Source organism: Pasteurella testudinis DSM 23072 (genome assembly GCF_900176075.1).
Taxonomy (GTDB): domain Bacteria; phylum Pseudomonadota; class Gammaproteobacteria; order Enterobacterales; family Pasteurellaceae; genus Chelonobacter; species Chelonobacter testudinis.
Window position 1 is genome coordinate 1 of the sequence record NZ_FWWV01000057.1, and the last position, 54,924, is coordinate 54,924.

Genomic DNA, 54,924 nt, shown 5'->3' on the forward strand with positions numbered 1-54,924 from the left:
CGCGCTCAAAAGGTAAATATTGACGCAACCACGCCAAATGATATTCCCCGAACCGTTTAATGTCCGTCCAACCTTCCGCACCGGAAATGACGGCGCTCATGGTCAGAAAAATGATTTCAAGAAAAGGATATTTTTGGTTGATATCTTTACGCGGGTCTTCCAATTGACCGAAAAAGCGGAATAAGTCCATGACGTTACCTTGTATTTTAACGTATTAAAGGCTTATTAGATCATATTTTGAGGAAAAGTGCGATCTTGCCCTGAGGTCAAGGTCAGCTGGCAATAAAATTCATCAAATTTCAAGCGTTTTTTTATATTTAGGCAAAAAAATAGCAAAGTGCGGTCGGGCAAACCGCACTTGGCCTTTAACTGAGCGTGTTATTGTTTTAACACATACGCCGAGGCGCGTCTGCGTCCGGATTCGTCGGCTTCGAGATACACGCCTTGGATTTCCGGTTCGAAGCCCGGCAGTTCGTTGATGCCTTGTTCCAACGCCAAGAAATAATCCAACACCGCACCGTCCCAGATTTCGCCCGGCACGATACACAACACGCCCGGCGGATACGGTAACGCGCCTTCGGCGGCGGTGCGGCCGCGAATTTCAGACAGCGGCACCAGTTCCACTTGGTTGCGGATAAAGGCATTGTGGCATTCGTCCGGCGTGATGTGCATTTTCGGCCAGGCATCACGCAGGAACATCTGCTGTTGCAGTTCGTTCAGGCGGTGTTTGGCGTAGAAATCATGCAGTTTTTGGCACAGATCCTTAATCCGCATTTTGCTGTATTGCGGATAGGCTTTTGCCAAGGTCGGCAGCATTTCAACCACCGGCGTATTATCCTGAATATGCTCCTCGAAGCGGGCAATATTGGCGACTAAATGCTGGAATTTCGCCATGGTTTCCGCCGGTGTGAGCAAAAACAGAATCGAGTTTAAATCGGCTTTTTCCGGAATCACCGAGCGCTCGCGCAGATAATGCGCCAAAATGGTTGCCGGAATGCCGAACTCTTCATATTCGCCGGTTTCCATATTGATGCCCGGGGTGGTCAGCAACAGTTTGCACGGATCGATAAAATACTGTTCTTCGGCGTAGCCGTCGAAATCATGCCAGCGCGCGTCTTTGGCGAATTGGAAGAAACGGATATTGTTGGCGATGTCTTCCGATTTATGGTTTTCCCATGACTTGCCGTCCACCATCGGCGGCACGAACGGGCGGATCAGTTTGCAGGTTTTCAGCAACATTTTGCGCACTTCCACGCTGCTGAGCACGCATTCCTGCCACATCCGTTTGCCGGCTTTGCCGGCGTGCATTTTGGCATTGACATCGAGCGAAGCGAACAGCGGATAGAACGGGCTGGTCGAGGCATGCATCATAAAGGCGTTATTGAAGCGCTTATGGTTGCAATACCGCTCTTGCAGGTGGATATGGTTGTCTTTTTTATGGATTTGCGAAGCCTGAGAAAAACCGGCTTGTTGCTTATGCACCGATTGGGTCACCAGAATGCCCGGATCGTTTTCATTCAATTCTAACAATAACGGCGAGCAGTCGCGCATCATCGGGATAAACTGTTCGTAACCGACCCATGCCGAATCAAACAGAATGTAGTCGCACAGATGTCCGATGCGATCCACCACTTGGCGCGCGTTATAAATCGTGCCGTCGTAAGTGCCTAACTGGATCACCGCCAAGCGGAACGGGCGTTTATCGTTGGCGCGTTCCGGCGCGACTTTGGCGATTTGCGCGCGGATATCGTCTTCTTCAAAACAGTGTGACGGAATGCCGCCGATAAAGCCGTAGGCATTGCGGGTGGTTTCCATATACACCGGCGTTGCGCCGCTGATGGTCAAAGCCCCTTGATGCACTGATTTATGGTTGTTGCGGTCGAACAGCACCAAATCGCCTTTGGTCACCAGCGCGCCGATTGCCACTTTATTGGCGGACGAAGTGCCGTTGAGCACGAAATAGGTTTTATCGGCATTAAACACGCGCGCGGCGTGGGCTTGCGCTTGGAAAGCAGGACCTTCGTGGATCAGCAAATCGCCCAGACGCACGTCGGCGTTACAGGAATCGGCACGGAACAGGGTTTCGCCGAAATAGAGATAGAAACGGCGGCCGGACGGGTGTTTACGGAAAAATTGCCCGCCTTGGTGTCCAGGACAGTCAAAGGCGGCGTTGCCGTAGTCGGTGTATTCTTTCAGTGCTTGGAAAAACGGCGGGTCGAGGGTGTCGATATAATCCGCGGCGGCGGCATTAATCAATTGTCCGTTGTAATATTTTTGGTCTTCCGCCAGCTCGATCACGCCGTACAGCTCGGTCAGCCACTCGTCCGGCACGGTCTCGCCGTATTCAATCGCAGCGAAAATCGGAATGGCAAACCCTAAACGTTCCAGCTCTTCCCACACTTCGGGCAGATCTTTAATCGTGGTTACCACGGCACAGACATTGGTGAAATCGGTCATATCAATGTCCATCGTTTTGTAGTCAGACAAAAAGGCAAATTCTGTGCCTTGGCTGGCGGCAATTTTCATCGGCGTTTTCCTATCGGCAGACGAGTAATAACAGTGAAAAGCGCACGGCTTTTCCGTTCAGTTTGAATGCGGGGTTTGTGCGTGGCAAAAGTGCGGTTCAAACTCGCGCAAACGATAACAAATTTAGTCGGTGAGGGAAAGCCTGCGGCGTGAAAAAAGCGGCAAAGTGCGGTACTAAAAATAGTCGGATTATTTTGCAGAAAGTGCTTGCAATCTGTGCAGCGATTCTATAGAATCTGCGGACTTTCGTAAGGAAGTCGTTTGATGTAATCATTTATCAAGCGAGTGACAGCATTAGGTTGTTGCTGACAATGTTCCCGATTGGGGAGCTAAAATAGGCTTAATCGCACTTCATTTTCATATCGGTAGTAGAAAATTTGAGGTGTCGGTTTTTTTGTTATCTAAATTTTATAATGGAGCTCTGGTCTCATGCAGAACCAAAGAATCCGTATCCGTTTGAAAGCGTTTGATCATCGTTTGATCGATCAATCCACTGCGGAAATCGTAGAAACAGCTAAGCGCACAGGTGCTCAAGTTCGTGGTCCAATTCCATTACCGACCCGTAAAGAGCGTTTCACCGTATTGATTTCTCCGCACGTTAATAAAGACGCGCGTGACCAATACGAGATTCGCACTCACAAACGTTTGGTTGATATTGTTGAACCAACAGAGAAAACTGTTGACGCGCTTATGCGTTTAGATCTGGCTGCCGGCGTTGACGTGCAGATCAGCCTAGGTTAATCCAGGGAATTATTTAAGAGGTTAATACAATGATTGGTTTAATCGGTCGTAAAGTTGGTATGACTCGCGTCTTCACTGAAGCCGGCGTGTCTATCCCCGTTACCGTAATCGAAATCGAAGCCAACCGTGTGACTCAAGTGAAAACCCTTGAAACAGATGGCTACTCTGCAATTCAGGTTACTACTGGCTCTAAAAAAGCAAGTCGTGTAACTAAGCCAGAAGCAGGTCATTTCGTTAAAGCAGGTGTTGAAGCTGGTCGCGGTTTATGGGAATTCCGTACCGAAGGTGAAGAGTTCACTTTGGGTCAGGAAATTAATGTTGATGTCTTCGCAGACGTTAAAAAAGTAGACGTAACAGGTACATCTAAAGGTAAAGGTTTCGCCGGTACAGTAAAACGTTGGAACTTCCGTACTCAAGATGCTACGCATGGTAACTCTTTGTCTCACCGTGTTCCTGGATCTATTGGTCAAAACCAAACTCCGGGTCGTGTATTCAAAGGTAAAAAAATGGCAGGACATTTGGGTGCTGAGCGTGTAACCGTTCAATCCCTTGAAGTTGTTCGTGTTGATGCTGAACGTAAATTGTTATTGGTCAAAGGTGCTGTTCCAGGCGCAACCGGTAGTGATTTAATTGTTAAACCAGCTGTTAAAGCTAAAGCATAAGTCTAGGAGATAGGAATGGAATTAGTAACTAAAGATGCACAAAGTGCATTGACTGTTTCTGAAACTACCTTCGGACGTGAGTTTAACGAAGCGTTGGTACACCAAGTTGTTGTTGCTTATGCAGCAGGTGCTCGCCAAGGTACTCGTGCACAAAAAACTCGTGCTGAAGTAGCAGGTTCAGGCAAAAAACCATGGCGTCAAAAAGGTACAGGCCGTGCGCGTTCCGGTAACGTGAAAAGCCCTATCTGGCGTTCGGGTGGTGTGACATTTGCGGCTAAGCCACAAGATCACAGCCAAAAAGTGAACAAAAAAATGTATCGCGGTGCAATTAAGAGCATTCTGTCCGAATTAGTTCGTCAAGACCGTCTGGTCGTGGTGGAAAAATTCGAAGTTGCCGCCCCGAAAACAAAAGTTTTGGTTCAAAAATTAAAAGAAATGGCACTTGATGATGTGCTGATCATTACAGCGGCTTTAGATGAAAATCTGTTCTTGGCTGCACGCAACCTTTACAAAGTAGATGTGCGTGACGTTCAAGCGATTGATCCGGTCAGTCTGATTGCTTTTGAAAAAGTGGTTATTACTGCTGAAGCTGTTAAGCAAATTGAGGAGATGTTGGCATGATTCTGGAAGAACGTTTGCTAAAAGTGCTGAAAGCACCTCATGTCTCTGAAAAAGCGACTAATAATGCCGAACAGTCTAACACGATTGTTTTCAAAGTAGCTAAAGAAGCCAACAAAGTTGAAATCGCCGCTGCTGTTGAAAAACTTTTCGAAGTGAAAGTCGATTCTGTCCGTACTGTTGTTGTTAAGGGTAAAACCAAACGTCACGGTGCGAGAACGGGTCGTCGTAGCGACTGGAAAAAAGCGTATGTAACACTGCAAGAAGGCCAGAATCTGGACTTCCTTGACAGTGCCGAATAATCAGAGGAGTAGAAAATAATGGCTATCGTTAAATGTAAGCCGACCTCCGCTGGTCGTCGTCATGTAGTTAAAATCGTTAACCCTGATTTGCACAAGGGTAAACCTTACGCCCCGCTTTTAGATACCAAATCTAAAACCGGTGGTCGTAACAACTTCGGACGTATCACTACCCGTCATATCGGTGGTGGTCATAAACAACATTACCGTATCGTTGACTTCAAACGTAATAAGTTAGACGTGCCGGCGGTTGTTGAGCGTCTGGAATATGATCCGAATCGTTCTGCAAACATTGCTTTAGTGTTGTATAAAGACGGTGAACGTCGTTATATCTTGGCACCGAAAGGTTTGTCAGCAGGCGATCAAATCCAAGCGGGAGCTTTAGCGCCGATTAAAGTCGGTAATGCATTACCGATGCGTAACATTCCGGTTGGTACGACTGTACATAACGTTGAATTAAAACCAGGCAAAGGCGGTCAAATCGCGCGTTCTGCCGGTGCGTATGTACAAATTATTGCTCGTGAAGGTAACTATGTAACTCTGCGTCTTCGTTCCGGCGAAATGCGTAAAGTGTTATCTGAATGTCAGGCAACTATCGGTGAAGTTGGTAATTCTGAGCACATGCTGCGCGTACTGGGTAAAGCCGGTGCAAATCGTTGGCGTGGTGTTCGTCCTACCGTTCGCGGTACGGCGATGAACCCGGTAGATCACCCTCATGGTGGTGGTGAAGGTCGTAACTTTGGTAAACATCCTGTGACTCCATGGGGCGTTCAAACCAAAGGTAAGAAAACTCGCCACAATAAACGTACTGATAAATATATCGTACGTCGCCGTGGTAAATAATTTTAATATAAAAAGAGGATAAGCCATGCCACGTTCTCTCAAGAAGGGTCCTTTTATTGACCTACACTTGCTGAAGAAGGTAGAGAAAGCGGTGGAAAGCGGGGATAAAAAACCAATTAAAACTTGGTCCCGTCGTTCAATGATCATTCCATCAATGATCGGATTGACCATCGCCGTCCATAATGGTCGTCAGCACGTTCCTGTTTTTGTTTCCGATGAGATGATCGGTCACAAACTGGGTGAATTTGCCCCGACTCGTACTTACCGCGGTCATGCCGCTGATAAGAAAGCTAAGTAAGGAAGGAAGTAAAAGATGGAAACTATTGCAAAACATCGTTTCGCTCGCACTTCAGCTCAAAAAGCTCGCTTAGTTGCTGATTTAATTCGCGGTAAAAATGTTGCTCAAGCTCTGGAAATCTTGACTTACACCAATAAAAAAGCTGCGGCTTTGGTGAAAAAGGTTTTAGAGTCTGCAATTGCGAACGCAGAGCACAATGACGGTGCAGATATCGATGATCTTAAGGTTGCCAAAATCTTCGTTGACGAAGGTCCAAGCATGAAGCGTGTTATGCCGCGTGCTAAAGGTCGTGCAGATCGTATTTTAAAACGTACAAGCCACATTACTGTGGTTGTGTCTGATAAATAGGAGAATAACAATGGGTCAAAAAGTACATCCTAATGGTATTCGCCTAGGTATTGTTAAACCTTGGAGTTCAACTTGGTTTGCGAATACACAAGATTTCGCTGACAACTTGGAAGGCGATTTCAAAGTACGTAAATTCTTAAACAAAGAATTAGCCAATGCTTCTGTAGCCCGTATTGATATCGAGCGTCCTGCCAAGAGTATTCGTGTGACGATTCACACTGCTCGTCCGGGTATCGTTATCGGTAAAAAAGGCGAAGATGTTGAAAAATTGCGTAACAAACTGGCAGAAATTACCGGTGTACCTGCGCAAATCAATATCACTGAAGTGAAAAAACCTGAACTGGATGCGAGATTAGTCGCTGAAAGCATTGCTTCACAATTAGAGCGTCGCGTTATGTTCCGTCGCGCTATGAAACGTGCCGTACAAAACGCAATGCGTTTAGGTGCGCAAGGTATCAAAGTTGAAGTAAGCGGCCGTTTGGGTGGTGCAGAGATTGCACGTTCCGAATGGTATCGTGAAGGTCGCGTACCTTTGCATACATTACGTGCAGACATCGATTATAATACTGCGGAAGCCCATACAACATACGGCGTTATCGGCGTTAAAGTATGGATTTTCAAAGGTGAGATTCTTGGTGGAATGGCTGCAGTTATGCAATCAGAACAACAACCTGAAGCGCAGCCGAAAAAAGCGCGCAAAGGTCGTAAGTAAGGAGATTGAATAAATGTTGCAACCAAAACGTACAAAATTCCGTAAAGTCCACAAAGGTCGTAACCGTGGCTTAGCGGCAGGTACCGACGTTAGTTTCGGTACATTCGGTCTGAAAGCAGTTGGTCGTGGTCGTTTGACCGCACGTCAAATCGAAGCGGCTCGCCGTGCGATGACCCGTGCAGTTAAACGTCAAGGTAAAATCTGGATCCGTGTATTCCCGGATAAACCAATTACTGAAAAACCATTGGAAGTCCGTATGGGTAAAGGTAAAGGTAACGTTGAGTACTGGGTAGCCTTGATCCAACCGGGTAAAGTGCTATATGAAATGGACGGTGTGTCTGAAGAAATCGCAAGAGAAGCGTTTGCATTAGCAGCGGCGAAATTGCCAATCAAGACAACCTTCGTAACTAAGACGGTGATGTAATGAAAGCTCAAGAACTACGTACAAAAAGTGTTGAAGAGCTGAATGCTGAATTGGTTAACTTGTTAGGTGAGCAATTCAAATTGCGTATGCAAGCAGCCACCGGTCAGCTTCAACAAACCCATCAGTTGAAACAAGTGCGTCGTAATATTGCACAGATTAAAACTGTTCTAACCGAGAAGGCGGGTGTGTAATGACTGATAAGATTCGTACAGTACAAGGTCGTGTTATCAGTGACAAGATGGATAAATCTTTCACAGTAGCAATTGAACGTATGGTTAAACATCCGCTTTACGGTAAGTTTATCCGTCGTACAACCAAATTACATGTACATGACGAAAGCAACGCGGCTAACGTCGGTGATTTAGTGGAAATTCGCGAATGTCGCCCAATTTCTAAAACTAAATCATGGACTTTGGTTCGTGTCGTTGAAAAAGCAGTAATCTAATTATTGTTTTGAAACTAATAAAAACCGCACTTTGAAAGTGCGGTTTTTTATTGCCGGATTGTTTTCCCGTATCTACCGATAAATCTTGCTATAAAGCGAAAATCCAGTTGCTTTCCTTTTAGCCGTTTGATACAATCCGCACCCTGTTTACATTGGGTAAACAGGTTCGTCCCGAAAGGGTTTTTTTGATTTTAGCGGAGCACTAATATGATCCAAGAACAGACTATGCTGGACGTTGCTGATAACTCAGGCGCTCGTAGCGTAATGTGTATCAAGGTTCTAGGTGGCTCACACCGTCGTTACGCTGGTATTGGCGATATCATCAAAATTACCGTGAAAGAAGCAATTCCTCGCGGTAAAGTGAAAAAAGGTGATGTATTAAAGGCGGTTGTTGTGCGCACCAAGAAGGGTGTACGTCGCCCAGATGGTGCAGTTATTCGCTTCGATGGTAATGCCTGTGTTATTTTAAACAATAATACCGAGCAACCAATCGGTACACGTATTTTCGGACCAGTGACTCGTGAACTTCGCTCAGAGAAGTTTATGAAAATCATTTCATTGGCCCCGGAAGTAGTGTAAGGAGAGTGTCATGGCTGCAAAAATCCGTCAAAACGATGAAGTAATCATGCTAACCGGAAGCGCTGAAAAGGGCAAAGGTAAACGTGGTAAAGTAACAAAAGTACTGCCTAACGGTAAAGTCATTGTTGAAGGTTTAAACATGGTTTCTAAACATGAGAAACCAGTTCCGGCTTTAGGTAAAGCTGGTGGCATTGTGAAACAAGAAGCGGCAATCGACGTTTCTAACGTAGCAATCTACAATCCGTCAACCAACAAAGCTGACCGCGTAGGATTCCGGTTTGAAGACGGCAAAAAAGTCCGTTTCTTCAAATCTACTGGTGAAACAATTAAATAATACTGGAGTATAGCGATGGCGAAACTGCATGATTATTACAGAGATCAAGTAGTAAGCGAATTGAAAGATAAATTCGGCTACAAATCTGTCATGCAAGTCCCACGAGTCGAAAAGATAACCCTGAATATGGGTGTGGGTGAAGCGCTGACCGATAAAAAACTGTTAGATAACGCGGTAGCGGATCTGGCGGCAATTAGCGGTCAAAAACCTTTAATCACTAAAGCACGCAAATCTGTTGCAGGCTTTAAGATTCGTCAGGGATATCCAATCGGCTGCAAAGTGACCCTACGTGGTGAACGTATGTGGGAATTCTTTGAACGATTGATTCATATTGCGGTTCCTCGTGTCCGTGACTTCCGCGGTTTAAGCGCGAAATCATTCGACGGCCGTGGAAACTACAGCATGGGTGTGCGTGAGCAAATCATCTTCCCTGAAATCGATTACGATAAAGTGGATCGTGTTCGTGGCTTGGATATTACTATCACAACGACTGCGAAAACAGATGAAGAAGGTCAAGCACTACTGGCTGCCTTTAACTTCCCATTCCGTAAATAAGGCAGGTTACAAATGGCTAAAGTATCAATGAAAATGCGTGATTTAAAACGCGCTAAATTGGCTGAAAAATTCTATGCTCAACGTGTTGAGCTGAAAAAAATTATTTCAGACGTCAATGCCTCTGACGAAGATCGTTGGAATGCGGTGTTAAAGTTACAAGCTTTACCACGCGACTCCAGCCCTTCTCGTCAACGTAACCGTTGCCGTCAAACCGGTCGTCCGCATGGTGTATTGCGTAAGTTCGGTTTGAGCCGTATTAAAGTCCGTGAAGCCGCAATGCGTGGTGAGATCCCGGGCCTTAAGAAAGCAAGCTGGTAATCAACCACTTTAATTTGGAATCATGGGAGTAAAGACACATGAGCATGCAAGATCCAATCGCAGATATGTTGACCCGTATTCGTAACGGTCAATCTGCGAACAAAATCGCGGTCAACATGCCTTCATCCAAGCTAAAAGTGGCTATTGCCAACGTGCTTGCGGAAGAAGGTTATATTGAAAGCGTGAAAATTTCCGAAGGTGTTAAACCTGAACTGGAAATCACTTTAAAATATTTCCAAGGTAAACCTGTTGTAGAAAGTATCCAACGTATCAGCCGTCCTGGTCTGCGTATTTATAAACGTAAAGACGAGTTACCAAGTGTAATGGGCGGTTTAGGTATTGCGGTTGTTTCTACTTCTAAAGGTGTGATGACTGACCGTGCCGCGCGTAAAGCCGGTTTGGGCGGTGAGATCATCTGTTACGTAGCTTAATAGAGGGGTAGGAAGATGTCTCGAGTTGCTAAAGCACCCGTTAATATTCCTGCCGGCGTTGAGGTAAAACTTAACGGCCAGCTATTAACGGTAAAAGGTAAGAATGGCGAGTTATCTCGTACCATTCATGATGAAGTTGAAGTTAAACAAGAAGATGGTGCGCTGACTTTTTCCCCTCGTAACGAAGGTAAAAGTGCAAATGCACAATCCGGTACAGCTCGTGCGCTTGTTAACGCAATGGTTATCGGTGTTACTGAAGGCTTCACTAAGAAGTTAAAATTGGTGGGTGTAGGTTACAGAGCACAGCTTAAAGGCAACAGTATTGCGTTAAGTTTGGGCTTCTCTCACCCGGTTGAGCACGCATTGCCGGCTGGTATCAAGGCTGAATGCCCGTCACAAACTGAAATCGTTTTGACTGGTGCAGACAAACAGCTTATTGGCCAAGTCGCTGCAGATATTCGTGCTTATCGCCGTCCTGAGCCTTACAAAGGTAAAGGGGTACGTTATGATGATGAAGTCGTGCGTACCAAAGAGGCTAAGAAAAAATAATAAGGTAACACTATGGATAAGAAATTGGCTCGTATCCGTCGTGCAACTCGCGCACGTCATGCGATGAGAGAACAAGGAGTAACCCGTCTGGTTATTCACCGTACTCCTCGTCACATCTATGCGCAAGTTATTGCACCTAACGGTTCAGAAGTACTTGCCGCTGCTTCAACTGTTGAAAAAGTAATTAGTGAGCAAGTGAAATACACCGGTAATAAAGATGCTGCTGCAGTAGTAGGTAAAGTTGTTGCTGAAAGAGCATTGGCTAAAGGCGTACAATCCGTTGCCTTTGACCGTTCCGGTTTTAAATATCATGGTCGTGTGCAAGCATTGGCCGATGCGGCTCGTGAAGCTGGTCTACAGTTCTAATAGAGGTAATTTGAGATGGCAAACATCGAAAAACAAGCTGGTGAACTGCAAGAGAAGCTAATCGCGGTAAACCGTGTATCTAAAACAGTAAAAGGTGGTCGTATTTTCAGCTTCGCTGCATTGACAGTGGTAGGTGATGGTAATGGTCGCGTAGGTTTTGGTTACGGTAAAGCCCGTGAAGTTCCGGCAGCGATCCAAAAAGCGATGGAAAAAGCCCGTCGTAATATGGTTAATGTAGCGATTACAGAAGGTACTTTACAGCACCCTGTTAAAGGCACTCACACTGGTTCACGCGTATTTATGCAACCAGCCAGTGAAGGTACCGGTATCATTGCCGGTGGTGCGATGCGTGCAGTGTTAGAAGTTGCTGGCGTGCGTAACGTATTGTCTAAAGCATACGGTTCAACCAACCCAATCAACGTTGTCCGTGCAACTATTGATGCATTGGCAAATATGAAATCACCAGAAATGGTTGCTGCTAAACGCGGTAAAACCGTTGATGAAATCTTGGGGTAATTGATCATGGCAAAAACAATCAAAGTAACACAAACCCGTAGCTCAATCGGTCGTTTACCGAAACACAAAGCTACGCTTCGTGGCCTTGGTCTTCGCCGTATCAACCACACAGTCGAATTAATTGATACTCCGGCTGTACGTGGCATGATCAACCAAGTTTCATACATGGTTAAAGTAGAGGAGTAAGAGAATGCGTTTAAATACTCTATCTCCGGCTGAAGGAGCTAAAAAAAGTGCTAAACGTCTTGGACGTGGTATCGGTTCCGGTTTAGGTAAAACAAGTGGTCGTGGTCACAAAGGGCAAAAATCCCGTAATAACGGTGGTGGCGTTCGTCGTGGCTTCGAAGGTGGTCAAATGCCTTTGTACCGTCGTTTACCGAAATTTGGTTTTACCTCTCGTAAAGCACTTGTTTCAGCAGAAATTCGTTTGAACGACTTAGCAAAAGTTGAAGGTGAAGTCACATTGGAATCACTGAAAGCTGCTGATATTATTTCTAATAATATCGAATTTGCCAAAGTTATTCTTGCCGGTGAAGTTAAAGGTCCTGTAGTTGTGCGCGGTTTGCGTGTGACTAAAGGTGCCAAAGCAGCAATCGAAGCTGCTGGCGGCTCAGTTGAGGAATAATTAATCAATGGCAAAACAACCAGGTTATCAAGCAAAAAGTACCCAAGGTGGTACGGGTGAACTTAAAAGAAGATTACTGTTTCTGTTAGGAGCATTGATCGTTTTTCGGATAGGTTCATTTATTCCGGTTCCTGGTATTGATGCCGCTGTATTAGCTCAGTTGATCAATCAACAACAAGGTACCATCATCGACATGTTTAACATGTTTTCCGGTGGTGCCTTGAGTCGTGCTTCAGTCTTTGCGTTAGGGATAATGCCGTATATCTCGGCATCGATCATTATCCAGTTATTAACTGCGGTACATCCTGCACTGGCAGAATTAAAGAAAGAAGGGGAAGCCGGTCGTCGTAAAATCAGCAAATACACCCGTTATTCAACATTGGTGTTGGCAACTGTTCAGGCGATTGGTATTTCAACCGGTTTACCGAATATGATTCCCGGTTTAGTTCCAAACCTCGGTTTGGGCTTTTATGTCACTGCGGTAGTCAGCCTTGTCACAGGGACGATGTTCCTGATGTGGTTGGGTGAACAAATAACCGAACGTGGCATCGGAAACGGTATTTCTTTAATTATTTTTGCAGGTATTGTCGCAGGTCTGCCTTCTGCAATCGGTCAAACCATTGAGCAGGCACGCCAAGGACAAATGAATGTACTGGTATTATTGTTGATTGCAGTTATTGTATTCGCCGTAACTTATTTTGTTATTTTTGTGGAAAGAGGACAAAGAAGAATCGTAGTAAACTATGCCAAACGCCAACAAGGTCGTCATATGTTAGCTGCGCAAAGTTCGCATTTACCATTGAAAGTGAATATGGCCGGGGTTATCCCTGCTATTTTCGCCTCCAGTATTATCTTATTCCCTGCTACGTTAACTCAGTGGTTTGGGCAAGGAGCGAATATGGAATGGTTGTCGAATTTATCTTTGTTATTAGCACCTGGGCAACCGATTTACTTGGTGCTCTATGCTGTGGCAATTATTTTCTTCAGCTTCTTCTACACGGCAATGCAATATAATCCAAGAGATACTGCGGATAATCTGAAAAGATCCGGTGCATTTATTCCGGGTATTAGACCAGGTGAACAAACATCGCGTTATATTGACAAGATCATGACTCGTTTGACGTTGATCGGCGCATTATATATTACGTTTGTTTGTTTAGTGCCTTATATTATGACCTCTACATGGAACGTACAATTCTACTTTGGTGGAACTTCACTTCTCATCGTCGTTGTTGTAATTATGGATTTCATCGCACAGGTTCAAAGTCATCTAATGTCGACTCAATATGAATCTGCGTTGAAGAAAGCAAACCTCAAAGGGTTCGGGCAATAATCAGCCCATTGAAATGAAAGGGAAAAGCAATGAAAGTTCGTGCTTCCGTAAAAAAAATGTGTCGTAACTGCAAAATTATCAAACGCGAAGGTGTTGTCCGTGTAATCTGCAGTGATCCAAGACATAAGCAACGTCAAGGTTAATCTCAATTTTCCTTGCAAAGAACAAGCTGAGCAGTTATACTGCTCAGCTCATTTCGTCCTTGATATACTGTTTGAGTATCCTGAAACGGGCTTTTCAAGATCAGTATATCAATTAACTTTAAATAAATAGGAGTGCATAGTGGCCCGTATTGCAGGCATTAACATTCCTGATCATAAACATGCTGTAATTGCGCTAACTGCAATCTACGGAATCGGTAAAACCCGTTCAAAAGCCATCTGTGCTGCTGCCGGTATTGCCGAAGATGTAAAGATCAGAGAATTGTCTGAAGAGCAGATCGATATTCTGCGTGACGAAGTTGGTAAATTTACCGTTGAAGGTGATTTGCGTCGTGAAGTAACTTTAAACATCAAACGTCTGTTGGACTTGGGATGTTACCGTGGTTTACGTCATCGTCGTAGTTTACCGGTACATGGTCAACGTACTAAAACAAATGCGCGTACCCGTAAGGGTCCTCGTAAGCCGATCAAGAAATAATCGGGGTAAATGATAATGGCTAAAACACCAGTTCGTGCACGTAAGCGTGTAAAAAAACAAGTCGTAGATGGCGTGGCGCATATCCATGCATCTTTCAATAACACAATCGTTACCATTACAGACCGTCAAGGTAATGCTTTAGCATGGGCTACAGCAGGTGGTTCAGGTTTCCGTGGTTCACGTAAATCTACTCCGTTTGCTGCACAGGTTGCTGCTGAGCGTTGTGCCGAAGTTGTTAAAGAGTTCGGTTTGAAAAATTTGGAAGTTATGGTAAAAGGACCTGGTCCTGGTCGTGAGTCTACAATTCGTGCGTTGAATGCTGCGGGTTTCCGCATCACCAACATCACAGACGTGACTCCGATTCCTCATAACGGTTGTCGTCCACCGAAAAAACGTCGTGTTTAATGGCGTTATAGGATAGTTGGAGAAAGAAAATGGCAAGATATTTGGGTCCTAAACTCAAGCTAAGCCGTCGTGAAGGTACTGACTTATTCCTTAAGTCCGGTGTCCGCGCGATTGAATCAAAATGTAAATTAGATACCGCACCTGGTCAACATGGTGCCCGTAAAGCGCGTTTATCCGATTACGGTAGTCAGTTACGTGAGAAACAAAAAGTTCGCCGTATGTACGGTATATTAGAGCGTCAATTCCGTAATTACTACAAAGAAGCTAACCGCTTAAAAGGTAATACCGGTGAAAACTTGTTGGTATTATTGGAAGGTCGTTTGGATAACGTTGTTTATCGTATGGGATTTGCGGCAACTCGTGCTGAAGCTCGCCAATTAGTGAGCCACAAAGCGATTGTAGTAAATGGCCGTGTGGTCAATATTCCATCGTTCCAAGTTTCTGTTGAAGATGTCGTTGCTATTCGTGAAAAATCGAAAAAACAAGCACGTATTAAAGCATCATTAGAATTAGCAGAGCAAAGAGAAAAACCAACATGGTTGGAAGTTGATGCTGCTAAAATGGAAGGCGTGTTCAAACGTATTCCTGAACGTTCTGATTTATCAGCAGACATTAACGAACATCTGATCGTTGAGCTTTATTCTAAATAATAGAGCTTAGAAGCAAAGAGAGGATAAAATGCAGGGTTCTGTGACAGAATTTTTAAAGCCACATTTAGTTGATATCGAGCAATTAAGCCCGACACACGCTAAAGTGACCTTAGAACCGTTAGAACGTGGTTTCGGCCACACATTAGGTAACGCTTTGCGTCGTATTCTATTGTCTTCCATGCCGGGTTGCGGCGTGACCGAAGCGGAAATCGACGGAGTATTACACGAGTACAGCAGTAAAGAAGGCGTTCAAGAAGATATTCTGGAAGTTCTTCTTAACTTAAAAGGTCTAGCGGTTAAAGTACAGAATAAGGATGATGTATTCCTGACTCTGAGCAAATCTGGAATCGGACCTGTTGTTGCTGGCGATATCACCCATGATGGGGATGTAGAGATTGTTAATCCTGAACATGTGATTTGTCATTTGACGGATGCCAACGCATCTATTAATATGCGAATCCGTGTGCAGCGTGGCCGCGGCTATGTGCCGGCCTCAGCACGCAAACATGTTCAAGACGAAGATCGTCCGATTGGTCGTCTATTGGTTGACGCTTGTTACAGCCCGGTAGATCGCATTTCTTATAATGTTGAAGCTGCCCGTGTTGAACAACGTACCGATTTGGATAAATTGGTTATCGAAATGGAAACCAACGGCACTATCGATCCGGAAGAAGCGATTCGTCGTGCAGCGACAATTTTAGCAGAGCAACTTGATGCATTCGTTGATTTGCGTGATATCCGTCAACCTGAAATCAAAGAAGAAAAACCGGAATTCGATCCGATTCTTCTGCGTCCGGTGGACGATTTAGAGTTGACAGTTCGTTCTGCTAACTGTTTGAAAGCAGAAACAATTCACTATATCGGTGATCTAGTCCAACGCACTGAAGTGGAGTTACTGAAAACGCCTAATCTTGGTAAGAAATCACTTACCGAAATTAAGGACGTGCTGGCTTCACGCGGACTGTCACTGGGTATGCGCCTTGAAAATTGGCCTCCGGCAAGTATTGCTGAAGACTAATTTCGGTATGGATTAAGATTTTTCTGAGAAGGATAAGGTCATGCGCCATCGTAAGAGTGGTCGTCAACTAAACCGTAATAGCAGTCATCGCCAAGCGATGTTCCGTAATATGGCAAGTTCTTTAGTTCGTCATGAAATCATCAAGACGACTTTGCCTAAAGCAAAAGAATTACGTCGTGTAGTTGAACCGTTAATTACTTTAGCTAAAGCAGACAGCGTTGCAAACCGCCGTTTAGCTTTCGCTCGTACCCGCGACAACGAAATCGTTGCGAAATTATTTAATGAATTAGGTCCACGTTTTGCTCAACGTGCCGGTGGTTACACCCGCATTTTAAAATGTGGTTTCCGTGCAGGCGACAACGCACCAATGGCTTACATTGAGTTGGTTGATCGTCCTGAAGTGGCGACTGAAGAAGCCGTTGCGGAATAATCATTAAGCAAGTTCAAAATAAAAGCTCACCGATCGGTGAGCTTTTTTGTTTTGTATTTTTTTGAAATAAAAATATATTCTAGCGATCATCAACACCTTGCAACAGATATTTTCCATCAACTGTCGCAAGGCTGCGAAAACCGATATTGAAAATTTGGTAAGAAGTGCGGTCAGCCAGTGTACGATAATCAAAATTTTCATGATGATGACCGTGAAAAATTTTGCTTACTCCCATTTTTTCAGCCAATTGGTTGATTACCTGAAAGCCGGAAGGGTGCGGTTTTGGGGCTTCGTGGCAAATTAGAATATCTGCTTGATGTTGTTCCAACTGTTCAAAATCGGATAAAAAGATCGAAGTGCGGTGGCGTAGTGGCAAACCGCCCTGCCAAATTTTGTCTTGCGGACAATATTGGCAAAAATGAATCGGATCGAAAAAGAGCGGTTTATTCGGCGGCATCCAGATCTGCCCGCGAAAAACTCCGCCCAGTCCGGCAATTTTTATCCCCTGTATTTCGGTGACCCTAGCATGCAGATTACGCTTTTTCCACTCACTACCCCACAATGCTTGGAAAGCGGCGACAGTTTTACTGTCATGATTACCGTGGATAAACCATAGATCGCAATATTGCGCCAGACGGTCCAAGATTGCGCAATCGTTTAATTGCAGATCGCCCAAAATAATCAAAGCAATCTCTTCATCTTGCTGCTGTAGGAAAGGAAAAAGATGGTCAAAACTGCCGTGCGGATCACCAGCGAACAATAACATGCTTATGTTTCCCGCCCGTTATCGCTCTGTAATTCCGGTAAATCCTCGTCATTCAGGACTTTTTCGACAATGTCCTTTGCCATGTCGTAACGCTCCAAATAACTCGGTGACTCGATCTCTATATAGGGCACTTTATATTTATCTAACAATCGCTTGAGCAAATCTTGAAATTTTTGCCGTGATTTATAATCCCCCAAGCTACGCAAACCGTCGTCCACCCATTTGGTATTATTCGACAGCAGAATCGTAATATCAAACGGATACTCTTTGATCATCGAATCCAAGAACGGGTGCGCTTTGCCTTCGTATTGAATGCAGAACGCCTGCGTGGTAATAAAATCGGTATCAACGATCACCACTTTATGCGCGTGGCGCACCGCATAATCAACGTAACGCAAATGCCCGATCGCCATCAGCGGATAATCGGAAAACTGCATAGCCTGCTCATCACCACCCAATTGTTCGAATACATATTCTCGTCCGTATTCCCAAGCGGAAGTCGTGTTGAAAACCGTTGCCAGTTTATTCACCAATACGCTTTTACCGCTGCTCTCGCCACCCAAAATGGCGATGGTTTTGGCGAAGAACGGCCGCACTTCTTTCGGGATAAATTTCCAGTAATGGAATGGGTGGTTGCGGATTTTAGTTGCCGACACGTTGAAAAATTTGCGTTCCGGATCGACCAAATTGACCTGCAACCCTAAATACTTTTCATAAGGCTCCTGATCTTGCGGTTCGCTACTGAACACGATGGTCGGCGCCACACTTTTTTCGGCGAACAGCTGTTTGACCCGTTCCGCCCATGCTTCCCAGCCGTTCGGATAGCTTGGTAAACCGTCTTCTACCAAATGGTGAATAAAAATATGTTTTTGCTGATATTTGAAAATCTGCTGCATCCAGCGCAACCGATCTTGCGGGGTCGGCATTTTTTTCATTTTACTGTCGTAAAACAGCTTTAAATCACGTTCGCTCTCGGTGCAGACCACGACATGAATTTCGTCCACTTTACTGAATGCTTCATAGATCATATTGATATGACCGGTGTGCACCGGATAGAATTTACCAAAAATCACGCCGACTTTTTTGTCTTCTGTTTCAGTAATATTCAACACTTTATGCAGCGCTTGCAGTTTAATCGCACTCGGATTTTTGATTTTTCCGCTCACCAACTGATTAAAGTAAGCGCGTGTTACGCCAGCCTGTTCGCATACTTCCGCGACTTTCAGGTTGAGCTGTTTTCGTTTTTGTTGCAAATAGGCAAATGACATCATGCTATCCTAAAGATAAAAGCAGATTATTCCGCACTTTTCGGCGGCTCGGTTACTGTGTTCGTTTCAGTTAGCGCCAACTTACTTTCCAATTCGTCGAAACGTTGTTCAAGTGCGGTTAATTTTTCGCGAGTACGGATCAACACTTGTGTTTGCACTTCAAAATCCTCTTGGGTGACCACCTCTAATTTGGCAAGCTGTGCTTGGATAACCTGCTTGATTTTGGCTTCCATATCTTCGCCGAAATTTTTTACACCCTGCGGCAACGCATCATGGATTTGTTGGGCGAACTGTTCGAGTTTTTTAGGATTTAGCATGCGGCGCTCCATATTCGGATTAAATTATTTATCAATGTAGCATCTATTGTACGAAATGGGCTGATTAAAGGGAAACTTTTTTGCTCGAATTGCTGGGCAGAATGGTTTTTTCCGTTATAATAAGCACGCAATTCTCAGGGCGGGGTGTAATTCCCCACCGGTGGTAAGGGTTGGGTTGTTTATACAGGCAACCGCACTTAAGCCCACGAGCGCTTGTGCGATGCGTACAAGGTCTAGCAGATTCGGTGTGAATCCGAAGCCGACAGTAACAGTCTGGATGGTAGAGAATGCGGGTTTTCCCCTATCGGGAAGATCAGCTTGTCCTATGTTAAAACCGCACTTTAAGGTTAGCCTCCGCTAGCCAATAAACCTTGCGTTTAACTTGGTTCTCCATTTGCCCTGATTCTGGTATCTACAATTAATTTAGAGGAATTTACCATGAGTCAGTCTTTACTCACCCAATTCGGCGACAGCCGGCAACGCGTCCTCGCCGCAATCGAAGCCTTTAAGCAAGGCAACGGCGTTCTGGTTTTAGACGATGAAGATCGCGAAAACGAAGGCGATCTGATTTTCCCCGCCGAAACCATCACCACCGAACAAATGGCAAAACTGATCCGTTACGGCAGCGGCATTGTTTGTTTATGTATCCCGCAAGAAACCTGCGACCGCCTGCAACTGCCGGCGATGGTAACGGAAAATACCAGTGTGAATAAAACCGCATTTACCGTCACGATTGAAGCGGCACAAGGCGTCTCCACCGGCGTTTCCGCTGCTGATCGGGTCACGACAATCAAAGCCGCAATCAACCCAAGTGCGGTAGCGAGCGATTTACATCGTCCGGGACATGTATTTCCGTTAAGAGCCGCAGATAATGGGGTATTGGAAAGAAATGGTCATACTGAAGCGGCTGTAGATTTGGCTCGCTTATCTGGTTACCGGCCAGCAGGTGTGATTTGTGAAATTACCAATGATGATGGCACAATGGCCAGAACACCGGAGTTGGTTGAATTTGTGAAAAGAGAGGGGTATGCAATTGTGACGATTGAAGATTTAGTAAGTTATCGACAAAATCATCACTGTTAATTTTCTTTCACAAAGAATTCATTTATCATTAATGGTAGGCATAATTTATGCACTACCATTTTTATTATTGAAGGACGAAGCATGTCTATTTTGGATGAAAAACGACTTTTGGCTCGAATTGCAACTTTGTATTATGTAGATAATTTAAAACAAAAAGAAATATCTGAACGGTTAAATATTTCTCAATCATTTGTTTCACGTGCGTTGACAAAATGTATAACTGAAGGCATTGTCCAAATTAATGTTATTCCTCCCGCGAATATTTTTTTACAGTTGGAGCAAGAACTGCAAACAAAGTTTGGCATTTTAAATGCAATTGTGGTTGATGCGAATAGTGATGACGACGAAAAAATAAAAAATACGATAGGCTCTGCAGCGGCTTATTATTTGCAAGTTACTCTACAGGCTAATGAGTTGGTTGGTGTTTCCGCATGGAGTAGCACGATAAAGGCTATGGTCGATAATATGCCTCCTTTAAGTGTGAAGGCACAAGGAGTTGTGCAATTACTGGGGGGGGTTGGGCTCAATAGAAATGTCCAGGCTAATTTTCTAACTTATGAATTAGCGAAGAAATTGAATTGTCCTTCTTATTTACTTCCCTCACAGAACGTTGTCAGTGCGGTTGGCGATGTATCATACAAACAACAGCAATTGGCAATGAGTGAAGTTTCTGATGTGATTGATATGTTTCCTAAGGTGGATGTTGCTTTAGTTGGGATTGGCACATTAGAACCGTCATCTTTATTAAGATGGTCTGGGCTTCATTATAATTCTGATATTTTGCAATTGTTAGCTAAAAAAGGGGCTGTCGGTGATATTTGTTTGCACTATTATGACCAGTCTGGAATGCCGGTATTAGCAGAGAATGAAGATCCGATGATCGGGATGAATCTAGAACTTATTCAAAAGTGTCCTAGGGTTATTGCTCTAGCAGGTGGTAAGGCAAAAGTCAGTGCAATCAAAGGAGCCTTAATGGGCAACTATATTGATGTATTGATTACCGATTATAAAACCGCACAGACCTTGTTAAACGATTAACTTTCATTATTATCTGTAATAGGCTAATTTTTTGTTTAAAAATAAATGGTTAGCTTAATTCTGCTTCATACTTCGTATGACTGTTATCAATATTTATACTTTCTTTTTTCTCTTCATTTCCTTGTTCTATCTATACTTCATATAAATAAAATGTGATTTGTCTCTAACTTTTGAACATTGGCTTTAGACAAGTCATATAAAATTTCCTATTCTCTTTATAAATATATAATCATATGTGAATATATATTCAAGGTGAAAAACCAACATTAAGGAGAATGACATGACAACTAAATTTTTCAAATCAAGCGTATTGGCATTATCACTGGCTATGTCAAGTTTTGCTTTCGCCAATAATGGGTTGATTGCGATTATTACACCATCCCATGACAATCCTTTTTTTAAGGCTGAAGCTGATGGGGCAAAACAAAAGGCGGAAGAGTTAGGTTACACAACACTTGTGGCTTCCCATGATGATGACGCGAATAAACAAGATCAACTTATTTCAACCGCAGTTGCTCGGAAAGCCAAGGCAATCATTCTTGATAATGCGGGTTCTGACGTAACTATAGGGGCTTTGGAAAAAGCAAAAGCAGCTGGTGTTCCTGCATTCTTAATTGATCGTGAAATTAATAAAACTGGCGTTGCAGTATCTCAAATTGTATCGAATAACTATCAAGGCGCTCAACTTGGCGCACAGAAATTCGTTGAACTGATGGGAGAAGAAGGTCTGTATGTCGAATTATTAGGGCGTGAATCGGATACCAATGCCTCGGTCCGTTCGCAAGGTTTTCATGACATTATTGACGATTATCCGGATATGAAAATGGTTGCTCAACAAACAGCAAACTGGAGCCAAACCGAAGCATTTACCCGCATGGAATCTATTTTACAAGCTAACCCTAATATTAAAGGGGTCATTTCAGGCAATGACACCATGGCATTAGGCGCTGAAGCAGCCTTAAAAGCCGCTGGAAGGAATGATGTGATTGTGGTTGGCTTTGATGGTAGTGATTATGTTCGTGATTCCATTTTGGCAAATGGAAATATTAAAGCGACAGTATTGCAACCGGCCTGGAATCAAGCGCAGGAAGCCGTAGTACAGGCAGATGCCTATATCCGAACCGGTAGTACCGGAAAAGATGAAAAACAACTGATGGATTGTATTTTGATCGATGGCTCAAATGCAAAACAACTTAATAAATTTGCATTGAATGACTAGTTGAAAGCCGCTGCTAGATGGAGCAGGGTGCTCTCAATTATAAGAGTACCCTGAATAAATAAAGGAGGACAGATATGTATTTAACTTATAAACGATGGACTTCTAGGATAGCGATATTGTTCGGTTGTTTGTTTTTTGTCGGATGTGAAGTTGTTCCACTGGATAGTGCTGGGAAACCTATCATTCCTATGACTGAAGAGGAGGCCAACTCCTTGAAAAATATGCAACCGGGCGAAATCGTTGCTAAGCTTTGGGGCGGGATTTTTGCAGAAAGTAAAACGGAGGCAGTAGATTGGCAGGCGCTGGATAAAGAAACCAATGATCGTAGCCATTTTGTGCGGTTTTCAGGTGTTGTTGAGAGTATTGAGGAAAAATCAAGAATAACGGATTTTAACGTTAAAGTGGACGATACGGTATTAACCGTACAGATTGGCGATATCCTTCGCGGTAATTCTGTACGTGACGCAACAAAATTAGTTAATTTTGATCAATTTAAAAATCAAGTCCAGTTCGCGCAATTTTCGAAAGCACTCAATAAGAAAGCCGTGGAAGATATTGCCAAACCGGATGCAAGCTGGGTGGGCAGTGATGTGACGGTGTTAGCCGCAGTGACGATTAAAAATAATCAAGTCCAAGATATCATTCCGTTAGAAATTGATAAAAGGTGAGTTTTATGGCAACTGAAGATAAAGATGTTGTAATGCACGCTGAAAATATTTCAATGGTGTTTCCCGGTACTAAAGCGCTGGATGATGTTAATTATAATGTTTATCGTGGCGCAGTAAATGTGATTATCGGTGAAAATGGCGCGGGCAAATCGACACTGATGAAAATCTTGGCAGGTGTACAACAGCCGACGGAAGGCAACCTCTATATTAATAACGAGAAAGTGGTTATTACAAGCACGCGCAGCGCTGCAGAACATGGAATTGGCATGGTTCATCAGGAACTGAACTTGGCGGAGAATTTAAGTGTTATGGAAAACATTTTTCTCGGGCGAGAAATTCAGTCTGGTCTTTCTCCGATTAATAATGAAGAACAGTACCAAATCACAAAAGAAGCATTGAAACGCCTCAAACAAGATATTGATCCTAAAGAAATCGTTTCAAACTTAAAAGTAGGTCAAAAACAATTAATTGAAATTGCCAAAGCATTGATCGGTAAAATTGATATTTTGATTTTAGATGAACCGACCTCGGCATTAAGTAAAACGGAAGTACAAATTTTATTTAATGTTATTCGCGAATTAACCTTGCAGGGCGTTTCTATTATCTATATTTCTCATCGTCTGGAAGAATTAATGGAAATCGGGACTTATATTACGATTTTGCGTGATGGAAAATTTCAATCCGAAGCAATGGTAAAAGATATTGACGTTCCTTGGATTGTAAGAGAAATGTTAGGCAGTGATCCGGTTACTGATTTTTTACCGGAAAATAGAGAGTTTGGCATCAATATTCTTGAAGCCGAGCATATTACCTGTGTCAATGAATCAGAAAATAAGGTCGTTGATGATGTTTCGTTTAATTTAAGAGCAGGTGAAATCGTTGGAATTTACGGATTGATGGGGGCGGGTAGAACAGAATTATTTGAATGCTTATTAGGACAATCGCAATATTCTGGTCGTTTTTCACTGAACGGTGCCATTATTAACTCGAATATTTCAACCACAAATCGGATTAAAATGGGGCTTGGATTAGTACCGGAGGATCGAAAACGTTCCGGCATTTTTCCCATCACTTCCGTTGGTGATAACCTGACAATGTCGAGCTTATGGAAACGTTTAAAAAAGAATTTTGCTATCTCAGATGAGGATGAAAAAAAAGCGATTGATTCTACCATTAATGAACTGTCAATTAAGGTCTCATCTCCTGCCGTCGAAATTCAAGCACTGAGTGGTGGCAATCAACAAAAAGTGGTGATTGGGCGTTCTTTATTAACCGAACCTAAGGTGTTGTTATTAGACGAACCGACCCGAGGAATTGATATCGGCGCAAAAGCCGATGTATTCGAAATGATAGTGAAGTTATCTCAACAAGGCATTGGAATTTTATTTTCTACATCAGACTTAAAAGAAATTATGGCGGTATCGGATCGTATCTTGGTTATGTCGAATGGCAAATTAACCGCAAATGTGTTGCGAAATGAGACGAGTGAAGCCTATTTGGTCTCAGCAAGTGCGAAAGGATTTCAGTAAATAAGGTTGTTACGGAGGCGTTATGTCAACAAGAGCAGGATCGGGTAATTTAATATTATTACTTTTAAAATTGAGAACGTTTATTGCATTAATCATTATTCTCGGCTTTTTTACCATTGCTGTGGAGGGTTTTTTAAATCCCTCAAGTTTAATCATTATGGTTAAACATATTTCTATCAACGCATTATTAGCTTTAGGAATTACATTCGTCATTATTACCGCCGGCATTGATTTATCTATCGGGGCAATTTTAGGCTTGTGCGGGATGGTCGCCGGTTATCTAATTTCCAAAGGAATCGTCCTTCCGATGTTTGGGGTCGCTATTTTTCCGAGTATTTGGGTAATCGTTCCGTTGGTAATTTTGCTCGGCGGCGCAATCGGCGCGGTCAATGGTTTTATTATTACCCGCTATAATGTTGCGCCATTTATTTGTACGCTGGGTACCATGTATATTATTCGCGGTGCGGCAATGTTAACTTCAAATGGCGAAACATTCCCGGGGTTATCAGGCAATCCCCAATTAGGCAATACCGGCTTTGAGATCATTGGCGCAGGAACATTATTGGGTATCCCATATTCGATTTGGCTGATGTTTATTGTTGCCGGGGTGATTGCTTATATTGCGAAAAAATTACCTTTTGGCAGACATGTTTATGCGATTGATGACAATGAAAGAGCTGCGGAGTTATCCGGTATTAAGGTGAATAATACCAAAGTTTGGGTGTATGTGATTTCAGGGATTTGCGCGGCATTAGCAGGTATCGTTGTGACCTCACAATTGGTTGCCAGCCACCCGGCAACCGGCAATGCTTTTGAAATGAATGCGATTGCGGCCGTTGTGCTTGGCGGAACATCACTTGCCGGAGGGCGGGGTACGATTGGCGGAACGTTAATTGGGGCATTTGTTATCGGTATTTTGGCGGATGGTTTGGTCATGATGGGCGTGAGTGAATTTTGGCAAATGGTCATTAAGGGAATCGTCATTATTGTTGCGGTTGTGATTGATCAGTTACAAAACAAATTACAGTACAAAGCTGCGGTTGCGTCACAAAAAGTGTGATTATGCAGGGCGCAAAATTTTTTACATTAATTGGAATATATATTCAATTATGAATATATGAGGAGAAAGAGATGAATCCATATAAACTGTCATACGGTGAAATAACCAAAAAAGCGAAAGCGATACGGCGGAAAATTGTTGTATTGAATGCGAATAGTCCGGCGGGCGGGCATACAGGCGCTGATTTATCCCAAGTGGAGATTTTAGCTTCGCTCTATTTCCGAGTATTAAATTGCTCGCCGACTGACTTAAAAAATCCGGAACGGGATATTTATATTCAATCGAAAGGACATGGTGCCGGTGGTTACTACTGCTGCCTTGCGGAAGCCGGTTATTTTCCCGAATCATGGTTAGCAACTTATCAGCATGCAGATTCCAAATTGCCCGGTCATCCGGTGCGTCAAAAAACGCCCGGTGTGGAACTCAACACCGGCGCTTTGGGGCATGGTTTGCCGGTTGCTGTCGGTTTGGCAATCGCAGCTAAAAAATCAGGCAGCCAACGTAAAATTTATGTTTTAACCGGCGACGGTGAATTGGGGGAAGGAAGCAATTGGGAAGCCGCAATGGCGGCAGCGCAATACAAACTGGATAACTTGATCATCATTAATGACAAAAATAATCTGCAACTTGCCGGTTATACCAAAGATATCCTTTGTACCGATCCGCTAGATGAGAAATGGAAAGCGTTTGGTATGGAAGTGCATGAATGCGAAGGCAATAATGTTCGTTCTATAGTAGAAACACTGGAAAATTTAAAACCGAATGGTAAGCCGCACGTCGTGATTGCCAATACCATCAAAGGTGCCGGTATTTCCTTTATTCAAGGAAAACCGGAATGGCATCACAGAGTTCCAAAAGGTGATGAAGTTGAATTAGCGTTAGAGGAGTTAAAAGATGAGTAATACAGAGCATTTAGCCAATATCATGGTGGAGCGTTTTATCAACGCGGTCAATAACGGCGTGGATTTGGTGCCGGTGGTTGCGGATTCTACCTCTACGGCAAAAATAGCGCCATTCATCAAAGCCTTTCCTGAGCGTTTGGTCAATGTGGGGATCGCAGAGCAAACGTTAGTGGGCAGTGCCGCCGGGTTGGCATTGGGCGGGAAGGTCGCGGTAACGTGTAATGCCGCGCCGTTCTTGATTTCCCGGGCGAATGAACAGATAAAAGTGGATGTCTGCTATAACAACACCAATGTGAAATTATTTGGATTGAATTCCGGAGCGAGTTATGGGCCTCTTGCCAGCTCTCATCACAGTATTGACGATATTAGCGTGATGCGTGGTTTTGGTAATATTCAAATTTTCGCCCCATCCAGTCCATTAGAGTGCCGTCAAATTATTGATTATGCCATTGGTTATATTGGGCCGGTGTATATTCGACTGGATGGCAAAGAATTACCTGAGATTCATGATGAAAGTTATCAATTTGTGCCGGGTAATATTGATGTATTAAAAAGAGGCAAAAAAATTGTATTGGTAGCAATGGGGTCAACCGTGCATGAGATTGTCACAGCAGCGGCACTGTTGGAAGAAAGAGGCATGGATGTAACCGTGATTAATGTTCCGTCAATTCGTCCTTGTGATACGACCGCACTTTTTAATGAACTGAAAGACAGCCAATATGTGATCACGGTAGAAGAACATAATGTTAATGGCGGTCTCGGGAGTTTGGTCGCAGAAGTCATTGCCGAACATGGTGTTGCGATTAAGCTAACTCGTCTAGGCATTGCGGATGGTGAATATGCGTTGGGAGCAGACAGAAAAGCCATGCGCAAATATCATGGCATTGATGCGGAAAGTATTGTGAACCGAGTATCTGCGTTCAGTTAAGGAGATAAAAAGATGGGGGCGCCTTTTATTATCTCACTTGACGAAGGAACAACGAATGCGAAAGCGATTACGGTGACGCAAGACGGCGATATTTTATCGAAAGGTAGCGTTCCCGTACAGTTAGAGCATCCTGTGGCAGGTTGGGCAGAGCAAGATCCGATAGCAATCTGGGAAGCAACTCAGAAAGCCATCATGCTTTGCTTAGAAGGTTTGGATGTGTCTGATTTGAAAGGTGTTGCTATCAGTAATCAGCGGGAATCCGTATTGATCTGGGACAGGCAGACTGGCAAACCGTTATCTCCGGTTGTCAGTTGGCAATGCCGTCGTAGCGAGGCGCTTTGCCAAACGATTGCATTATCCCCGGAAGCGGACGAAATTAAGCAACGGACGGGCGCGGTTTTAGACCCGTTATATCCGGCTTCAAAAATCAAATGGTTATTGAATCATCTTGAAAACGGCATGGCGCGGGCGAAAAATGGTGAGCTTTGTGTGGGAACCATTGATGTTTGGCTCGTGTGGCAATTAACAGCGGGAGAGTCGTTTGTAACCGATTTTTCCAATGCTTCCCGTTATCAACTGTTCAATATCCATACTGCACAATGGGATTCGCGTTTACTTGAGATCTTTGCGATTCCCAAGCAATGCTTACCTGAAATTCTGCCTTCAAGTGGTCATCGCGGAGTGACTAAATGTTGCCGTTCGCTGCCTAACGGGATCCCTGTATTGTCACAAATTGGTGATTCACATGCCGCACTTTATGGACAAGACGGCTTTGTCGATGGTGTGGTCAAGGCAACCTACGGCACGGGGAGTTCCTTAATGACCAAATCATCCGTTGTGCCGGAAAATGATTTCGGCGTCGGCACCACAGTCGCATGGCATGACGGGGAATTAAGCCTAGCGCTGGAAGGGAATATTACCCATACGGGATCCGCACTGAGTTTTGTCACACGTTTATTGGGCATTTCAGGTGTTGATGTACTGAGTGAAATGGCTCAATCCGTGAATCATAATCAAGGTGTTTATTTTGTACCGGCACTTGCCGGGCTGGGTGCGCCGTATTGGGATTCGCAAGCACGCGGCATTATTACCGGATTAACCGATGCGACAACACCGGCAGTCGTTGCTAGGGCTGCATTCGAGTCGGTGACCTATCAAATTGCCGATCTCTTTTTTGCCATGGAAAAAACCTTAGGCAAACCATTAGAAACACTGTCCGTCGATGGCGGACCGACTAAAAACCGCTGGTTAATGCAGCTACAAGCCGATGTGTTGCAACGACCGATTGTTTGTGGCGATGTTGCCGAAGTTTCGGCGGTAGGTGCGGCATATTTGGCGGGCAGGGCGCTAGGTTGGTGGAAAACCTATGCCGATCTTTTGGCATTGCCGCATAAGACCGATATGATTCGGCCGAATCCGAAATCAGACAGGATTGAACAAAACTATCAGGCTTGGAAAAGTGCGGTACAGAAAGCAAAATTTAATTAATTTAAGTGGTATGAAAGGGGTGAATTATTATGAAAAAATCATTAGATAAAATGACGTTTGCGGTTTTAATTGGTAATCGTGGCTTCTTCCCAAGTTACTTGGTCGGTGATGCTAAACGAGATGCCGCACGTATTTTTGATGAACTGGGTATTAACACGGTGATGCTAACCGAAGAGCAAACAAACTACGGTGGCATTGAAACCTATCAGGACGCAAAAATTGCAGCGCAAATGTTAAAACAACATCGTGATGAAATTGCCGGGATCGTGATTTTATTACCGAATTTCGGTGATGAAAAAGCACTATCGCAGGCGATTCGTTTATCCGGTTTGAATGTGCCGGTATTAGTACAAGCGGAAGATGACAATCTGGATAAAATGGGGTTGGCGACCCGTCGTGACAGTTTTTGTGGAAAAATTTCCCTGTGTAATAACCTACGCCAGTTTGATATTCCCTTTACTCTAACCACTCAACATACCTGTGCGCTGACCAGTGATATTTTCAAACAGGATCTGCTTTCATTTGTTTCCGTCTGTCGCGTGGTTAAAGCCCTGCGTGGTTGCCGAGTTGGTGCCATCGGCGCAAGACCTGCCGACTTCAATACGGTTCGTTACAGCGAAAAATTATTAGAGCGTTTAGGCATTTCAGTCGAGACGATTGATTTATCGGAAATTTTTGCCGGCGTTAATCGATTACGCGATAATGATTTGCGGATCGCCGAAAAATTGGAATTATTGAAAGCAAACGCTGATGCCTCGGCAATTCCCGAAGAGAAATTACATATAATGGCAAAATTGTTTGTCGTCATCAGTAACTGGATTATTGAAAACGGGATTGATACCACCGCAATTCAATGTTGGACTTCATTGCAAGATACGTTAGGTATCAATGTGTGTTCAATCATGAGCGTGATGTCGGGTCAACTCATGCCAAGCGCCTGCGAAGTCGATGTAATGGGCGCCTTGTCAATGTATGCGCTCTCCATCGCGTCAATGAAACCCGCCTCCATCGCGGACTGGAACAACAACTTCGGCGAAGAACGTGACAAATGCGTGATGTTCCATTGTGGCAACTATGCAACCGAGGAGTTGGATAATCCGTTTATGAGCACTGCGGATATCATCGGCACCACCGTAGGCTGTGAGAATACCTGCGGCGCAATTAATGGACGTATGAAAGCAGGACCACTCACTTATTTCCGGCTTTCAACCGATGACTTCAGCGGCAAAGTAAAAGCGTATGTCGGCGAGGGGAAATTTGTTGATGATGAATTAGAGACGGTCGGATGCCGAGCGGTTATTCAGGTAAAAGGTTTGGAAGAATTGCTTGCTTATATTTGCAACAATGGCTTCGAGCATCATGTCGCGATGAACCATTCCTCTTCGGCAAAAGTATTACATGAAGTGTTTACCAAATATCTCGCTGTAGATTGTTATTATCATAAATAGACTATTACGCTCCAATTGAAAAAAAGCAAGAAATGTATAGTTTCTTGCTTTTTTATTCCCCACGTTTGCCAGAAGTGATTTTTTATCGGATCGTGTGCTATACATTGTGGCTCTTCTTTTACTATAATGACACCCTCGTGACTTTTCTTTCACCTAACCCTTAAAGGACTCAAGCAATGAAAAAACTTTCGGCTCTTTTTACTGCCGCGACTATGCTGTTTGCTGTCAGCAATGCAGCGAAAGCAGATGATGACACGGTTTATCTTTATACTTGGACGGAATATGTGCCGAGCGGGTTGTTGGATAACTTCACCAAAGAAACCGGGATTAAAGTGATTGTCTCCAGCTTGGAATCAAATGAAACCATGTATGCCCGTTTGAAAACCTTGGGCAAAAACGGCGGTTATGACGTGATTGCGCCGTCGAACTATTTTGTTTCCAAAATGCGTAAAGAAGGGATGTTACTGCCGTTAGATCACAGCAAACTGCCGGTATTAAAAGAGTTGGATCCGAATTTGTTGAATAAACCGTACGACCCGAACAATGAATATTCCCTGCCGCAAATTTTAGGTGCGCCGGGGATCGCGTACAACAGCGATGTGGTTGACGCCGAGAAAATCACCTCATGGGGCGATTTGTGGAATCCGGAATATAAAGACAAGCTGCAATTGTTAGACGATGCGCGCGAAATTTTCAACTTGGCGTTGTTAAAACTGGGCGAAGATCCGAACACCACCGATCCGGAAGTGATCAAGAAAGCTTATGAAGAATTGCTGAAATTGCGTCCGAACGTGTTGGCGTTCAGCTCGGATAATCCGGCGAATGCCTTTGTCGCCGGCGAAGTCGATTTGGGGATGCTGTGGAACGGTTCGGCTTATATCGCGCGCAAAGACGGCGCACCGATCAACTTATTATGGCCGAAAGAAGGTCCGGTATTATGGGTGGACACCTTAGCCATTCCAACTACCGCGCAAAATCCGGACGGCGCACATAAATTGATCAACTATCTGTTGAGCGCCGAAGTGGCGAAAGAATTGGCACTGGAAATCGGTTATCCGACCCCGAATCTGGAAGCACAAAAATTGCTGCCGCCGGAAATGGTCAACGACAGCTCGCTGTACCCACCGGCGGAAATCCTGCAAAAAAGCCACTGGCAGGACGATGTCGGCGACGCAGCGATTATCTATGAAAATTATTATCAGCAGTTAAAAGTGGCGAAGTAATATCAGTGACAAAGTGCAGTTTACCGATAATGAAGTGAACCGCACTTTTGTTTTCGGCTGTTTTCAGCGAGGAAGCGGCATGTCAAAAAACGAGCGTTTGTACACCCTGCTGCAAATTTTGCGCGGACATCAATATCCGCTCAAAGGTAACGTATTGGCTTCGAGATTAAATATCAGTTTGCGTACTTTATACCGCGATATTGACAGCCTGCGCGCGCAGGGTGCGAATATCGAGGGCGAGGCGGGAATCGGTTATGTGTTGCGGCAGCACTTCGAGCTGTCGAAACTGATGTTGTCGCAAAGCGAAATCGAGGCGCTGGTGCTGGGAATGCGTTGGGTGCACCGTTCCGCCGACAGCGAATTAAGCCAAGCGGCGCAGAACGGGTTAAGCAAAATCTCAGCGCTGTTGCCGCCGCATTTGTCGCAACAATTGGAAAACAGCGCCTTATTTATTGCGGTCAGCAACAATCCAACCCCCTTTCTCGACGATGTTTTTATCAAACTGCGCCACGCCATTCAGCGCCAGCTGAAAGTCAAACTGACGTATCGCAATGAAAAACAAAAATATTCACAACGCACTATTTATCCGTTCGCAATCGGCTTTTTTGAGCAGGCGCAACTGATTGCGGCCTGGTGTGAGCTGCGCCAGGCATTCCGCCATTTCCGCCCCGACCGAATCATCGCCATCGAATTAAGCGATGAGCGCTATCAGCCTGACCGCACTTTGCTGTTGCAACGCTGGCAAAAAACGCTCGGTGATTGCACCCGTCGTTAAATACCATTTTGCCGCCATCACCCGCAAACACTGCTGACAGAAACTGTCATGGCGTTTTGTTATTATGTTGCTGAAATTCACTAAAAGGAGGCCATGATGCAATCACTGACGTTATACACCCACCCGATGTCACGAGGGCGCACGGCGCGCTGGATGTTGGAAGAGATCGGCGAGCCCTATGAAAGCGTGGTGTTTGCCGATTTTGGCGGGGGGATGAAATCTGCCGATTATTTGGCAGTGAACCCGATGGGCAAGGTGCCGGCGTTGCAACACGGTGACACGGTGATCACCGAATGTGCGGCGATTTGCACTTATCTTGCCGATGCGTTTCCGCAAAAAGGCTTGGCGCCGGCGCTGAATGATCCGCAACGCGGCGTGTATTACCGTTGGTTGTTTTTCGTTGCCGGCCCGTTGGAAGCGGCGATGATGGAAGTGGCGTTACAGTTGAAACCGCAGGAGAGCGACCGAACTGCGCTGGGCTACGGCAGTTTGCCGTTGTGCCTGACTGCACTTGAACAGACATTAAGCCAACACGATTTTCTGTGCGGCAACCGTTTCAGTGCCGCGGATTTATATCTGTCCGAGTTATTGGATTTCGGCATTAATGCGGTTACAGTCATTGAAGCAAAACCGGTTTTCACCGACTACATCGCCCGCCAGCAAGCCAGAGCGGCTTATGCCAGAGCCAGCGCGATAGATGATGCTTTGCTGGCAGAGCAAAAAATCGAATCTTAAAACGTCGGTTAACGGGCAAACCGCACTTTGGCTTTTGCAACGGCCAAAGTGCGGTTTTTTGTTTGGTTTGACTGAATAAATCAGCCTGCATCATACAAACAGGCCGTCTGAACCGCACTTTAATCTGCAAAAGGTTTCAGACGGCCTTTGCTTGCCCAATCGCTTACCCAAACCGTTTCTGCAAAATCCCCAACAACAGTTCGAACACCAGCGTCACTCTGGCGGGGGTGACGTTGCGGTGCGGGCGGTAGAGGTAGAGCGGCCAGTGGATTTTCGGCAAGTCTGGCAGCAGTTCGACCAGCTCGCCGCTGTCGAGATAGGGTTGGCACGCCCATTCCAGCAGTTGCACGGCGGCGGTGCCCGCACGGGCGGCTTGCAGGTTGTGGTGGATGTCGCTGGTGCTGAAAGCGGTGTTTTTCGGGGTGATTTGCACATCGTCGGCGAAGCGCCACGGCCACGGGCGGCCGGTGTTGCCGTCGATCATGTCGGAAAGCGGGTAGTTTTCCAACTGCCGCACATCTGTCGGCAGGCCGCAGCGTTGGATCAGCGCGGGGGCGGCGACGATTTTTTCGCTCAGGGTGCCGAGTTGGCGCGCAATCAGGCGGCCGTCGTTGGTAAAGCCGACGCGGATGCCGATGTCGATGCGCTCTTCCACCACATTCAGGCGCACGTTGTCGCTGTGCCAGTCGAGGCGGATATTCGGCCAGGGCTGCAACGCCTGCAGCAATTCGCCCAATAGGCTGGTGTCGCAGGCGAGTTCGGGGATATTCACCCGCACAATGCCGCGCATGCCTTCGGAATCGGGGCGGGCGGCCTGCAAAAACAGCTTGTCGCTGTCGTCGAGCAACTGCTTGGCTTGCGGCAGAAACTGTGCGCCGAATTCGGTTAGCGTGATTTGGCGGGTGTTGCGCTGAAACAGCGATTCGCCCAGAAAACGCTCCAGCTCGGCGATGGTGCGGGTAACTGCCGCCGGCGACAGCCCCAGCCGTTGCGCGGTTTCTTTGAATTTCAGCGTGTCGACGGTGGTGCAGAAGATATGCAGCGCTTCCAGTTTGTTTTGCATGGTTTCACCTGTGAAATAATAAAATTCAAAAACGTGGGTTTACTTGAAATTATAGCTTGGTTATGCTTTTCATCAAGCAAAACACCCACGACGGAGGCAACAGCATGACCGAATTGGAAAAACAGGACGCGGGGCTGGAATACGACTTTTCCGATCCGCAAGTGGCGGCACGCAAGCAGCGCGCCTTGAATCTGTGCCGCGCCTACAATGCGATTTCTCCCGACGACCACGATGCGCAGGCACGCGCCCTCAGCGCCTTGTTCGGCAGCTGCGGCGGCAACGTTTCGGTGCAGCCGGATTTCAATTGCGACTACGGCAAAAATATCCACGTCGGCAACGATTTTCTCACCAATTACAACGTCACCATTCTCGACATCGCGCCGGTGCACATCGGCGACTTTGTGATGATCGGCCCGAACACGCTGATTACCACCGTCGGCCACCCGCTCAACGCCGCCGGCAGACGGGCGAAAAAAGCGCAGGCCAGTGCGGTGCGCATCGGCAACGACGTGTGGATCGGCGGCAACTGCACCATTCTGCCGGGCGTCACCATCGGCAACAATGTGGTGGTGGCCGCCGGTGCGGTGGTGAGCAAAGACGTGCCGGACAACTGCGTGGTCGGCGGCGTGCCGGCGCGCGTTTTGAAAACATTGGCTCAATAGCGAGGTAAAACATGAACCCGATTATCGCAAACAACCGCGTGGCGGTGATTACCGGCGCCGCCAAAGGCATCGGCGCGGCATTGGCACACAAACTGAGCGCCCGCGGCATGAAACTGTGCCTGTTCGACAACGATGGCGCGGCATTGGCAGACTTGGCGGCAACACTGAAAAGCGAGTGCGCCTGCGTGGTCGGCGATGTCACTTCCGCCGCCGATCTCACCCGTTTGCGCGACACCGCATTCCAGCATTTCGGCGAAACCGCGCTGTTAATCAACAATGCTGCCATCAGCGCCGGAGCCGGACCGTGGGGCGATGTGGCTGCGTGGCGGCGGCAGCTGGAAGTGAATTTCTTCGCCGTGTTGCAGGCACAGGCGCTGTTTGTGCCGTCAATGTTGGCGCAACAGGGGCAAAGTGCGGTGGTCAATCTCGGCTCGAAAGAGGGCATCACCACCCCGCCGGGCAACGCCGCCTATTCGGTCGCCAAAGCAGGGGTTAAAGTGCTGACCGAGCAGTTGGCGCACGAACTGCGCCAATGCGCCGGCGACAAAATCAGCGCCCACCTGCTGGTGCCCGGCTACACTTGGACGCCGATGAACTTCCCCGGCCAAGACCTGAGCAATCCGGCAAACAAGCCCGACGAACCGTGGATGGCGGCGCAGGTGGCGGATTATTTTGTCGAACGCTTCGAACAGGGCGATTTTTATATCCTCTGCCCCGACAATGCCGTCAGCACCGCGCTGGACGCCAAACGCATCCAATGGGCGGCGGACGACATGATTCATAACCGCCCGGCATTGTCGCGTTGGCACCAAGATTATCAAGATCGTTTTGCCCGTTATATCGGCGAATAATGCGGGCTTCCCCCAAATCATGTAATGTAAAGAGGTGTGAAAAATGGAACACAAAAAAATGAAACGCAAATTGGCGATGGTAACCGGCGGTTCGGCGGGTATCGGCTTGGAAATTGCCCGTCTGCTGGCACAAGATCAGTATGATTTATTGCTTGTCGGCGCCAGCAGCAGGGTGTTTGAGGCGGCGGAGAGCTTGGCACAATACGGCACGCAGGTCTCCGCACTGCAAGCCGACCTCAGCACCGAAGCCGGCAATCAGGCGCTGCTGGATGCGGTCAAACACAGTGGCAGACCTTTGGACGTGGCGGTACTCAACGCCGGTATTGCCATCGGCGGGGCATTTATCGACAATCCGCTTGACCGCCACCTGCAACTGTTGGCACTCAACATCACCTCGCCGGTGCGCCTGACTTACGGGTTGCTGCCCGACATGATTGCGCAAGGCGGCGGCAAATTTCTGTTTGTCAGCTCGCTGTCCGCAACCACGCCGACCCCGTACGAAAGCGTGTACGGCCCGTCCAAAGCGTTTTTGACCTCATTTGCCAACAGCATTCGCGAAGAGCTGAAAGAGCAAGGCATACAAATCACCACCTTGCACCCCGGCGCCACCGCCACCGAATTTCATGCCAGAGCAGGCATGCAGACCACGGCATTCGGCGACAACAGTTGGAAAAACAGCCCCGAATTGGTCGCCAAACAAGGCTATGAAGCATTGCAGGCAGGCAAAACCAATGTGGTCGGCGGTGACGAAACCACACAGCAGGCGTGGGTTGCCAACCGCAGTATGGACGAAGAAGAAAAAGCCCGTATCCATGCCGAGCGGGCAATGCCGAACTCGCCGTTGCAACGGGGCGTTTAACCTTTTCTCCCGCTGCCTTGGCAGGGATCGCAAGCGGTTTGATGCCGAAGGCAAATATAGTGAAATAAAATAAGAAATCTACAGCGTTGGCTGCACCTTGCCGTACTACAGTGAAAGAAGTTAAGAAGTGGTACTAGGAAAACGAGCGAAGATAGTACAAATAGTACAGCGAGCGAGTTTGACAACGTACCATAAATTAAATTCTTTCACTATACTTGTACTGTCTTCGGCTTGCCGCCTTGTATCTTTCTTATTTTATTTCACTATATCAAGCGCGTTTTGCAGGATAACAATCTGAAACCATAAAAAATAACCGATAAGGACAATACGCTTCCATGAAAAAATGGCACCGTTACAGCCTCTACACCCTGACCGCACTTGCCGTTACCGCCGCCGTTGTCGGCTGTCAGCTGTACCGCAACATCGGCGCGCTGCCCGACGAGGCGCGTTTCGCCCGACTGGATTACTACCGCGACGGGCGTTTTCATAATTTATACGACGAGCTGGTGTTCTACCCCGAACAGGCCAGCGGCAAAGGCGGCTGGCTGCGCCACAGCGGCTATGCCCCCGCCGCCCCGTTGCCGATGCGCATGCTGGGCAAAAGCGACTTCGCCCAAGCCGAAGACTTCGCCTACTACTGGCTCGGTCATTCGAGTGCCATTCTGGAACTCGGCGGCCAACGGCTGCTGATCGACCCCGTATTCGACAACGCCGCGCCGATCGCCCTCCCGTTTGTGGTGCCACGTTTTCAAGCTGCACCCATCGCACGGCAACAACTGCCCGCTGCCGACATCGTGCTGATTACCCACGATCACTACGACCACCTCGAAGCCGCCACCATCCGCCATTTGGCCAAGCAAGCGGCAGTACCGCACTTTGTCGCCCCGCTTGGTGTCGGCACGCGCCTGCAATCATGGGGTGTGCCGTCTGAAAACATCACCGAACTCGGCTGGGGCGACAGCGTCGGCATCGGCGGACTGACTTTCCACGCCGAAACCGCCTTGCACTATTCCGCCCGCTGGCGCAACGACCGCGACAAAACCCTGTGGGCATCGTTTGTGATCGAAGGCGCAGGCAAACGGCTGTTTTGGAGCGGCGACTCCGGCTACGGCCGGCACTTCGCCGAAATCGGCCGGAAATACCGCCGCTTCGACCTCGCCTTTATCGAAATCGACGCCGCCAACCCCGGCTGGCCGAACACCCACATGTTCCCCGAACAAGCCGTGCAAGCCGCCCTCGATCTCAACGCCGCCCGCATGCTGCCGATCCACTGGGGCGTATTCAGCCTCGGCCGCACCCCGTGGAACGATTCCATCAACCGCACCGCCCAAACCGCACAAGCACACAAGCTGCCGCTGGACGTACCGAAAATGGGCGAAAAATACCAACCGCAACCGTTTCAAAACGACAATTGGTGGCGCAATCCGGCGTTGTTGAAAGACGGGCAGTGAAAGCGGTGCAGTAAAGTGCGGTAATGCAAAACAATAGGCCGTCTGAACGCTTTTTTAATAGCAAAGTGCAGTTCAGACGGCCTCGAACAATATTGTTGTGGTTAATACTTAATATTTGAAACTCCTGACAGCGCAGCGCTGTCAGCAAGCTCTAAGGTGTTTGTTAAAGGATACTTTAAATTTAAGCGATGCCCTCTGTTTTTTAAACCATAGTTAAAATTTCAATGGCAACAAGGCCGTCTGAACCGCACTTTTACCGATATCAAAGTGCGGTTCAGCGCGTAGGCAGGGTTAGCCCCAAGGCGTAACCTAGCAAAACGGCTACGGTTGCCATAAATTTAAATCACGGTTTGAAAATCGCTGTCTGAACGCGGAGGAGGTATGGTGCGGGTGACGGCGAAAAAGCGCAAACCGCCAACGGCGTGAACATCCTAACGTGTTTTCAATTTTTCAGACGGCATATTGCCATCATCTAAAACCGCACTTGATCTTTTAAAATCAAGTGCGGTTTTTTCGGTTATCAATGCGTTAAAACCCCACCGTTTCGCCATCGTTCGGAATCGCTACCTTATCCGCAATGCCTTTTTCCTGCACAAACTGGCGTAAGTCCTTGCGGCTCACAGTGGCGTGGTTGACGGCGTCCATATGCACGGCGATGATTTTGGCGTTGGGCAGCATTTTGGCGGCGTGTTCCACATCGGCCGTACCCATGATAATGCCGCCGCCCAAGCCTTCAATGCGGGCGTAGCCGGTGTTTAGCACCACGGTTTGGGGCTGGTAGCGGTGAATGGCTTTGTTCACATCTGCCGTCCACAGCGTGTCACCTGCGATGTAGAGCGTGTCTTGTCCGTCCGCTTGCAGCACCACGCCCATGGCATCGCCGAGCAAGCCTGCCAGTTGCGGGATGGCGTACATCTCTACCGTGCCGTGTGCGCCGCCTGTTTTGGCAAGTTTCACGCCGTCAAAATTCAACTCACTCTCAAGTATTCGCACATCGGTAAAACCTTGCGAACGGATGGTGTCGGCATCGCTTTGATTTTGCACGATAATCGGCAGGTTTTTCGGCAGTTGCTGTTGCGCTGCGTCGTCCCAATGGTCCAAATGGGTGTGGGTGACAATCACCGCGTCCACACCTTTGAACACATCTTCAGCTCGTATCGGCAATTCAATCAGCGGATTGCGAAGCTGGCTGTTTACCGTGCCTTCAAAGCCTGCATATGCTCCTTTTTTGGCAAGCATCGGGTCAAGCAAAAAAGTTTTGCCCGCATAGTGGATTTTGGCGGTGGCATTGCGGATGTGCTGAAAGCTGTTTTGGCTGATGGCTTCGTTTGGCTGAGCTTGGGCTGATGCTGGTGTGGCGAGGGTGGCAACAGCCAGAGCAGCTGCAAAAATTGGCGTAAAAAGTTTATTTAACTTCATGATTTTTCCTGATTGATGGTGAAAGATTGAGGCGTATTTTAAAGAATGAACAACACAAAAACCATTGACCTGAAAGTCATTAATCGCAATAATCGGGTCAGATTTGGTTTTTGAATGAACAGGGGGAGATATGGATTTGCCCAAAGTGGTGCTGTACGCTTACGACCGCTTCAACGCCTTTGTGTTTAACGCCCCGCAGGCGATTTTTCATGCCCGATATCAGGGGCAAAAACTGTTTGACGTTAAAACCGCTTCCTTGGACGGGCAAGCCAAACAAGCCGATGTGGGGCTGATTTTGCCGGTGGACGGTGGTTTGGATTTGCTGGATACGGCGGACATGATTGTGATTGCAGGCTGGAGCGACCTTGCCGCCGTGCCTGATGAACGCCTGCTTGCCAAACTTAGGCAGGCAAACGCGCAGGGCAGTCAGATTGTCGGCTTGTGCTACGGCACTTATGCACTGGCGTATGCGGGGATTTTGGACGGGCGGCAGGCGGTCACGCATTGGCTGGCGGAGCAGGATTTTTGCCGGCGTTTCCCCCAAGTGCGATTGGACAGCAACCGGCTATATCTCAGCGACGGCAACATCACCACCTCGGCGGGCGCGGCGGCAGGGCTGGATTGCTGTTTGCATCTCGTGCGGCAACGCTACGGCAGTAAAGCCGCCAACCAGCTCGCGCGCACAATGGTGATTCCGCCGCACCGCGAGGGCGGACAAGCCCAGTTTATTCAGCAACCGATGCCCAAATCCACCCAAGACAGCCAAATCAACCAACTGCTCGATTATCTGCGCGAACATCTGAGCGAGCCGCACCACATCGACGCGCTCGCCGCCCGCAGCCACATGAGCCGCAGCACCTTCACCCGCCATTTCAAACACGCCACCGGCATGAGCTTCGCCCAATGGCTGATACAGGCACGCCTTGCCCGCAGTCAGGAATTATTGGAGAGCAGCACGCTGTCGGTCGAGCAAATCAGCGCACAAACCGGCTTTCAAAACACCGCCGGTTTCAGGCAGCATTTCAAACAGCGGTTTGGTGTGAGTCCGAAGCAGTGGCGAAGGGTGTTTGGCGGTGAATGAAACAAGGCCATCTGAACGCAATACCGCTGCCATTTTTCGAGCAGGAATATACCGTTTTTGTCAAAACATTCGGGGATTGTTGCTTGAGCATAGTAAAACGTGCGTCTTGCGTTGCGTGCATTGGTGATGTGGTGAGGGTGCTAAACAGGGTTTCGGTTTTCATACTAACCCCCTATTTTGCTTGATAACCATTTGATTTTAATGTATAATTTATTTATTTTAATGTATAGTTGCATTAGTAGTCATAACTGTATCCTAACATAATGTCGTAGAAGTTCTTCTAAAATGATTGCTGAATATTTTACACTTTGTTGTGTTATTTATCATTTTAGTATTGATGTTTATGCTGCCCAAGGGCCGAAATTTTAAGTGTCTCAGATGGTGTGTTTTGATGGCGTATTTTGCCCTAGTTGCTGTACATCAAAACCCACATACGCTGGCACTACCCCAATCTATAAATTAGGTTTTGCTCAATCCAATCAAATACAGTAGATAAAAAATAGCAAAAAAAATATTTGATTTGAGTTTGTTATCCTCTTATAATACACTCTGTAGACAATATGCAGAGTAATTTCACAATAATGAGCCAATTATACTTACTCAAAAACATCGCTGATATTCACACTGGCTTTACCTTTCGTGGCACGGTGACGGAAATGCCTGATGGCGATACCCACATTGTGCAAATCAAAGACGCACGCAATCATTGGGAAAATCAGCATTCCAGCAATATTACCGTGCAAGCGTTGCCGAAAATTCGCTTTCAGGGCAAATCTTATGTGCGGGCTGGCAGTGTGCTGTTGCCTTCACGTGGCGAATATGTGCGGGCAAGCTGTTTGCAGATGGAAAATGATTTGCCTGTGGTGGCGAGCAGTCAGTTTTTTGTGATTAATGCCAGTGAACACCTTTTGCCCGAATATCTGTGTTGGTTGCTCAATCAACCCGATATTCAACACCGCCTGCAACACGACAGCCGTGGCAGTAACATTCCGATGCTGAATATCCGCCAGATTGGCGAATTAAAACTGCCCATACCTGATTTATCCACCCAACAAAATATCGTTGCCCTAGAGCGTTTGGCGGAACAAGAATATTGCTTGCTTCAAAAGCTGCAACACAACCGCCAACAACAATCCCAAGCGATTTATCAAAAATTAATGAAGGAACACACCGCATGAATACCCCTATCCAGCAAGAGCAAATCAACAAAGCCCTGTGGGCGGCCTGTGATACTTTCCGTGGCACGATTAGCGCTGATACCTATAAAGATTTCATTCTGACCATGCTGTTTTTAAAATACATCTCCGATGTGTGGCAAGACCATTATGACGACTATCAACAGCAATACGGCGATGAACCTGAGCTGATAGACGAGCTGATGAAAAATGAACGCTTCGTTTTGCCTAAATCTGCCAATTTTTATGCCCTATACGACAGCCGTTTTGAGGCGGGCAACGGCGAACGTATCGACCAAGCCTTGCACGCCATTGAGGAAGCCAACGGCAGCAAACTCAAAGACGGCAATAACAGCGTGTTCCAAGACATCTCGTTCAACACCGACAAACTGGGCGAAGAAAAACAAAAAAACACCGTCTTGCGTATGTTGCTGGAAGACTTTGCCAAGCCCGAACTCAATCTCAAACCAAGCCGTATCGGCGGTTTGGACGTGATTGGCAATGCTTATGAATATCTGATTAAAAACTTCGCCGCTAGCGGTGGACAAAAAGCAGGTGAATTTTATACTCCGCCTGAAGTATCCGAATTGCTTGCCATTTTGCTCAATCCGCAAGCGGGCGACAGCATTTGCGATCCCGCTTGCGGTTCGGGCAGCCTTTTGATGAAGTGCGGTCAAAAAGTGCTACAAAACCACGGCAGCAAGCATTACGCCCTGTACGGACAAGAAGCCATCGGCTCAACGTGGTCATTGGCAAAGATGAATATGTTTCTACACGGCGAAGACAACCACAAAATCGAATGGGGCGACACCATCCGCAACCCCAAACTGTTGGACGGCAATGACGGACTGCTCCACTTTGACATCGTTACCGCCAATCCACCGTTTTCGCTCGACAAATGGGGGCATGAAGAAGCCGAACACGACCGCTATGCCCGTTTCCGCCGTGGCATACCGCCCAAAACCAAAGGGGATTACGCCTTTATCCTGCACATGATAGAAACGCTCAAAGCAGACAGCGGCAGAATGGGCGTGGTTGTACCGCACGGCGTGCTATTCCGTGGGGCGGCTGAAGGCAAAATCCGCCAAAAACTGATTGACGAAAATCTGCTCGACGCAGTAATCGGGCTGCCTGAAAAGCTGTTTTATGGCACAGGCATTCCTGCGGCGATTTTGTTGTTCAAAAAACAAAAAAACGATAGCAGCGTGCTGTTTATTGACGCTTCACGAGATTTTCAGGCAGGAAAAAACCAAAATATGCTGACCAGCGAACACATCAGCAACATCGCCACCGCCTACCAAAACCGCCAAAGCATTGATAAATACGCCCATCTTGCCGATTTGCAGGAAATCATCGACAACGGCTACAACCTCAACATCCCCCGCTATGTGGACACCTTTGAAGCCGAAGCCGAGATTGACCTTGTCGCTGTGCGCGCCGAGCGTGAACAGCTCAAAGCCAAACTGAACGAGCTGGAAACCGAAATGGCAGGCTACCTAAAGGAATTGGGCTATGAATAAAGTCGTGATGAATGAGCCTATTGATACGATATTTGCAGATGGTGAGGTGAGCCGTCTGAAAAAGTGGTTATCAACTATGAGTTGACAGTTCAAATTTCAAATTGGTAATGAGAAAACAGAGCGAAAAACGGGGGCAACAGTGAACAAAATCCAACCAGACAATCTCATCATCTACAATACCGACGACGGCAAAAGCAACGTTGCCCTATTTGTACAGGGCGACAGCATTTGGTTAAGCCAAGCCGTAGCGTGGGTGTGAACCCGCCTTTATTGATGGGCTTACGCCACACTACTAACTGCTACGACAACAGGAAGCAATAATGAACGAAATCCAATTTTTGATTTACGACCACGGCGGGCATACCGAAGTTTTGATACAAGATGAAACCCTGTGGGCGACGCAAAAAAGCATTGCCCAGTTATTTGGCGTGAGCGTTCCCACCATCAATGAACATCTGAAAAATATCTTTGAAAGTGGTGAATTGGCGCAATACCCAACTATTCGGAAAATCCGAATAGTTCGCCAAGAAGGAAATCGTCAGGTAACAAGAGAAATCGAGCATTACAATCTCGATGCCATCATCTCCGTCGGTTACCGTGTCAATTCAGCCAAAGCCACCAAATTCCGCATTTGGGCGAGCGAGATTTTAAAAGCCTATATCCAAAAAGGCTTTGCCATTGATGTCGAACGCCTAAAGCAAGGTGAAAACGCCTTTGGCAAAGATTATTTCCGTGAATTGCTAGAAACCGTCCGCTCGATTCGAGCCAGCGAACAACGCATCTGGAAACAATTGACCGATATTTTTGCCGAAATTTCTTACGATTATGATAAAAATTCGGAAATTACCCGCCAGTTTTATGCCAATGTACAAAACAAATTCCATTACGCCATCACAGGGCAAACTGCTGCCGAGATTGTCTATAACCATGCTGACCAAAGCAAAGAACACATGGGATTAAGTACATGGAAAAATGCCCCAGAAGGACGAATTTTGCAATCCGATGTGGTGGTGGCAAAAAACTATCTGTCCGAGCAAGAAATCAAAAAACTGGAGCGAAATGTTTCCGCCTATTTTGATTATGTGGAACGTTTGCTGGAAGACGAACGCTTATTGAATATGCAGGATTTTGCCAAGAGTATTGATGATTTTTTGAGCTTCAACCGCTATGAGATTTTGCAAGACAACGGAAAAATCAGCCACAGCCAAGCCACAAAAAAAGCAATTGAGGAATATCAGGCATTCAACAAACAGCAAAAAGTGCGGTCTGATTTTGATATCTTTATTCGGAATCTGGAGAAACAATAGCGTCATTATGGTGATGTTTGGTGAATGTTGGATTTTATTCTAAGGTTAAATAAATCTAATAAAACAATATGTTATAATGCGGAAAAATAAAGCGGAGCATAAAAATGAATCAATTGCCGAATGGGTGGAAGCAAATTAATTTGAAAAATATTATTGATGGTTCAATTAAAAACGGTTTTTCCCCAGTTGCTGCAAGCCATGAAACAGGCTATTGGGTTTTGAGCCTTGGTGCTTTGACTGATGATGGCATTCAAGTTTCTGAAATCAAGCCCGTGCTACCAGAATCAAAAATTCTAGAAAACATATTATCCATGAATGATTTTCTTGTAAGTCGCTCAAATACACCAAGTAAAGTTGGAAGATCAATACGATTTCAAAATGAGATAAATAATTGTGCATACCCTGACTTAATGATGAGGTTTCGTATTAATTCAGAAAAAGCTGATGTTGCATATATTGAGCAATTTCTTAGAAGTTCATTTGTACGGTCGTATTTTACAAATTCAGCGGCAGGCAGTAGCAAGACAATGGTGAAAATCAATAAAAGGATTCTTGAAAATACCCTTATTTACTTGCCTGAAAATATAAATGAACAAACCAAAATCGCCCAAATTCTCACCACTTGGGACAACGCCATTCGCACCATCGAACAATTGATTCAAAACAGCGAACAGCAGAAACAAGCCTTAATGCAGCAGTTATTGACAGGGAAAAAACGGTTGTTTGATGAAAATGGCGAACGGTTTTGTGGAGTGTGGGAAACCAAGAAGCTCAGTACATTAATACAGGAAATCAACAAAGAAAAAGAGATTTTTCCTGATGTCATTGAATTACTCACCGTCAAACTACACCATAAAGGTGCTGTGCGGTCAGGTAAATTTCCAAAAACAACTGAAAAAGGCAGACCATATTACAAAAGGTATGCTGGCGAATTAATTATTGGTCGACAAAATTTACATAATGGTGGTGTTGCTATCGTTCCTGATGAGTGCAATGGTTTAATTGCTTCAAGTGCTATCTCAAGTTTTAATGCTAAAGGGGATAATACGGATTTAGAGTTTATTTTATCGGTTATGAGTACAGAATATTTTAAATTTATGGTTAATAACTTGACTGGTGGTACAGGGCAAAAAGAAGTGAGTGTAAGTCAATTAATGAGTATTTCTATCCCAGTTCCTCCTTTTAAAGAACAACAAAAAATCGCCGCCGTACTCACCGCCGCCGATAACGAAATCGACACCCTAAAGCAAACCTTATGCCGTCTAAAAACCGAAAAACAAGCCCTGATGCAACAGCTTTTGACGGGGAAGAGGAGGGTATTTGTGGCGTTGAGCGAACAGGAGTAAAACAATGAAATTTGAAGTGTATTGTGATGAAAATTATCCTGATTTGTTTAACTCGTCCAAACCGCAAGCTGAATTTATGATGATAGGTAGTCTATGGCTACCTGAATCATTGCGTACAGAAATCAAACAGCAGGTTTTGCAGTTGCGACAGCGACATAATATTTGGGGAGAGATTAAATGGCGTAAAGTAGATCGGCGAAGCCTGTCTTTTTATCAAGCATTGATTGATTTATTTGTCGGACATAAAGACAGCTTGCGTTTTCGTTGTATTGCTGTCAGTCGCCATCAGTTTAACAATAACTGGCATGATGGCGATAATGAATTGGGGTTTTATAAATTTTATTATCAATTGTTGCACCACTGGATTTTGGATTTTAATGAATACCGGATTTTTTGCGACATCAAACAAAACCGAGACTTAAAACGCTTGGAAACCTTAAAACGTTGTTTGGATAACAGTAATATTTCGGCAAATATTGCACAGATTCAATCGTTACCATCATCAGAAGTGGTGTTGATTCAGCTTTGTGATTTGTTGCTGGGCATGGCGTCTGCCCGTATGAATCGCACTTTACGTCCTGATAGTGCCAAAGAAAAGTTGGTGCTGTCGTTGGAGGGCTGGTTGGGCAGACAAATCGGCATGACTCACCGTGATGAAAAGAAATTCAATGTGTTTCGGATTAACTTGCAAGGGGGCTGGTAATGCAGGATTTGCCTTCTTTATTGACGTTGTCTTGCTGGCAGGATTATCGTTCTTTTTATGAAAACCATTATTGCCGAGCCGAAATCATCACGGCTGACGGCATTCGAGTGTATTTTTCGGCGAGTAAATTTAATCATGCGTTTTATGAAAGCTCCAAGGGCAAAAGCAAGAATGAGTTTAGTCAAATTCGAGCCGAGCGTATGCCGTGGATTGCCCACACGCTGAAACACCCTGACGCAAGCCTTTATCAAGGCTGGATTAGTGCAACCAAAACCCACGACCCGGCACGCAGAGTGAGCGTGGTGTATGGGGATTTTGTGGTGGTGATTGATATGAGTGTCAATCAGCGAAACCAATTGAAAGCGAACTTTGTGACTTGTTATGTAGCTGATAACAGCATTGACAGAATAAGAAAATCCCCAGTTTGGAGCAGGGATGAATGCCTGTGCAAACTAGGGATTGTAGAATGAGCTGCCGCTGATTCGCTACGCTGGCTCTGCGGCAAAAACCTCGGTAAGTTCATTACCGATGGGTAATGAATCCGTATATATAATAGCCTATTGTGCTAAATGATTTCAACATTTTGTTGAAAAATATTGTTACTTTATTGTTTTTATTGTTATTTTTAAAAAAACTTCTACCAGATAAAACAGGAGTCCCCATGCACCCCACCCCAAAATTCCAAGAAGAATACAGTGCCAAAATCCCTGCCCTGCTACTCTTGTGCAATCTCGGCTGGCGGTATCTGTTGCCTTCTCACGCCTTGGCATTGCGGGGCGGGGATAAAAGTGCGGTGGTGCTTATTGAAGTGTTGCGGGGAGAGCTTGCCAAGCGGCGGTTTGTGTTTGAGGGCAAGTCTTATCCGTTATCCGAGCGTGCCATTGATGATGTGCTGTCGCAACTCTCGCCAGCCTTGAATGAAGGGCTGCAAACTGCCAATGAGCGGATTTACAACCATTTGCTGTATGGCATTTCGGTGACGGAGTTTGTTGGTGGCAAAAAAGCGAATCCGACCATTGCCTTGATTGATTGGGACAATCCTGCCAATAATGATTTTAGTTTTACCGAAGAATTCAGGGTAACGTGTGGTGATAGTGCGGAATATCGGCAGCCTGATATGGTCTGTTTTGTGAACGGTATTCCGCTGGCGGTGATCGAAGCCAAACGCCCCGATGGCAAAAAAGGGGCGACGGTGGCGGAAGGCATTTCGCAAACCATCCGCAATCAGCGAACAGGTGAAATACCGCAATTGTTCGCTTACAGCCAACTGTTGCTGTCGGTGAGTGGTGTTGATGGGCGTTATGCCACCTGCGGTACGCCTGCCAAGTTTTGGGCGGCGTGGCGTGAGGAGATTGTGAGCGAGGCGGATATGACGGCACTCAAAAATCAAAGGCCGTCTGAAACCGCACTTGCTGACGTGTTTGCCAATCGTGCGGATAAATATTCATGGTATGAGCAGTGGTCATCTGCACCGCTGGCGTTAAACGGGCAAGACAGGCTGATTATCGGCTTATTGAGCAAAGAACGCTTGCTTGAGATGGTGCGGTTTTTTGTGTTGTTTGACAAAAAAGTCGGCAAGATTGTCGCCCGTTATCAGCAGGTGTTCGCCATCAAACGCTTGTTGGCACGCATGGCGGTGGTGCGTGTGGATGGCAGCCGAGAGGGCGGGGTGATTTGGCATACCACAGGTTCGGGCAAGTCGTTCACCATGGTGTTTTTGAGTAAGGCGTTGATTTTGGATGAGTGTTTGAAGCGTTGCCGTTTAATCGTGGTGACCGACCGTGTGGATTTGGAAAATCAGCTGGCGGCGACGTTTATGAACGGTGGCGAATTGGCAGGCAGGCGGGATAAATCGCAAGCCATGGCAACCTCTGGCACACGCTTGGCACAGCAGATTGGCAAAGGTAATGAGCGGATTATTTTTACTTTGGTGCAGAAGTTCAACAGTGCCACAAAGCTGGCTGAATGCTTTAACGACAGTGCGGATTTGATTGTGTTGGTGGATGAAGGGCATCGCAGTCAAGGCGGTGAAAACCATATTCGCATGAAACACGCCTTGCCCCATGCGGCATTTGTGGCGTTTACAGGCACGCCATTGCTTAAAGACGACAAAACCACGCATAAATTCGGTTCGATTATCCACGCCTACACCATGCAAAGAGCGGTGGAAGATGGCACGGTAACACCGCTGTTGTATGAAGAACGTATTCCTGATTTGGAGGTGAACGCTCGGGCGATAGACAGCTGGTTTGAGCGGATGACTAAGGGATTAAACGAACAACAAAAAAGCGACTTGAAACGCTGTTTTGCCCAAAAAAATAAGGTATATGGGGCGGATGACCGTATTCGCTTGATTGCCTTGGATATTGCTAATCACTTTGCCGGGCATATTTCAGACGGCCTAAAAGGACAATTGGCGTGCGACAGCAAAACTTCAGCCATTCGTTATAAACAATACTTAGACGAAGCGGGTTTGTTTGAATCGGCAATCGTGATGAGCCCGCCAGACAGCCGTGAGGGCAACCTTGATGAAAGCCACAGTGATGAAGTGGTGCAATGGTGGGCGGACAATGTCGGCAGTCAAGACGAGCAAACCTATAGCAAAAACATCATCGCCCGCTTTGCTGATGAAGCCGATCCGCTCAAACTATTGATTGTGGTGGACAAACTGCTCACAGGCTTTGATGAACCCAAAAATACCGTGCTATACATCGACAAGCCGCTCAAACAGCACAATCTGATTCAAGCTATCGCACGGGTAAACCGCCTGCACCCTGCCAAAAAATTCGGACTGTTGATTGATTACCGTGGCATTTTAAAAGAGCTGGACACCACCATTACCCGATACCAAGACTTGGCGGCACGCACCCAAGGCGGCTATGACATTGCCGATATTGACGGCTTGTATCAGCCGATGAGCCACGAATATAAAAAACTGCCGATGTTGTATGACGGGCTGTGGGCGATTTTTAGCGGTGTCAAAAACAAGCATGATATTGAGCAGTTGCGACAGGTGTTGATTCCCAAAATGGTAGAACAAAACGGCGAATGGACGGACACCGCCCTCAAAGTGCGCGAGGATTTTTATGCTGCTCTCACCGCTTTTTCAAGTTGCCTGAAAGTGGCGTTGCAGTCTGCCACTTTTTTTGTCGACCAGTCCTACAGCGAAACCGACCGCCGTCATTACAAAGACACCTTGGCACAGTTTAGCCATCTGCGTAGGCTGGCACAGCAAGATGCTGGCGAAAGCGTGGATTTTGACGACTATGCCGATTCGGTCAAAAAACTGCTGGACAAACATGTGGTAGGCGTGGCGGTCAAAGAACCTGAGGGCGTGTATGAAGTGGGCAAAATGGGCAAGCTGGAGCACCCCGAAGACTGGAGCAAAGAAAAAACCCGTAACGAAACCGACCTGATTAAAACCCGTATCGCCCGCACCATCGAACAAGATTTGCGTGATGATCCTTACGCCCAGCAAGCCTTTTCACGGCTGTTAAAAGAAGTGATTGCCGAGGCGGAGCAATTGTTTGATTACGAACTCAAGCAGTACTGGCTGTTTCACGAATTTGAACAACAAGTTGCCAACCGCCGCCTTGATGACATTCCCGATGTATTCGGCGGCAATTTCCACGCCCAAGCCTATTACGGCGTGTTCAAGCAAACCCTGCCCGAAACCTTTTCGGACAGCATCAATATGAATATGGATACGAATTTAGATACAGGCAAATGGGTCAAACTCGCCTTTGAAATAGACAATATTGTCAGCCAATCGGTCGCCGAGCATTCCATCAATCCGCACAACATCGAAACCGACATCCGCAAGCAATTACTGCCCAAGCTGTTTGCCGAATGCAAAGCCATTGGAGCTGGCATGGAGCAGGCGAAAAAAATGGTAGAAGCGGTGGTGCAGATTGTGCGGGTGGGGCAAAATAAAAGTTAAGGAAATATGAAATGGATAAGAAAATAGATGACAGCCCAGGAAAAATAAAAAATCTATTAAACAGCATTATGGAATTAGAGTGGTTTATTGGATTTTTATTGCTTATCACCTGCTTGGATTTATATTTCACATTGACATATGGTATTTCTGTTATTCATGCCGTCAATCAATGGAGGTTTTACTTTACTAGAATAGAAGATTATATTTATTTTGTATTGCTGTTTTCTATGGTTTTTACCATGATATTTCCAGCCTTTAGATTTTTATACATCTTTATTTTATCTAATCTTTTGGCAAAAATAGGTATTGATTGCTATGAAAGAGATTTTAATGATAATCGACATTACAAAGATTACAAATGGATAAAATCTTTAGAATTACAAGCAATAAAGGAAAATAACGAACTTCTATTAAAATATACTCTAAAAAGAGAAGAAATCATTAAGCAAAGAAGTCGAGTTTCGGCAAAATTTCTAGCGATTAATTTATTTATGCTCATTCAATGGCTTTTTATACAGGATGTTGAAAATTACCCTGTTATTATAAAAACATTATTACAAGGGGTGAATTTTGCCGAAAAACAAGAGTTTTTACTGCAAGCATTATTGATATTGGGGCTGGTTATATTTTCATTAACCTGGCTGGCTTTATTTTTTCGGGCATTTATTATTCCAAGTAATACTATTTATTATCCTGATGATGAGAATAAAAGTGGAAGCTGACAATCTACATTTCTACTACGGCAATGAAAAAATCCACTTTACACTGATTACCAGCCCAAGACTTGCCGACAAAATCCGTATCAAAGTTGAGCCGAGTGGTGAAGTGATGGTATCTGCTCCTATAGACACCGATACGGTTGATATTTTCAATGCGGTAAAAAAACGCAGCCGCTGGATATACGAACAGCAACAAGCATTCAAAGCCCAAAATCAGTTGGCGTTGCCACGACGTTATATCAGCGGCGAAAGCCATTTTTATCTCGGCAAGCGTTATCTGCTCAAAATCGAAGAAAATCCCACTGCACTGCCAAGCGTAAAATTATTACGTGGGCGACTGCTGGTGTCGGTCAAAAACAGGCAAACCGCCGATGTCAAAACCATGCTGGACAACTGGTACAAAATCTGCGCCAAAGAAGTATTCGCCAAACGCTTACACGCCTTATTAGAGCAAACGCTGTGGATAAACGAAAGCCCGCTCATCCGCCTGCAAAGCATGAAAACCCAATGGGGCAACTGCTCGCCGCAAGGCAGGTTGACGCTTAACCCGCATTTAATCAAAGCCCCGAGCGACTGCATTGATTATGTAATTTTGCACGAACTTTGTCATTTGGCGGAACATAACCACAGCGAGCGATTTTACCGTTTGATGGGGCAGGTATTGCCCAACTGGCAAGCCATCAAACAGCGACTGGACGAGATGTCAGGGCTGATTTTGCCTTGAATGTGCGTCAATCAATCATGCAAATAAAGTAAATCATTTTTGGGTAATCGCCATGCTCGTATTCGTGGTGAGCGTTATGATGCATTCGTTGCTGCCTATCTAAAAACTGCGGCGAAACTCTTCCCCAAAGCCTTGTTGCACTTCGCCGATTTTGATGTCGATTTCATCAAACAAGGGCAACAGGCGGCGGTAAATCTGTTCGCCTGCTTCGGTGGTGGAGACGTTGCGGGTGGTGCGGTGAAACAGGCGCAGCTTGAGCTGTTGCTCCAGTTGGCTGACGGCGTGGCTGACTGCCGAGCGTGATACGCCGAGCCGTGCCGCGGCTTTGGTGAAACTTTGGGTTTGGGCAACCAGTAAAAAGGTGCGCAGCAGGGTGTGGTCGGTTTGCATAATTTGCCTGATTGTTTAATTTGATAAAACAAATAAGGCTATTTTAGCAATACAATCCGGCCAATGACATCGTTTTTGCGGCGATTGGTGAATAATTCAGAACAAGGTATTCGGATTTTGCTGTCTAGTTGTGCAAATGGGTTTTCGCTACACTGTGCGGCATTCGATAACAGACATGAGCAACCCAAGATGAACATTCTGATTTTAAACGGACATCAGCCCTATCCGGTTTCCGAAGGCAGACTCACGCAAACCCTGATTGATGAAGCCGAAAAAGTCCTGACCGCCAAAGGGCACAGCATTCGACACAGCAACGTATTGGCATACGACATCAACAGCGAGCTGGATAAGCACGACTGGGCGGATGCCCTATTGCTGCAATTTCCCTCCAATTGGATGATGATTCCGTGGTCGTTTAAAAAATACATGGACGAAGTGTACAGCGCCGGTACGGAAGGCCGCCTGTGCCGGCATGACGGCCGCACATCGCAAAATCCCCACGCCGACTACGGCAGCGGCGGCGTGCAGACAGGCAAAAAATACATGCTGTCCACCACCTTCAACGCGCCCAAAGCCGCCTTTGACAATCCGCAGGAATACCTGTTTCAAGGCAAGGGCTTGGACGATTTGCACTTCCCCGTGCATTGCGTGTACCGCTCTTTCGGCTACGCGGCTCTGCCGAGTTTCGCCTGCTTCGACGTGCTGAAAAACCCGCAAATCGAGCAGGATTTGCTCAACTGGGCGGCGCATCTTGAGGCACATTTTTAACCGCCGTATTTTGAATCATCATCACGGTTGCACCGCATGATACAGGCCGTCTGAACGCTTTTTTATAGTCAATTAACACAGAACAATACAGCGTTGGCTTCGTCTTGCCGTACTATAGTGAAAGAAGTTAAGAAGTGGGACTAGAAAAACGAGCGAAGATAGTACAAATAGTACAGCGAGCGAGTTTGACGACGTACCACAAATTAAATTCTTTCACTATATCTGTACTGTCTTCGACTCACCGCCTTGTCTTCTTCTGTGTTAATTGACTATAAGATAAAAGTGCGGTTCAGACGGCCTGTTCTCTATTAACGGTGTTCGATTAACGGCATTCGCAATCCCAAGCCGCTTACAACGGCAGCCCCTGCAACAGTGTTTGCAGTTTGATCACTTCGCGCGGCATCGGTTCGGCGACGGTAAAGCCGACGATGTCGGCGTGTTTGCCGATGTCGGCCACGGTGCGGATAACGGCGTCGATGCTCATGCCGTGCGGATCGGTGCCGACGGCGGTTTTCAGTTCGGCGGGGTCGAGCACGTCCAAATCCAAATGAATCAGCACTTTCGATTTGCCGCGTTGGCGCAGCCACGCCAGCACTTCGTCCGAACCGCGGTTTGCCTGCCGGCACGACACCGTTTCGATGCCCCAAGCTTGGCGGCGCTGTTCCGCCGGTTCGCCGAAATCGCGCAGGCCGACGATTAAGGCGTTTTCCGTCTTGACTTTATGCTCCGGCAGCATCGCCGTGATCTCCTCGTCGCCGACACCGGCAAGCTGCGCCAGCGCCATGGCGTGGAAGCCGGTGTAATTGTCGCCGGGCAGCCCCAAATCGGGGTGCGCGTCGAGCCAGATAACGGCCGTGTCATCGCGGTATTTGTCGGCCAGATAGGCAAACGGCGCAATGCTGACCGCGCAATCGCCGCCGAGGGTGACGATGCGCTCGGGCTGTTCGGCTTTGATCATCTCCAGCGCCGCCTGCAACTGCCGTTTGTTGGCCTGATAGGCGAAAATGCCGTGTTCGGTGGGCGTGTGCCAATCGAGCGACACCGGCACATCACGTTCCGCGCCCTGATGTTTCGGGCTGAGAAACGCCAGCAGGCGCGCGCCGGCGGCATAACCCTGTATTGCCTGCTGTGGGGCAAGTTCGGGCACCAGTCGGCTGATGTTGCCGCTTTCGCCGCCTTGCCATTGCGGAAAATTCAAGCGTAGTGTTTTGCACATGTTGCGGTTCCTTCTGTTTGCGATTGCTGGTATTCTAGTCTTATTTAGGACTTCAGTTCAAGTATTATTTGGGACTTGATAAGGATAAAATCATGCCACAGCGCAGCGGCCTGCAACAGGATATCGACGTTTTTTTCAGAAACATCAACAGCATCAACGGCTTGTATCACCAGTTTGCCAAACAACTCGGCGTCAGCTACAGCACGCTGGCGGTGCTGTACTGTCTGTATCTGCACCGGCCGTGCACGCAAAAAAACATCGGCGACAACTGGTGGCTGCCGAAGCAGACGGTGCACAATGTGTGCAAAGAAATGCTGGAAAAACAGTGGATTGAAGTGGTGAACATGCCCGATGCGCCGCGCGGAAAATACCTGAACCTCACCGCCGCCGGGCTGGCTTATGCCGAACCGATCGTCGGGCAGATTATCGCGCTGGAGCGCCGCGCCTTTGACAGCCTCGATGAAAACGAACGCAAACAACTGGTGGCGTTTACCGGACGCTATGTGCGGATTATTGAAGATCTGCTGGCACAGGCATATAGTGAAAAAACTTAATTTTTACTACGGCGTTGCTGCGCCTAGCCGTACTACCTGTACTGTCTGCGGCTTGCTGCCTTGTA

General features: G+C 46.4%; 65 protein-coding genes, 2 pseudogenes and 1 riboswitch. Of the genes and pseudogenes, 58 read left to right on the plus strand and 9 right to left on the minus strand.

Annotated features, from left to right (window positions below; genetic code table 11):
• On the minus strand, positions 1-190 hold a 190-nt coding region (locus B8880_RS12130), incomplete at its 3' end, for a transposase family protein (RefSeq protein ID WP_143933421.1).
• A gap of 188 nt (positions 191-378) precedes the next feature.
• Positions 379-2,526, minus strand: a complete 2,148-nt coding sequence (gene speC / locus B8880_RS12135) for an ornithine decarboxylase (protein ID WP_084257843.1) — start codon at positions 2,524-2,526, stop codon at positions 379-381.
• Between the two features lie 429 nt (positions 2,527-2,955).
• Between speC and rpsJ the strand changes: the two genes are divergently transcribed.
• From rpsJ to rplQ, 28 genes are all read left to right on the plus strand, one after another.
• Positions 2,956-3,267 carry a 30S ribosomal protein S10 gene (gene rpsJ / locus B8880_RS12140; RefSeq protein ID WP_001181005.1) on the plus strand — a complete coding sequence of 104 codons (312 nt, stop codon included), beginning with the start codon at positions 2,956-2,958 and terminating at the stop codon, positions 3,265-3,267.
• Between the two features lie 29 nt (positions 3,268-3,296).
• The gene (rplC, locus tag B8880_RS12145; RefSeq protein ID WP_084257844.1) at positions 3,297-3,929 is read left to right on the plus strand and encodes a 50S ribosomal protein L3; all 633 of its coding nucleotides are present in this window, start codon (positions 3,297-3,299) and stop codon (positions 3,927-3,929) included.
• A 15-nt stretch (positions 3,930-3,944) separates the two neighbouring features.
• Complete coding sequence (rplD, locus tag B8880_RS12150; protein WP_084257845.1) at positions 3,945-4,550, plus strand: 50S ribosomal protein L4; 606 nt, start codon at positions 3,945-3,947, stop codon at positions 4,548-4,550.
• On the plus strand, positions 4,547-4,849 hold the full coding sequence (rplW, locus tag B8880_RS12155) for a 50S ribosomal protein L23 (RefSeq protein WP_084257846.1): 303 nt from the start codon (positions 4,547-4,549) through the stop codon (positions 4,847-4,849). The genes rplD and rplW overlap by 4 nt, the downstream gene beginning before the upstream one ends.
• An 18-nt stretch (positions 4,850-4,867) precedes the next feature.
• Entirely contained in the window at positions 4,868-5,689 is an 822-nt protein-coding gene (gene rplB / locus B8880_RS12160; RefSeq protein WP_084257847.1) for a 50S ribosomal protein L2, read from the plus strand.
• Positions 5,690-5,714: 25 nt separating this feature from the next.
• Positions 5,715-5,987 carry a 30S ribosomal protein S19 gene (gene rpsS, locus B8880_RS12165; protein ID WP_034615154.1) on the plus strand — a complete coding sequence of 91 codons (273 nt, stop codon included), beginning with the start codon at positions 5,715-5,717 and terminating at the stop codon, positions 5,985-5,987.
• A 15-nt stretch (positions 5,988-6,002) separates the two neighbouring features.
• Positions 6,003-6,335, plus strand: coding sequence for a 50S ribosomal protein L22 (rplV, locus tag B8880_RS12170; RefSeq protein WP_084257848.1), 333 nt, complete (start codon positions 6,003-6,005; stop codon positions 6,333-6,335).
• Positions 6,336-6,345: 10 nt separating this feature from the next.
• Positions 6,346-7,047: a 30S ribosomal protein S3 gene (rpsC, locus tag B8880_RS12175; protein ID WP_034615147.1), complete on the plus strand. Its 702-nt coding sequence runs from the start codon at positions 6,346-6,348 to the stop codon at positions 7,045-7,047.
• 13 nt (positions 7,048-7,060) lie between these two features.
• A complete protein-coding gene (gene rplP / locus B8880_RS12180; RefSeq protein WP_034615144.1) occupies positions 7,061-7,471 on the plus strand; it encodes a 50S ribosomal protein L16 in 411 nt (136 codons plus the stop codon).
• The gene (gene rpmC, locus B8880_RS12185) at positions 7,471-7,662 is read left to right on the plus strand and encodes a 50S ribosomal protein L29 (protein WP_084257849.1); all 192 of its coding nucleotides are present in this window, start codon (positions 7,471-7,473) and stop codon (positions 7,660-7,662) included. The genes rplP and rpmC overlap by 1 nt, the downstream gene beginning before the upstream one ends.
• Positions 7,662-7,916, plus strand: a complete 255-nt coding sequence (gene rpsQ / locus B8880_RS12190) for a 30S ribosomal protein S17 (RefSeq protein WP_084257850.1) — start codon at positions 7,662-7,664, stop codon at positions 7,914-7,916. The genes rpmC and rpsQ overlap by 1 nt, the downstream gene beginning before the upstream one ends.
• Before the next feature lie 207 nt (positions 7,917-8,123).
• Positions 8,124-8,495 (plus strand): 50S ribosomal protein L14, encoded by a 372-nt coding sequence (rplN, locus tag B8880_RS12195; protein ID WP_034615134.1) that lies wholly within the window; start codon positions 8,124-8,126, stop codon positions 8,493-8,495.
• A 10-nt stretch (positions 8,496-8,505) separates the two neighbouring features.
• Complete coding sequence (rplX, locus tag B8880_RS12200) at positions 8,506-8,829, plus strand: 50S ribosomal protein L24 (protein WP_084257851.1); 324 nt, start codon at positions 8,506-8,508, stop codon at positions 8,827-8,829.
• A gap of 15 nt (positions 8,830-8,844) precedes the next feature.
• The gene (gene rplE, locus B8880_RS12205; RefSeq protein WP_084257852.1) at positions 8,845-9,384 is read left to right on the plus strand and encodes a 50S ribosomal protein L5; all 540 of its coding nucleotides are present in this window, start codon (positions 8,845-8,847) and stop codon (positions 9,382-9,384) included.
• Between the two features lie 12 nt (positions 9,385-9,396).
• Positions 9,397-9,702 carry a 30S ribosomal protein S14 gene (rpsN, locus tag B8880_RS12210; RefSeq protein ID WP_084257853.1) on the plus strand — a complete coding sequence of 102 codons (306 nt, stop codon included), beginning with the start codon at positions 9,397-9,399 and terminating at the stop codon, positions 9,700-9,702.
• A 38-nt stretch (positions 9,703-9,740) separates the two neighbouring features.
• Positions 9,741-10,133 (plus strand): 30S ribosomal protein S8, encoded by a 393-nt coding sequence (rpsH, locus tag B8880_RS12215; protein ID WP_084257854.1) that lies wholly within the window; start codon positions 9,741-9,743, stop codon positions 10,131-10,133.
• Positions 10,134-10,148: 15 nt separating this feature from the next.
• A complete protein-coding gene (gene rplF / locus B8880_RS12220) occupies positions 10,149-10,682 on the plus strand; it encodes a 50S ribosomal protein L6 (RefSeq protein ID WP_084257855.1) in 534 nt (177 codons plus the stop codon).
• Between the two features lie 12 nt (positions 10,683-10,694).
• Positions 10,695-11,048: a 50S ribosomal protein L18 gene (gene rplR / locus B8880_RS12225; protein ID WP_084257856.1), complete on the plus strand. Its 354-nt coding sequence runs from the start codon at positions 10,695-10,697 to the stop codon at positions 11,046-11,048.
• A 15-nt stretch (positions 11,049-11,063) separates the two neighbouring features.
• Entirely contained in the window at positions 11,064-11,564 is a 501-nt protein-coding gene (rpsE, locus tag B8880_RS12230) for a 30S ribosomal protein S5 (protein ID WP_084257857.1), read from the plus strand.
• A gap of 6 nt (positions 11,565-11,570) precedes the next feature.
• A complete protein-coding gene (gene rpmD / locus B8880_RS12235; RefSeq protein WP_084257858.1) occupies positions 11,571-11,750 on the plus strand; it encodes a 50S ribosomal protein L30 in 180 nt (59 codons plus the stop codon).
• Between the two features lie 4 nt (positions 11,751-11,754).
• On the plus strand, positions 11,755-12,189 hold the full coding sequence (gene rplO / locus B8880_RS12240) for a 50S ribosomal protein L15 (RefSeq protein WP_084257859.1): 435 nt from the start codon (positions 11,755-11,757) through the stop codon (positions 12,187-12,189).
• 7 nt (positions 12,190-12,196) lie between these two features.
• The gene (gene secY, locus B8880_RS12245; RefSeq protein WP_084257860.1) at positions 12,197-13,522 is read left to right on the plus strand and encodes a preprotein translocase subunit SecY; all 1,326 of its coding nucleotides are present in this window, start codon (positions 12,197-12,199) and stop codon (positions 13,520-13,522) included.
• 29 nt (positions 13,523-13,551) lie between these two features.
• Complete coding sequence (gene rpmJ, locus B8880_RS12250) at positions 13,552-13,665, plus strand: 50S ribosomal protein L36 (RefSeq protein ID WP_084257861.1); 114 nt, start codon at positions 13,552-13,554, stop codon at positions 13,663-13,665.
• A 139-nt stretch (positions 13,666-13,804) separates the two neighbouring features.
• Positions 13,805-14,161: a 30S ribosomal protein S13 gene (gene rpsM, locus B8880_RS12255; RefSeq protein WP_084257862.1), complete on the plus strand. Its 357-nt coding sequence runs from the start codon at positions 13,805-13,807 to the stop codon at positions 14,159-14,161.
• Between the two features lie 15 nt (positions 14,162-14,176).
• The gene (rpsK, locus tag B8880_RS12260; RefSeq protein ID WP_005701868.1) at positions 14,177-14,566 is read left to right on the plus strand and encodes a 30S ribosomal protein S11; all 390 of its coding nucleotides are present in this window, start codon (positions 14,177-14,179) and stop codon (positions 14,564-14,566) included.
• Positions 14,567-14,595: 29 nt separating this feature from the next.
• Complete coding sequence (gene rpsD / locus B8880_RS12265; protein WP_084257863.1) at positions 14,596-15,216, plus strand: 30S ribosomal protein S4; 621 nt, start codon at positions 14,596-14,598, stop codon at positions 15,214-15,216.
• A 28-nt stretch (positions 15,217-15,244) separates the two neighbouring features.
• Positions 15,245-16,234 carry a DNA-directed RNA polymerase subunit alpha gene (locus B8880_RS12270; RefSeq protein ID WP_084257864.1) on the plus strand — a complete coding sequence of 330 codons (990 nt, stop codon included), beginning with the start codon at positions 15,245-15,247 and terminating at the stop codon, positions 16,232-16,234.
• Positions 16,235-16,274: 40 nt separating this feature from the next.
• Positions 16,275-16,664 carry a 50S ribosomal protein L17 gene (rplQ, locus tag B8880_RS12275; RefSeq protein ID WP_084257865.1) on the plus strand — a complete coding sequence of 130 codons (390 nt, stop codon included), beginning with the start codon at positions 16,275-16,277 and terminating at the stop codon, positions 16,662-16,664.
• Positions 16,665-16,743: 79 nt separating this feature from the next.
• On the opposite strand, the gene B8880_RS12280 is transcribed toward rplQ, so the two are convergent.
• Genes B8880_RS12280 through ubiK form a run of 3 tightly spaced genes read right to left on the minus strand, consistent with a single transcriptional unit; the run spans position 16,744 to position 19,015 of the window.
• Positions 16,744-17,430: a metallophosphoesterase family protein gene (locus tag B8880_RS12280; protein WP_084257866.1), complete on the minus strand. Its 687-nt coding sequence runs from the start codon at positions 17,428-17,430 to the stop codon at positions 16,744-16,746.
• A gap of 2 nt (positions 17,431-17,432) precedes the next feature.
• The gene (gene nadR / locus B8880_RS12285; RefSeq protein WP_084257867.1) at positions 17,433-18,701 is read right to left on the minus strand and encodes a multifunctional transcriptional regulator/nicotinamide-nucleotide adenylyltransferase/ribosylnicotinamide kinase NadR; all 1,269 of its coding nucleotides are present in this window, start codon (positions 18,699-18,701) and stop codon (positions 17,433-17,435) included.
• A 23-nt stretch (positions 18,702-18,724) separates the two neighbouring features.
• On the minus strand, positions 18,725-19,015 hold the full coding sequence (ubiK, locus tag B8880_RS12290; RefSeq protein WP_084257868.1) for a ubiquinone biosynthesis accessory factor UbiK: 291 nt from the start codon (positions 19,013-19,015) through the stop codon (positions 18,725-18,727).
• A gap of 126 nt (positions 19,016-19,141) precedes the next feature.
• A riboswitch (FMN riboswitch) is annotated at positions 19,142-19,308 on the plus strand.
• Between the two features lie 145 nt (positions 19,309-19,453).
• Between ubiK and ribB the strand changes: the two genes are divergently transcribed.
• The 13 genes from ribB to B8880_RS12355 all read left to right on the plus strand — a co-directional run bounded on the left by ribB (position 19,454) and on the right by B8880_RS12355 (position 33,111).
• Positions 19,454-20,098: a 3,4-dihydroxy-2-butanone-4-phosphate synthase gene (gene ribB / locus B8880_RS12295; protein ID WP_084257869.1), complete on the plus strand. Its 645-nt coding sequence runs from the start codon at positions 19,454-19,456 to the stop codon at positions 20,096-20,098.
• An 81-nt stretch (positions 20,099-20,179) separates the two neighbouring features.
• On the plus strand, positions 20,180-21,136 hold the full coding sequence (locus tag B8880_RS12300; protein WP_084257870.1) for a sugar-binding transcriptional regulator: 957 nt from the start codon (positions 20,180-20,182) through the stop codon (positions 21,134-21,136).
• 280 nt (positions 21,137-21,416) lie between these two features.
• On the plus strand, positions 21,417-22,355 hold the full coding sequence (locus B8880_RS12305; RefSeq protein WP_084257871.1) for a D-ribose ABC transporter substrate-binding protein: 939 nt from the start codon (positions 21,417-21,419) through the stop codon (positions 22,353-22,355).
• A gap of 74 nt (positions 22,356-22,429) precedes the next feature.
• Positions 22,430-23,023: a DUF2291 family protein gene (locus B8880_RS12310; protein ID WP_084257872.1), complete on the plus strand. Its 594-nt coding sequence runs from the start codon at positions 22,430-22,432 to the stop codon at positions 23,021-23,023.
• A gap of 5 nt (positions 23,024-23,028) precedes the next feature.
• Positions 23,029-24,552: a sugar ABC transporter ATP-binding protein gene (locus B8880_RS12315; RefSeq protein WP_115306306.1), complete on the plus strand. Its 1,524-nt coding sequence runs from the start codon at positions 23,029-23,031 to the stop codon at positions 24,550-24,552.
• 22 nt (positions 24,553-24,574) lie between these two features.
• Positions 24,575-25,612, plus strand: a complete 1,038-nt coding sequence (locus B8880_RS12320) for an ABC transporter permease (RefSeq protein ID WP_084257873.1) — start codon at positions 24,575-24,577, stop codon at positions 25,610-25,612.
• 71 nt (positions 25,613-25,683) lie between these two features.
• Positions 25,684-26,514, plus strand: a complete 831-nt coding sequence (locus B8880_RS12325) for a transketolase (protein ID WP_084257874.1) — start codon at positions 25,684-25,686, stop codon at positions 26,512-26,514.
• The gene (locus B8880_RS12330; protein WP_084257875.1) at positions 26,507-27,442 is read left to right on the plus strand and encodes a transketolase family protein; all 936 of its coding nucleotides are present in this window, start codon (positions 26,507-26,509) and stop codon (positions 27,440-27,442) included. The genes B8880_RS12325 and B8880_RS12330 overlap by 8 nt, the downstream gene beginning before the upstream one ends.
• 12 nt (positions 27,443-27,454) lie before the next feature.
• Positions 27,455-28,930: an FGGY family carbohydrate kinase gene (locus B8880_RS12335; protein WP_084257876.1), complete on the plus strand. Its 1,476-nt coding sequence runs from the start codon at positions 27,455-27,457 to the stop codon at positions 28,928-28,930.
• Positions 28,931-28,959: 29 nt separating this feature from the next.
• Positions 28,960-30,378, plus strand: coding sequence for an L-fucose/L-arabinose isomerase family protein (locus B8880_RS12340; protein WP_084257877.1), 1,419 nt, complete (start codon positions 28,960-28,962; stop codon positions 30,376-30,378).
• Positions 30,379-30,554: 176 nt separating this feature from the next.
• Positions 30,555-31,601 carry an extracellular solute-binding protein gene (locus B8880_RS12345; RefSeq protein WP_084257878.1) on the plus strand — a complete coding sequence of 349 codons (1,047 nt, stop codon included), beginning with the start codon at positions 30,555-30,557 and terminating at the stop codon, positions 31,599-31,601.
• Between the two features lie 79 nt (positions 31,602-31,680).
• Complete coding sequence (locus tag B8880_RS12350) at positions 31,681-32,376, plus strand: helix-turn-helix transcriptional regulator (protein WP_084257879.1); 696 nt, start codon at positions 31,681-31,683, stop codon at positions 32,374-32,376.
• A 93-nt stretch (positions 32,377-32,469) separates the two neighbouring features.
• The gene (locus B8880_RS12355; RefSeq protein WP_084257880.1) at positions 32,470-33,111 is read left to right on the plus strand and encodes a glutathione S-transferase family protein; all 642 of its coding nucleotides are present in this window, start codon (positions 32,470-32,472) and stop codon (positions 33,109-33,111) included.
• Between the two features lie 163 nt (positions 33,112-33,274).
• Here B8880_RS12355 and B8880_RS12360 read toward each other — a convergent pair whose 3' ends face one another.
• Positions 33,275-34,174, minus strand: coding sequence for a LysR family transcriptional regulator (locus B8880_RS12360; RefSeq protein ID WP_084257881.1), 900 nt, complete (start codon positions 34,172-34,174; stop codon positions 33,275-33,277).
• Between the two features lie 62 nt (positions 34,175-34,236).
• Here B8880_RS12360 and B8880_RS14790 point away from each other — a divergent pair, with 62 nt between their 5' ends.
• From B8880_RS14790 to B8880_RS12380, 4 genes are all read left to right on the plus strand, one after another.
• Positions 34,237-34,836 (plus strand): sugar O-acetyltransferase, encoded by a 600-nt coding sequence (locus B8880_RS14790; protein ID WP_208610918.1) that lies wholly within the window; start codon positions 34,237-34,239, stop codon positions 34,834-34,836.
• Positions 34,837-34,847: 11 nt separating this feature from the next.
• Positions 34,848-35,687 (plus strand): SDR family NAD(P)-dependent oxidoreductase, encoded by an 840-nt coding sequence (locus B8880_RS12370; RefSeq protein ID WP_084257883.1) that lies wholly within the window; start codon positions 34,848-34,850, stop codon positions 35,685-35,687.
• A 43-nt stretch (positions 35,688-35,730) separates the two neighbouring features.
• The gene (locus B8880_RS12375; RefSeq protein ID WP_208610919.1) at positions 35,731-36,546 is read left to right on the plus strand and encodes an SDR family NAD(P)-dependent oxidoreductase; all 816 of its coding nucleotides are present in this window, start codon (positions 35,731-35,733) and stop codon (positions 36,544-36,546) included.
• 335 nt (positions 36,547-36,881) lie between these two features.
• Positions 36,882-37,997, plus strand: a complete 1,116-nt coding sequence (locus tag B8880_RS12380) for an MBL fold metallo-hydrolase (protein WP_084257884.1) — start codon at positions 36,882-36,884, stop codon at positions 37,995-37,997.
• Between the two features lie 528 nt (positions 37,998-38,525).
• Here the strand turns inward: B8880_RS12380 and B8880_RS12385 are convergent.
• Positions 38,526-39,416 carry an MBL fold metallo-hydrolase gene (locus tag B8880_RS12385; RefSeq protein ID WP_084257885.1) on the minus strand — a complete coding sequence of 297 codons (891 nt, stop codon included), beginning with the start codon at positions 39,414-39,416 and terminating at the stop codon, positions 38,526-38,528.
• 130 nt (positions 39,417-39,546) lie between these two features.
• On the opposite strand from B8880_RS12385, the gene B8880_RS12390 reads away from it, so the two are divergent.
• The 11 genes and pseudogenes from B8880_RS12390 to B8880_RS14795 all read left to right on the plus strand — a co-directional run.
• A complete protein-coding gene (locus B8880_RS12390) occupies positions 39,547-40,497 on the plus strand; it encodes a GlxA family transcriptional regulator (protein ID WP_084257886.1) in 951 nt (316 codons plus the stop codon).
• A 581-nt stretch (positions 40,498-41,078) separates the two neighbouring features.
• Positions 41,079-41,675, plus strand: a complete 597-nt coding sequence (locus B8880_RS12395) for a restriction endonuclease subunit S (RefSeq protein WP_159460751.1) — start codon at positions 41,079-41,081, stop codon at positions 41,673-41,675.
• Entirely contained in the window at positions 41,672-43,192 is a 1,521-nt protein-coding gene (locus tag B8880_RS12400) for a type I restriction-modification system subunit M (RefSeq protein ID WP_084257888.1), read from the plus strand. Before B8880_RS12395 ends, B8880_RS12400 begins: the two co-directional genes overlap by 4 nt.
• A gap of 320 nt (positions 43,193-43,512) precedes the next feature.
• The gene (locus B8880_RS12405; protein ID WP_084257889.1) at positions 43,513-44,499 is read left to right on the plus strand and encodes a virulence RhuM family protein; all 987 of its coding nucleotides are present in this window, start codon (positions 43,513-43,515) and stop codon (positions 44,497-44,499) included.
• Positions 44,500-44,603: 104 nt separating this feature from the next.
• The gene (locus B8880_RS12410; protein ID WP_084257890.1) at positions 44,604-45,845 is read left to right on the plus strand and encodes a restriction endonuclease subunit S; all 1,242 of its coding nucleotides are present in this window, start codon (positions 44,604-44,606) and stop codon (positions 45,843-45,845) included.
• 4 nt (positions 45,846-45,849) lie between these two features.
• Entirely contained in the window at positions 45,850-46,548 is a 699-nt protein-coding gene (locus tag B8880_RS12415) for a DUF3800 domain-containing protein (RefSeq protein ID WP_084257891.1), read from the plus strand.
• Complete coding sequence (locus B8880_RS12420) at positions 46,548-47,018, plus strand: hypothetical protein (RefSeq protein ID WP_084257892.1); 471 nt, start codon at positions 46,548-46,550, stop codon at positions 47,016-47,018. The genes B8880_RS12415 and B8880_RS12420 overlap by 1 nt, the downstream gene beginning before the upstream one ends.
• Positions 47,019-47,209: 191 nt before the next feature.
• A complete protein-coding gene (locus B8880_RS12425) occupies positions 47,210-50,488 on the plus strand; it encodes a type I restriction endonuclease subunit R (protein WP_084257893.1) in 3,279 nt (1,092 codons plus the stop codon).
• Between the two features lie 11 nt (positions 50,489-50,499).
• Positions 50,500-51,210: a hypothetical protein gene (locus B8880_RS12430; protein ID WP_084257894.1), complete on the plus strand. Its 711-nt coding sequence runs from the start codon at positions 50,500-50,502 to the stop codon at positions 51,208-51,210.
• Positions 51,200-51,931: a M48 family metallopeptidase gene (locus B8880_RS12435; protein ID WP_244165648.1), complete on the plus strand. Its 732-nt coding sequence runs from the start codon at positions 51,200-51,202 to the stop codon at positions 51,929-51,931. Before B8880_RS12430 ends, B8880_RS12435 begins: the two co-directional genes overlap by 11 nt.
• 39 nt (positions 51,932-51,970) lie before the next feature.
• Positions 51,971-52,030: pseudogene (locus tag B8880_RS14795) on the plus strand (hypothetical protein); the annotation flags it as partial.
• Between the two features lie 33 nt (positions 52,031-52,063).
• Here the strand turns inward: B8880_RS14795 and B8880_RS14740 are convergent.
• Positions 52,064-52,321 (minus strand): annotated as a pseudogene (locus B8880_RS14740) (LysR family transcriptional regulator); the annotation flags it as partial.
• A gap of 189 nt (positions 52,322-52,510) precedes the next feature.
• Between B8880_RS14740 and B8880_RS12445 the strand changes: the two are divergent.
• Complete coding sequence (locus B8880_RS12445) at positions 52,511-53,089, plus strand: NAD(P)H-dependent oxidoreductase (protein ID WP_084257897.1); 579 nt, start codon at positions 52,511-52,513, stop codon at positions 53,087-53,089.
• A 349-nt stretch (positions 53,090-53,438) separates the two neighbouring features.
• Here the strand turns inward: B8880_RS12445 and B8880_RS12450 are convergent, their stop codons facing one another.
• A complete protein-coding gene (locus tag B8880_RS12450) occupies positions 53,439-54,305 on the minus strand; it encodes an arginase family protein (RefSeq protein WP_084257898.1) in 867 nt (288 codons plus the stop codon).
• A 92-nt stretch (positions 54,306-54,397) separates the two neighbouring features.
• Here B8880_RS12450 and B8880_RS12455 point away from each other — a divergent pair, with 92 nt between their 5' ends.
• On the plus strand, positions 54,398-54,859 hold the full coding sequence (locus B8880_RS12455; RefSeq protein ID WP_084257899.1) for a MarR family winged helix-turn-helix transcriptional regulator: 462 nt from the start codon (positions 54,398-54,400) through the stop codon (positions 54,857-54,859).
• The last annotated feature ends 65 nt before the right edge of the window (positions 54,860-54,924 follow it).

Bases quoted from the DNA above. Each gene is read 5' to 3' on its own strand.
- speC (WP_084257843.1), bottom strand. From the start codon at position 2,526: ATGAAAATTGCCGCCAGCCAAGGCACAGAATTTGCCTTTTTGTCTGAC.
- rpsJ (WP_001181005.1), top strand. From the start codon at position 2,956: ATGCAGAACCAAAGAATCCGTATCCGTTTGAAAGCGTTTGATCATCGT.
- rplC (WP_084257844.1), top strand. From the start codon at position 3,297: ATGATTGGTTTAATCGGTCGTAAAGTTGGTATGACTCGCGTCTTCACT.
- rplD (WP_084257845.1), top strand. From the start codon at position 3,945: ATGGAATTAGTAACTAAAGATGCACAAAGTGCATTGACTGTTTCTGAA.
- rplW (WP_084257846.1), top strand. From the start codon at position 4,547: ATGATTCTGGAAGAACGTTTGCTAAAAGTGCTGAAAGCACCTCATGTC.
- rplB (WP_084257847.1), top strand. From the start codon at position 4,868: ATGGCTATCGTTAAATGTAAGCCGACCTCCGCTGGTCGTCGTCATGTA.
- rpsS (WP_034615154.1), top strand. From the start codon at position 5,715: ATGCCACGTTCTCTCAAGAAGGGTCCTTTTATTGACCTACACTTGCTG.
- rplV (WP_084257848.1), top strand. From the start codon at position 6,003: ATGGAAACTATTGCAAAACATCGTTTCGCTCGCACTTCAGCTCAAAAA.
- rpsC (WP_034615147.1), top strand. From the start codon at position 6,346: ATGGGTCAAAAAGTACATCCTAATGGTATTCGCCTAGGTATTGTTAAA.
- rplP (WP_034615144.1), top strand. From the start codon at position 7,061: ATGTTGCAACCAAAACGTACAAAATTCCGTAAAGTCCACAAAGGTCGT.
- rpmC (WP_084257849.1), top strand. From the start codon at position 7,471: ATGAAAGCTCAAGAACTACGTACAAAAAGTGTTGAAGAGCTGAATGCT.
- rpsQ (WP_084257850.1), top strand. From the start codon at position 7,662: ATGACTGATAAGATTCGTACAGTACAAGGTCGTGTTATCAGTGACAAG.
- rplN (WP_034615134.1), top strand. From the start codon at position 8,124: ATGATCCAAGAACAGACTATGCTGGACGTTGCTGATAACTCAGGCGCT.
- rplX (WP_084257851.1), top strand. From the start codon at position 8,506: ATGGCTGCAAAAATCCGTCAAAACGATGAAGTAATCATGCTAACCGGA.
- rplE (WP_084257852.1), top strand. From the start codon at position 8,845: ATGGCGAAACTGCATGATTATTACAGAGATCAAGTAGTAAGCGAATTG.
- rpsN (WP_084257853.1), top strand. From the start codon at position 9,397: ATGGCTAAAGTATCAATGAAAATGCGTGATTTAAAACGCGCTAAATTG.
- rpsH (WP_084257854.1), top strand. From the start codon at position 9,741: ATGAGCATGCAAGATCCAATCGCAGATATGTTGACCCGTATTCGTAAC.
- rplF (WP_084257855.1), top strand. From the start codon at position 10,149: ATGTCTCGAGTTGCTAAAGCACCCGTTAATATTCCTGCCGGCGTTGAG.
- rplR (WP_084257856.1), top strand. From the start codon at position 10,695: ATGGATAAGAAATTGGCTCGTATCCGTCGTGCAACTCGCGCACGTCAT.
- rpsE (WP_084257857.1), top strand. From the start codon at position 11,064: ATGGCAAACATCGAAAAACAAGCTGGTGAACTGCAAGAGAAGCTAATC.
- rpmD (WP_084257858.1), top strand. From the start codon at position 11,571: ATGGCAAAAACAATCAAAGTAACACAAACCCGTAGCTCAATCGGTCGT.
- rplO (WP_084257859.1), top strand. From the start codon at position 11,755: ATGCGTTTAAATACTCTATCTCCGGCTGAAGGAGCTAAAAAAAGTGCT.
- secY (WP_084257860.1), top strand. From the start codon at position 12,197: ATGGCAAAACAACCAGGTTATCAAGCAAAAAGTACCCAAGGTGGTACG.
- rpmJ (WP_084257861.1), top strand. From the start codon at position 13,552: ATGAAAGTTCGTGCTTCCGTAAAAAAAATGTGTCGTAACTGCAAAATT.
- rpsK (WP_005701868.1), top strand. From the start codon at position 14,177: ATGGCTAAAACACCAGTTCGTGCACGTAAGCGTGTAAAAAAACAAGTC.
- rpsD (WP_084257863.1), top strand. From the start codon at position 14,596: ATGGCAAGATATTTGGGTCCTAAACTCAAGCTAAGCCGTCGTGAAGGT.
- B8880_RS12270 (WP_084257864.1), top strand. From the start codon at position 15,245: ATGCAGGGTTCTGTGACAGAATTTTTAAAGCCACATTTAGTTGATATC.
- rplQ (WP_084257865.1), top strand. From the start codon at position 16,275: ATGCGCCATCGTAAGAGTGGTCGTCAACTAAACCGTAATAGCAGTCAT.
- B8880_RS12280 (WP_084257866.1), bottom strand. From the start codon at position 17,430: ATGTTATTGTTCGCTGGTGATCCGCACGGCAGTTTTGACCATCTTTTT.
- nadR (WP_084257867.1), bottom strand. From the start codon at position 18,701: ATGATGTCATTTGCCTATTTGCAACAAAAACGAAAACAGCTCAACCTG.
- ubiK (WP_084257868.1), bottom strand. From the start codon at position 19,015: ATGCTAAATCCTAAAAAACTCGAACAGTTCGCCCAACAAATCCATGAT.
- ribB (WP_084257869.1), top strand. From the start codon at position 19,454: ATGAGTCAGTCTTTACTCACCCAATTCGGCGACAGCCGGCAACGCGTC.
- B8880_RS12300 (WP_084257870.1), top strand. From the start codon at position 20,180: ATGTCTATTTTGGATGAAAAACGACTTTTGGCTCGAATTGCAACTTTG.
- B8880_RS12305 (WP_084257871.1), top strand. From the start codon at position 21,417: ATGACAACTAAATTTTTCAAATCAAGCGTATTGGCATTATCACTGGCT.
- B8880_RS12310 (WP_084257872.1), top strand. From the start codon at position 22,430: ATGTATTTAACTTATAAACGATGGACTTCTAGGATAGCGATATTGTTC.
- B8880_RS12315 (WP_115306306.1), top strand. From the start codon at position 23,029: ATGGCAACTGAAGATAAAGATGTTGTAATGCACGCTGAAAATATTTCA.
- B8880_RS12320 (WP_084257873.1), top strand. From the start codon at position 24,575: ATGTCAACAAGAGCAGGATCGGGTAATTTAATATTATTACTTTTAAAA.
- B8880_RS12325 (WP_084257874.1), top strand. From the start codon at position 25,684: ATGAATCCATATAAACTGTCATACGGTGAAATAACCAAAAAAGCGAAA.
- B8880_RS12330 (WP_084257875.1), top strand. From the start codon at position 26,507: ATGAGTAATACAGAGCATTTAGCCAATATCATGGTGGAGCGTTTTATC.
- B8880_RS12335 (WP_084257876.1), top strand. From the start codon at position 27,455: ATGGGGGCGCCTTTTATTATCTCACTTGACGAAGGAACAACGAATGCG.
- B8880_RS12340 (WP_084257877.1), top strand. From the start codon at position 28,960: ATGAAAAAATCATTAGATAAAATGACGTTTGCGGTTTTAATTGGTAAT.
- B8880_RS12345 (WP_084257878.1), top strand. From the start codon at position 30,555: ATGAAAAAACTTTCGGCTCTTTTTACTGCCGCGACTATGCTGTTTGCT.
- B8880_RS12350 (WP_084257879.1), top strand. From the start codon at position 31,681: ATGTCAAAAAACGAGCGTTTGTACACCCTGCTGCAAATTTTGCGCGGA.
- B8880_RS12355 (WP_084257880.1), top strand. From the start codon at position 32,470: ATGATGCAATCACTGACGTTATACACCCACCCGATGTCACGAGGGCGC.
- B8880_RS12360 (WP_084257881.1), bottom strand. From the start codon at position 34,174: ATGCAAAACAAACTGGAAGCGCTGCATATCTTCTGCACCACCGTCGAC.
- B8880_RS14790 (WP_208610918.1), top strand. From the start codon at position 34,237: ATGCTTTTCATCAAGCAAAACACCCACGACGGAGGCAACAGCATGACC.
- B8880_RS12370 (WP_084257883.1), top strand. From the start codon at position 34,848: ATGAACCCGATTATCGCAAACAACCGCGTGGCGGTGATTACCGGCGCC.
- B8880_RS12375 (WP_208610919.1), top strand. From the start codon at position 35,731: ATGGAACACAAAAAAATGAAACGCAAATTGGCGATGGTAACCGGCGGT.
- B8880_RS12380 (WP_084257884.1), top strand. From the start codon at position 36,882: ATGAAAAAATGGCACCGTTACAGCCTCTACACCCTGACCGCACTTGCC.
- B8880_RS12385 (WP_084257885.1), bottom strand. From the start codon at position 39,416: ATGAAGTTAAATAAACTTTTTACGCCAATTTTTGCAGCTGCTCTGGCT.
- B8880_RS12390 (WP_084257886.1), top strand. From the start codon at position 39,547: ATGGATTTGCCCAAAGTGGTGCTGTACGCTTACGACCGCTTCAACGCC.
- B8880_RS12395 (WP_159460751.1), top strand. From the start codon at position 41,079: ATGAGCCAATTATACTTACTCAAAAACATCGCTGATATTCACACTGGC.
- B8880_RS12400 (WP_084257888.1), top strand. From the start codon at position 41,672: ATGAATACCCCTATCCAGCAAGAGCAAATCAACAAAGCCCTGTGGGCG.
- B8880_RS12405 (WP_084257889.1), top strand. From the start codon at position 43,513: ATGAACGAAATCCAATTTTTGATTTACGACCACGGCGGGCATACCGAA.
- B8880_RS12410 (WP_084257890.1), top strand. From the start codon at position 44,604: ATGAATCAATTGCCGAATGGGTGGAAGCAAATTAATTTGAAAAATATT.
- B8880_RS12415 (WP_084257891.1), top strand. From the start codon at position 45,850: ATGAAATTTGAAGTGTATTGTGATGAAAATTATCCTGATTTGTTTAAC.
- B8880_RS12420 (WP_084257892.1), top strand. From the start codon at position 46,548: ATGCAGGATTTGCCTTCTTTATTGACGTTGTCTTGCTGGCAGGATTAT.
- B8880_RS12425 (WP_084257893.1), top strand. From the start codon at position 47,210: ATGCACCCCACCCCAAAATTCCAAGAAGAATACAGTGCCAAAATCCCT.
- B8880_RS12430 (WP_084257894.1), top strand. From the start codon at position 50,500: ATGGATAAGAAAATAGATGACAGCCCAGGAAAAATAAAAAATCTATTA.
- B8880_RS12445 (WP_084257897.1), top strand. From the start codon at position 52,511: ATGAACATTCTGATTTTAAACGGACATCAGCCCTATCCGGTTTCCGAA.
- B8880_RS12450 (WP_084257898.1), bottom strand. From the start codon at position 54,305: ATGTGCAAAACACTACGCTTGAATTTTCCGCAATGGCAAGGCGGCGAA.
- B8880_RS12455 (WP_084257899.1), top strand. From the start codon at position 54,398: ATGCCACAGCGCAGCGGCCTGCAACAGGATATCGACGTTTTTTTCAGA.